54 protein-coding genes, 1 pseudogene and 2 other annotated features (2 of these 57 only partly in view) are annotated in these 57,671 nt (G+C 41.7%); of the genes and pseudogenes, 46 read left to right on the top strand and 9 right to left on the bottom strand.

What is annotated here, in order from left to right; genetic code table 11:
* The 5 genes from G7058_RS03230 to G7058_RS03210 form a co-directional block, all read left to right on the top strand.
* Positions 1–905, top strand: the 3' portion of a protein-coding gene (locus G7058_RS03230) for a PTS transporter subunit EIIC (protein WP_166062213.1). Its footprint begins 475 nt before the window's first position; only the last 905 of its 1,380 coding nucleotides appear in the window; the start codon falls outside the window, past its left edge; its stop codon occupies positions 903–905.
* A 16-nt stretch (positions 906–921) separates the two neighbouring features.
* A complete protein-coding gene (locus G7058_RS03225; RefSeq protein ID WP_166062211.1) occupies positions 922–1,752 on the top strand; it encodes a methyltransferase domain-containing protein in 831 nt (276 codons plus the stop codon).
* A gap of 180 nt (positions 1,753–1,932) precedes the next feature.
* Positions 1,933–3,078 (top strand): tRNA epoxyqueuosine(34) reductase QueG, encoded by a 1,146-nt coding sequence (gene queG / locus G7058_RS03220; RefSeq protein WP_166062210.1) that lies wholly within the window; start codon positions 1,933–1,935, stop codon positions 3,076–3,078.
* 4 nt (positions 3,079–3,082) lie between these two features.
* Positions 3,083–3,589: a tRNA (uridine(34)/cytosine(34)/5-carboxymethylaminomethyluridine(34)-2'-O)-methyltransferase TrmL gene (gene trmL, locus G7058_RS03215; protein ID WP_166062209.1), complete on the top strand. Its 507-nt coding sequence runs from the start codon at positions 3,083–3,085 to the stop codon at positions 3,587–3,589.
* A 59-nt stretch (positions 3,590–3,648) separates the two neighbouring features.
* Positions 3,649–4,554 carry a nuclease-related domain-containing protein gene (locus G7058_RS03210; protein WP_166062208.1) on the top strand — a complete coding sequence of 302 codons (906 nt, stop codon included), beginning with the start codon at positions 3,649–3,651 and terminating at the stop codon, positions 4,552–4,554.
* A 176-nt stretch (positions 4,555–4,730) separates the two neighbouring features.
* Here the strand turns inward: G7058_RS03210 and G7058_RS03205 are convergent, their stop codons facing one another.
* The 3 genes from G7058_RS03205 to G7058_RS03195 are packed head-to-tail and all read right to left on the bottom strand — an operon-like array spanning position 4,731 to position 8,732.
* On the bottom strand, positions 4,731–6,875 hold the full coding sequence (locus tag G7058_RS03205) for a transglutaminase-like domain-containing protein (RefSeq protein WP_166062207.1): 2,145 nt from the start codon (positions 6,873–6,875) through the stop codon (positions 4,731–4,733).
* Positions 6,872–7,774 carry a DUF58 domain-containing protein gene (locus tag G7058_RS03200; RefSeq protein ID WP_166062206.1) on the bottom strand — a complete coding sequence of 301 codons (903 nt, stop codon included), beginning with the start codon at positions 7,772–7,774 and terminating at the stop codon, positions 6,872–6,874. Before G7058_RS03200 ends, G7058_RS03205 begins: the two co-directional genes overlap by 4 nt.
* 1 nt (position 7,775) lies before the next feature.
* Positions 7,776–8,732, bottom strand: a complete 957-nt coding sequence (locus tag G7058_RS03195) for an AAA family ATPase (RefSeq protein WP_166062205.1) — start codon at positions 8,730–8,732, stop codon at positions 7,776–7,778.
* A gap of 112 nt (positions 8,733–8,844) precedes the next feature.
* Between G7058_RS03195 and G7058_RS03190 the strand changes: the two genes are divergently transcribed.
* Together G7058_RS03190 and G7058_RS03185 are read left to right on the top strand one after the other, a co-directional pair.
* A complete protein-coding gene (locus tag G7058_RS03190) occupies positions 8,845–10,305 on the top strand; it encodes a phosphohexomutase domain-containing protein (RefSeq protein ID WP_166062204.1) in 1,461 nt (486 codons plus the stop codon).
* Between the two features lie 12 nt (positions 10,306–10,317).
* Positions 10,318–11,148, top strand: a complete 831-nt coding sequence (locus G7058_RS03185) for an aldo/keto reductase (RefSeq protein ID WP_166062203.1) — start codon at positions 10,318–10,320, stop codon at positions 11,146–11,148.
* Positions 11,149–11,194: 46 nt separating this feature from the next.
* Here the strand turns inward: G7058_RS03185 and G7058_RS03180 are convergent, their stop codons facing one another.
* Complete coding sequence (locus G7058_RS03180) at positions 11,195–12,514, bottom strand: hemolysin family protein (RefSeq protein ID WP_166062202.1); 1,320 nt, start codon at positions 12,512–12,514, stop codon at positions 11,195–11,197.
* A gap of 306 nt (positions 12,515–12,820) precedes the next feature.
* Here G7058_RS03180 and G7058_RS03175 point away from each other — a divergent pair, with 306 nt between their 5' ends.
* The 5 genes from G7058_RS03175 (at position 12,821) to G7058_RS03155 (ending at position 20,736) form a co-directional block, all read left to right on the top strand.
* Positions 12,821–14,893, top strand: coding sequence for a PBP1A family penicillin-binding protein (locus G7058_RS03175; protein WP_227004484.1), 2,073 nt, complete (start codon positions 12,821–12,823; stop codon positions 14,891–14,893).
* Positions 14,894–14,977: 84 nt separating this feature from the next.
* Entirely contained in the window at positions 14,978–15,334 is a 357-nt protein-coding gene (locus G7058_RS03170) for a YlbF family regulator (protein ID WP_166062200.1), read from the top strand.
* Between the two features lie 475 nt (positions 15,335–15,809).
* Positions 15,810–17,036: a metallophosphoesterase family protein gene (locus tag G7058_RS03165; protein ID WP_166062199.1), complete on the top strand. Its 1,227-nt coding sequence runs from the start codon at positions 15,810–15,812 to the stop codon at positions 17,034–17,036.
* Complete coding sequence (locus G7058_RS03160) at positions 17,026–19,743, top strand: ATP-binding protein (RefSeq protein WP_166062198.1); 2,718 nt, start codon at positions 17,026–17,028, stop codon at positions 19,741–19,743. The genes G7058_RS03165 and G7058_RS03160 overlap by 11 nt, the downstream gene beginning before the upstream one ends.
* A 27-nt stretch (positions 19,744–19,770) precedes the next feature.
* Positions 19,771–20,736 (top strand): 3'-5' exoribonuclease YhaM family protein, encoded by a 966-nt coding sequence (locus G7058_RS03155; protein WP_166062196.1) that lies wholly within the window; start codon positions 19,771–19,773, stop codon positions 20,734–20,736.
* Positions 20,737–20,881: 145 nt separating this feature from the next.
* Here the strand turns inward: G7058_RS03155 and G7058_RS03150 are convergent, their stop codons facing one another.
* From G7058_RS03150 to G7058_RS03140, 3 genes are all read right to left on the bottom strand, one after another.
* Entirely contained in the window at positions 20,882–21,805 is a 924-nt protein-coding gene (locus tag G7058_RS03150; RefSeq protein ID WP_166062195.1) for a peptidylprolyl isomerase, read from the bottom strand.
* A 158-nt stretch (positions 21,806–21,963) separates the two neighbouring features.
* On the bottom strand, positions 21,964–22,320 hold the full coding sequence (locus tag G7058_RS03145; RefSeq protein WP_166062194.1) for a YtxH domain-containing protein: 357 nt from the start codon (positions 22,318–22,320) through the stop codon (positions 21,964–21,966).
* Complete coding sequence (locus tag G7058_RS03140) at positions 22,320–22,757, bottom strand: HIT family protein (protein WP_166062193.1); 438 nt, start codon at positions 22,755–22,757, stop codon at positions 22,320–22,322. The genes G7058_RS03145 and G7058_RS03140 overlap by 1 nt, the downstream gene beginning before the upstream one ends.
* 97 nt (positions 22,758–22,854) lie before the next feature.
* Here G7058_RS03140 and G7058_RS03135 point away from each other — a divergent pair, with 97 nt between their 5' ends.
* The 4 genes from G7058_RS03135 (at position 22,855) to trmB (ending at position 26,561) form a co-directional block, all read left to right on the top strand.
* Entirely contained in the window at positions 22,855–23,592 is a 738-nt protein-coding gene (locus tag G7058_RS03135) for an ABC transporter ATP-binding protein (RefSeq protein WP_166062192.1), read from the top strand.
* Positions 23,589–24,806, top strand: coding sequence for an ABC transporter permease (locus G7058_RS03130; protein WP_166062191.1), 1,218 nt, complete (start codon positions 23,589–23,591; stop codon positions 24,804–24,806). Before G7058_RS03135 ends, G7058_RS03130 begins: the two co-directional genes overlap by 4 nt.
* A gap of 240 nt (positions 24,807–25,046) precedes the next feature.
* The gene (locus G7058_RS03125; protein ID WP_166062190.1) at positions 25,047–25,844 is read left to right on the top strand and encodes a phosphotransferase family protein; all 798 of its coding nucleotides are present in this window, start codon (positions 25,047–25,049) and stop codon (positions 25,842–25,844) included.
* A gap of 72 nt (positions 25,845–25,916) precedes the next feature.
* The gene (gene trmB / locus G7058_RS03120; protein WP_166062189.1) at positions 25,917–26,561 is read left to right on the top strand and encodes a tRNA (guanosine(46)-N7)-methyltransferase TrmB; all 645 of its coding nucleotides are present in this window, start codon (positions 25,917–25,919) and stop codon (positions 26,559–26,561) included.
* A gap of 314 nt (positions 26,562–26,875) precedes the next feature.
* On the opposite strand, the gene G7058_RS03115 is transcribed toward trmB, so the two are convergent.
* Positions 26,876–27,229: a PepSY domain-containing protein gene (locus G7058_RS03115; protein WP_166062188.1), complete on the bottom strand. Its 354-nt coding sequence runs from the start codon at positions 27,227–27,229 to the stop codon at positions 26,876–26,878.
* Positions 27,230–27,378: 149 nt separating this feature from the next.
* On the opposite strand from G7058_RS03115, the gene pepA reads away from it, so the two are divergent.
* The 24 genes and pseudogenes from pepA to G7058_RS02990 all read left to right on the top strand — a co-directional run bounded on the left by pepA (position 27,379) and on the right by G7058_RS02990 (position 51,225).
* The gene (gene pepA, locus G7058_RS03110) at positions 27,379–28,455 is read left to right on the top strand and encodes a glutamyl aminopeptidase (RefSeq protein WP_227004483.1); all 1,077 of its coding nucleotides are present in this window, start codon (positions 27,379–27,381) and stop codon (positions 28,453–28,455) included.
* Between the two features lie 12 nt (positions 28,456–28,467).
* Positions 28,468–28,788, top strand: coding sequence for a thioredoxin family protein (locus G7058_RS03105; RefSeq protein WP_166062186.1), 321 nt, complete (start codon positions 28,468–28,470; stop codon positions 28,786–28,788).
* 14 nt (positions 28,789–28,802) lie between these two features.
* Entirely contained in the window at positions 28,803–29,414 is a 612-nt protein-coding gene (ytpR, locus tag G7058_RS03100) for a YtpR family tRNA-binding protein (protein ID WP_166062185.1), read from the top strand.
* Positions 29,415–29,437: 23 nt separating this feature from the next.
* Complete coding sequence (locus G7058_RS03095; protein WP_166062184.1) at positions 29,438–30,052, top strand: hypothetical protein; 615 nt, start codon at positions 29,438–29,440, stop codon at positions 30,050–30,052.
* A gap of 84 nt (positions 30,053–30,136) precedes the next feature.
* Positions 30,137–31,468: a UDP-N-acetylmuramate--L-alanine ligase gene (murC, locus tag G7058_RS03090; RefSeq protein WP_166062183.1), complete on the top strand. Its 1,332-nt coding sequence runs from the start codon at positions 30,137–30,139 to the stop codon at positions 31,466–31,468.
* Positions 31,469–31,732: 264 nt separating this feature from the next.
* Positions 31,733–32,197, top strand: coding sequence for a hotdog family protein (locus G7058_RS03085; RefSeq protein ID WP_166062182.1), 465 nt, complete (start codon positions 31,733–31,735; stop codon positions 32,195–32,197).
* 21 nt (positions 32,198–32,218) lie between these two features.
* On the top strand, positions 32,219–34,870 hold the full coding sequence (gene polA, locus G7058_RS03080; protein WP_166062181.1) for a DNA polymerase I: 2,652 nt from the start codon (positions 32,219–32,221) through the stop codon (positions 34,868–34,870).
* Between the two features lie 42 nt (positions 34,871–34,912).
* Positions 34,913–36,004, top strand: a pseudogene (locus G7058_RS11860) (MFS transporter).
* Positions 36,001–36,177, top strand: coding sequence for a hypothetical protein (locus G7058_RS03065; protein ID WP_166062178.1), 177 nt, complete (start codon positions 36,001–36,003; stop codon positions 36,175–36,177). Before G7058_RS11860 ends, G7058_RS03065 begins: the two are co-directional and overlap by 4 nt.
* Positions 36,170–37,030 carry a DNA-formamidopyrimidine glycosylase gene (gene mutM / locus G7058_RS03060; protein ID WP_166062177.1) on the top strand — a complete coding sequence of 287 codons (861 nt, stop codon included), beginning with the start codon at positions 36,170–36,172 and terminating at the stop codon, positions 37,028–37,030. Before G7058_RS03065 ends, mutM begins: the two co-directional genes overlap by 8 nt.
* Positions 37,027–37,623 carry a dephospho-CoA kinase gene (gene coaE, locus G7058_RS03055; RefSeq protein WP_166062176.1) on the top strand — a complete coding sequence of 199 codons (597 nt, stop codon included), beginning with the start codon at positions 37,027–37,029 and terminating at the stop codon, positions 37,621–37,623. The genes mutM and coaE overlap by 4 nt, the downstream gene beginning before the upstream one ends.
* Positions 37,624–37,677: 54 nt before the next feature.
* Positions 37,678–38,160 carry a transcriptional regulator NrdR gene (gene nrdR, locus G7058_RS03050; RefSeq protein WP_166062175.1) on the top strand — a complete coding sequence of 161 codons (483 nt, stop codon included), beginning with the start codon at positions 37,678–37,680 and terminating at the stop codon, positions 38,158–38,160.
* Positions 38,157–39,551, top strand: a complete 1,395-nt coding sequence (locus G7058_RS03045) for a replication initiation and membrane attachment family protein (protein ID WP_166062174.1) — start codon at positions 38,157–38,159, stop codon at positions 39,549–39,551. The genes nrdR and G7058_RS03045 overlap by 4 nt, the downstream gene beginning before the upstream one ends.
* Complete coding sequence (dnaI, locus tag G7058_RS03040; protein WP_166062173.1) at positions 39,551–40,477, top strand: primosomal protein DnaI; 927 nt, start codon at positions 39,551–39,553, stop codon at positions 40,475–40,477. The genes G7058_RS03045 and dnaI overlap by 1 nt, the downstream gene beginning before the upstream one ends.
* A gap of 50 nt (positions 40,478–40,527) precedes the next feature.
* Positions 40,528–40,741, top strand: a binding site (T-box leader).
* Positions 40,742–40,802: 61 nt separating this feature from the next.
* Complete coding sequence (thrS, locus tag G7058_RS03035; protein WP_166062171.1) at positions 40,803–42,737, top strand: threonine--tRNA ligase; 1,935 nt, start codon at positions 40,803–40,805, stop codon at positions 42,735–42,737.
* 477 nt (positions 42,738–43,214) lie between these two features.
* On the top strand, positions 43,215–44,402 hold the full coding sequence (locus tag G7058_RS03030) for an amidohydrolase (RefSeq protein WP_166062170.1): 1,188 nt from the start codon (positions 43,215–43,217) through the stop codon (positions 44,400–44,402).
* A gap of 56 nt (positions 44,403–44,458) precedes the next feature.
* Positions 44,459–44,592 (top strand) — a sequence feature (ribosomal protein L20 leader region).
* 26 nt (positions 44,593–44,618) lie between these two features.
* Positions 44,619–45,140 carry a translation initiation factor IF-3 gene (gene infC, locus G7058_RS03025; protein ID WP_166062169.1) on the top strand — a complete coding sequence of 174 codons (522 nt, stop codon included), beginning with the start codon at positions 44,619–44,621 and terminating at the stop codon, positions 45,138–45,140.
* A gap of 28 nt (positions 45,141–45,168) precedes the next feature.
* Positions 45,169–45,369: a 50S ribosomal protein L35 gene (rpmI, locus tag G7058_RS03020; RefSeq protein ID WP_166062168.1), complete on the top strand. Its 201-nt coding sequence runs from the start codon at positions 45,169–45,171 to the stop codon at positions 45,367–45,369.
* Between the two features lie 53 nt (positions 45,370–45,422).
* Positions 45,423–45,782: a 50S ribosomal protein L20 gene (gene rplT / locus G7058_RS03015; RefSeq protein ID WP_166062167.1), complete on the top strand. Its 360-nt coding sequence runs from the start codon at positions 45,423–45,425 to the stop codon at positions 45,780–45,782.
* A 101-nt stretch (positions 45,783–45,883) separates the two neighbouring features.
* Positions 45,884–47,350, top strand: coding sequence for an NAD-dependent succinate-semialdehyde dehydrogenase (locus G7058_RS03010; protein WP_166062166.1), 1,467 nt, complete (start codon positions 45,884–45,886; stop codon positions 47,348–47,350).
* A gap of 183 nt (positions 47,351–47,533) precedes the next feature.
* The gene (gene hemG / locus G7058_RS03005; RefSeq protein WP_166062165.1) at positions 47,534–48,955 is read left to right on the top strand and encodes a protoporphyrinogen oxidase; all 1,422 of its coding nucleotides are present in this window, start codon (positions 47,534–47,536) and stop codon (positions 48,953–48,955) included.
* 88 nt (positions 48,956–49,043) lie between these two features.
* Positions 49,044–49,769: an MBL fold metallo-hydrolase gene (locus tag G7058_RS03000; RefSeq protein WP_166062163.1), complete on the top strand. Its 726-nt coding sequence runs from the start codon at positions 49,044–49,046 to the stop codon at positions 49,767–49,769.
* A gap of 22 nt (positions 49,770–49,791) precedes the next feature.
* Positions 49,792–50,805 carry a lipoate--protein ligase gene (locus tag G7058_RS02995; protein WP_166062162.1) on the top strand — a complete coding sequence of 338 codons (1,014 nt, stop codon included), beginning with the start codon at positions 49,792–49,794 and terminating at the stop codon, positions 50,803–50,805.
* A gap of 12 nt (positions 50,806–50,817) precedes the next feature.
* Positions 50,818–51,225 (top strand): secondary thiamine-phosphate synthase enzyme YjbQ, encoded by a 408-nt coding sequence (locus G7058_RS02990; protein WP_166062161.1) that lies wholly within the window; start codon positions 50,818–50,820, stop codon positions 51,223–51,225.
* Between the two features lie 433 nt (positions 51,226–51,658).
* Here the strand turns inward: G7058_RS02990 and trpS are convergent, their stop codons facing one another.
* A complete protein-coding gene (trpS, locus tag G7058_RS02985; RefSeq protein ID WP_264372328.1) occupies positions 51,659–52,603 on the bottom strand; it encodes a tryptophan--tRNA ligase in 945 nt (314 codons plus the stop codon).
* A gap of 367 nt (positions 52,604–52,970) precedes the next feature.
* Here trpS and spxA point away from each other — a divergent pair, with 367 nt between their 5' ends.
* From spxA to pepF, 6 genes are all read left to right on the top strand, one after another.
* Positions 52,971–53,372, top strand: coding sequence for a transcriptional regulator SpxA (gene spxA, locus G7058_RS02980; protein ID WP_166062159.1), 402 nt, complete (start codon positions 52,971–52,973; stop codon positions 53,370–53,372).
* A gap of 163 nt (positions 53,373–53,535) precedes the next feature.
* The gene (locus G7058_RS02975; protein WP_166062158.1) at positions 53,536–54,192 is read left to right on the top strand and encodes an adaptor protein MecA; all 657 of its coding nucleotides are present in this window, start codon (positions 53,536–53,538) and stop codon (positions 54,190–54,192) included.
* 413 nt (positions 54,193–54,605) lie between these two features.
* Positions 54,606–54,986: a hypothetical protein gene (locus tag G7058_RS02970; RefSeq protein ID WP_166062157.1), complete on the top strand. Its 381-nt coding sequence runs from the start codon at positions 54,606–54,608 to the stop codon at positions 54,984–54,986.
* 96 nt (positions 54,987–55,082) lie between these two features.
* Positions 55,083–56,105: a competence protein CoiA gene (locus tag G7058_RS02965; protein ID WP_166062156.1), complete on the top strand. Its 1,023-nt coding sequence runs from the start codon at positions 55,083–55,085 to the stop codon at positions 56,103–56,105.
* 59 nt (positions 56,106–56,164) lie between these two features.
* Positions 56,165–56,587 carry an HIT family protein gene (locus tag G7058_RS02960; RefSeq protein WP_166062155.1) on the top strand — a complete coding sequence of 141 codons (423 nt, stop codon included), beginning with the start codon at positions 56,165–56,167 and terminating at the stop codon, positions 56,585–56,587.
* Positions 56,588–56,746: 159 nt separating this feature from the next.
* Positions 56,747–57,671: the 5' portion of an oligoendopeptidase F gene (gene pepF, locus G7058_RS02955; protein ID WP_166062154.1), read on the top strand. 887 nt of this gene lie beyond the right edge of the window; the window shows 925 of its 1,812 coding nt (coding positions 1–925); its start codon is at positions 56,747–56,749; its stop codon lies off the right edge, out of view.

Genomic DNA, 57,671 nt, shown 5'->3' with positions numbered 1-57,671 from the left:
AGTATTACCAAACGAATCCCTACATTGCTGCCGCGATTACTGGTATGATGTTGCAGCCGGCTGTAAGTGAATTCGTCTCGACCCGGATGTTGGAGCAAGTCTTAAATTTCCCACTCATTAATAATCATCAATACAATACGATTCTGCCTGTTTTAGTTTTGGTTCCGTTTTTAGCTTACATTGATCATTATCTCGTCCAACGTGTGGCTCCTCGTATGCGGCCCATGCTCCAGCCTTTTATCTTGATGGGCACGGGTTTAATTTTTGGAGTCGTCGTTCTGTTACCTTTGATGGCCATAGCCAGTCACGTTTTGGTTGCTATCTTTATTATCATCGCTGAACAAGTACCGTTTTTGTCTACGTTATTGATGGGTGCTTTTGGCCCTTTGTTTGTTGTGACGGGAACGCATTATTCTTTCTTTGAAGCAGTAAATCAATCGTTGGTCACACGTGGTTATGACAGTTTACTGGGGCCGGGCATGTTAATTTCGAATGCGGCTCATGTCGGGGTTGCTTTGGCCTTAATGTTAAAAAGCCGGAAGAAGACGTACCGAGTTTACAGCGGTGTGAGTGGCTTATTGGCGCTGTTGGGTGTTACCCAACCCATTATCTATGGTGGGGAACTCATTCTAAAAAATCTGCTGTGGTACGTCATGATTGGCGGAGGAGCAGGAGGCTTGGTTGCAGGACTATTCCAATTGAAAATGTACCAATTTATGAATCCAAATATTTTATCCATGTTGGCATTTGTGGATAGTACCGGAAATATCTTGGTAGCAATCAGTAGTATGCTGGTTGCAGCAATCGTCGCTTTTGCATTGACTTTTTCACGACCGATTTATGAATTATCTGATGAAGAAATTCGTATTGCGACCACCGGGCAAGGGCGCGATGTGATAGAATAATGAAGGAGGGTGAGCAGTGAAAAAGATTGAGCGCAGTACAGTATATTTAGAAGAAAATCTGGCATTGTTACAATGTCCAGTCTGTAAAGAAGCGTTCCAAGAAGTGTCCAATCAAGGTGTAAAATGTGCGAACAACCACCACTTTGATTTAGGCAAAAAAGGAACGCTTCATTTATTGTTAAAAGGCGGCCAGAACGACTATGACAAAAGTATGTTGTCGAGTCGAAAAGCATTGGCTGATACCGGTTTTTTTCATCCCATTTTGGATGCAATTTTGAAACATATTCCCCAGGATGCAACGTTATTGGATGTTGGTTGCGGGGAAGGATCCCATTTACATTATTTAACAGAACAAGGATTGTCCGGTAAAAAAATTGGTTTTGATATTTCCAAAGATGCTATTCAACTGGCAGCAGCACACTTTTTTGATGATGCCTTTTGGTGTGTGGCGGATTTAGCCCAATCACCATTTGGAGAAAAGCAATTCGATGCGATCTTAAATATTTTTTCGCCATCGCATTATCAGGAGTTTAATCGTGTTTTGAAGTCGGAAGGGCGCGTCTACAAAGTAGTGCCAGATACGGATTATTTAATTGAGTTACGTCAGCGTCTTTACGGCGAACGTGCGTATGAAAATGACGATGTCGTGGCACGCTTCAAAGAAGTTTATCCGGATTGTATACATGAACATGTGAGGTATGAAGTGGCCCTGACTGAGGATACATTCCGTTGGTTGGTTGAGATGACGCCACTTACATGGGGCGCTAGTGAAGCTGACATAGAGTCATTATTGGAAAAGCCTCTGAAAACCATTACTGTTGCGGTTTCGTTGCTTATAAACCGCTAAGAAGAGGTTTACAAATACAGAGAACGGTGTTATATTAAATGTATCATTTTGGGAATATATCATTGCCATTTTATATTTAGTCGAAATGATTTTATCCAACGTATTGATTCGCCGTGCCAGCCACCGAGTCTATACGTTTTTTTTATGCTATAATTTGGACAAACAAGGGAGGAATGCAGGATGGTAAATGCCACTTTGAAAGAACAGATTATTGATGCGTGTCAGCAAATCGGGATTGATAAGGTCGGCTTTACGACTGCAGATCCTTTTGATTATATGGAAGAATCCCTTCTTGAACAGAAAGCGAAGGGGCATACGTCCGGATTTGAACATCAAGTCTTGGATGAGCGATTGTATCCGGAACTGGTTTTTGAAGGTGCCAAGTCGATTATTTCGATTGCACTTGCGTATCCTTCCAAACCGCTTGTGAAACCGGAGCGTGAAAAGGGTGTGCGGCGCGGTTCTTTCGCGCGGGCTTCTTGGGGAGTGGACTATCATTTTATTTTACGTGAAAAAATGGATCAGTTGGTTTCATTTATGGCGGAAAAAATGCCGGAAGCGCGCTTTAAGCCGATGGTTGATACAGGAGAACTCATGGACACAGTCGTGGCACAGCGCGCTGGTTTAGGCTTTATTGGTCGAAATGGTCTATTGATTACAGAAGAGTTCGGTACCTACGTATATTTGGGTGAGATTATTACGGATATTGTGCTTGATCCGGATGAACCGGGTGTGTTTGGTTGCGGTGATTGTTACCGCTGTGTGACGGCTTGTCCGACTGGTGCGTTACTGGGGGATGGCCGTTTGAATGCGCAAGTTTGTCTGTCATTTCAAACGCAAACGAAGGGCAATATGCCGTTGGAGTTTCGTCGTAAAATGGGTACCGTTATTTATGGGTGTGACATTTGTCAGCAAGCCTGTCCTTATAATGTGGGAAAAGACTTCCACTTGCATCCAGAAATGGAACCCGAGCCGGGGCGTGAAACACCTGTTTTACAGCCGATGTTGACATTATCTAATAAAGAATTTAAGAGCCAGTTTGGTATTTTGGCAGGTTCGTGGCGCGGAAAGAAACCGTTGCAACGAAATGCAATTATTGCCTTGGCTAATTACCGGGACCGGACGGCGATACCGGAATTGTTGCGGGTGATGGAAACGGACGTGCGGCCGGTTTTAAGAGGAACGGCGGCGTGGGCGATTGGGCAAATTGTACGGGATGTGAATCCAGAACTGCTGGATTTTTTCCAGGAATGTATTGAAAAAGAAGAAGATTTAGAAGCGCGAGCGGAAATGGAAATGGCGCTCGCAAAGCTTGAAGGGGAATGAAAGAATGACTAATCACATCGTATTATTTGAACCACAAATCCCGGCGAACACGGGAAATATTGCACGGACATGTGCGGCGACGAATGCGACGTTGCATTTAATTGAACCGCTTGGATTTTCAACGGATGACAAACAGTTGAAGCGCGCAGGATTGGATTATTGGCATGATGTAACTATTATGAAGCATGCCGATTTGGATGCCTTCATGACTTTCTTGGGTGACCGGAAATTGTATTTGATTTCCAAATTTGCCGAAACTGTTTATTCGGATGCAGACTTTACGGCTGATGAGGATGTTTTCTTCATTTTTGGAAAGGAGACAACGGGCTTACCGGAAGAGTTTATGCGTGAGCACCGGGAGGATTGCTTGCGGATCCCGATGGATGATACGCATGTACGCTCGTTGAATTTGTCGAACACGGCTTGCATGATTGTGTACGAGGCATTACGTCAACAAGGGTTCCCGGACATGGAACGGACACATTTGTACGAAAAAGATAAACTAAAATAATATTTAAAAATGGTTTTCGCTCTTTTTTGCTTATATATAAGTAGAAAGGAGCGATTTTTTTGTCGGACATTTATTTCGTACTAAGAGCGTTAAAGCGTCGTTGGTTATTGTCTCAGGAATTAGAGCTGTATTTGGAAAATTTGGAGCGCGGCTATAAGGGGGAGTCTCGTTTTGCTGTGGATATTTTGGATGGTCTAACGTGCGCACATGTGTTGCTTCGTGATTTGCGTTTGCCGATGGATAATAATCATTTTCAGTTGGATGCCGTTTTATTGTCGGGGAAACAGATGATAATTTTCGAGGTTAAAAATTGGTCGGGATCGTTTGTATATCAGGATGGGCAATTTATGAGTCGGCGATCGGCGAAGCCCTACAAAAACCCGACTGAGCAGTTGGGGCGGTGTGTTTCCAATATGCAGTACTTACTGCGCAAATGGGGCTATGATTTTGAAGTAATAGGACGGGTGGTGTTTATTAATCCGTCATTTTATCTGTATGGTGCCCCGTTGGATCAGCCATTTTTATTTGCGCCCGAGTTAGCGGATTGGGTGAAAGGGTTGAATCGATTCGATGGTTGGGTGAATGAGCGCCATCGTTCATTGGCTGCGTTACTGGTTTCCAAGGATTGCCCGGCGAAAGTGGATTTTGAAATTTTACCAGAGTTTACATTTAATGGTTTGAAAAAAGGGCTGGATTGCTGTACTTGTGGTTCGTTTACGACTAAAGTGGTGGGGCAACGGGTTCGTTGTTTGGATTGTGGTGCGGTTGAGAGGACTGAGGAAGCAATTGTTCGAATGGCTGAGGAGTTAGCGCAGTTGTTTCCAAAAACGAAAATTACGAGTCGGTTGGTCGGGGAGTATTGTGGGGGAAGACTTAGTCGACAGCGGATTAATCGTAGTTTATCGGGAAAATATGAAGGAAGAGGTCGCACAAGAGGAAGACATTTTCAGATTGGAATAAAATGAGCTGAAAAATAGATTGAAACGTTCCAATAACTTTCTATTGGAACGTTTTGACCACAAATAGTGAGACATACGTTCCAATAGATTAACATTGGAACGTTTCAGTATATAAAAACGATTCGAATGTTCCAATCCAAAAGAACCTCACAGCGGCAGTGACCGTTGTGAGGTTCTTTTCATTAAAAACTACTTTTTTCTTGAGAAATCTGGATGTCACGATAAACGGTGATCATATCGGTGTAAATCGACGCATCAATTACTCGCTCATCAACAGGAGCGTAAAGTGATTCTTCATTAGCAGTCACATAGCGCACAATCGTTTTGCGATGCATCGGCACCATGTCGGCAATTTCCTCAAAGTATTGGCGCAAAGTCTGCGACCGTTCAAAAGGCAGGACCTGTGCAAATAACCAAAGAGTCGTCCGATGTGAATCTATGAACGGAACACCCAATAACCAAGTCGCAATCAGAGGATACCATTTGCGGCGCCACACGAATAGAATCCCAACCGCAAATGCAACCAACGCTCCAACAATTCGAGACCAGTTTCGACCGCTGACCTCATTGCCATCATCATCTACATCCGCAATTTCCTGGCTCTCAGAAGGGACAGAACTTTCGTTTTCTACCATATCACTTTCCGACGTCGCCGATTCGACTGGCACCAACGCTTCATCAAAATCACCATCGCTAGTTTCATCTACCTGCTCTGTATCCGTCAGCGGTTGGCGAAATGCCGGCGTCGGCTCAAAGGGAATCCATCCTTCGCCCGGAAAGAAAATCTCGGGCCATGAGTGAGCATTCGCGTTGGTGACGGCATAATACGTTTCACCATCATCGCCAATCGTTGCTGTTCCACTGTTAAATCCTTTTGCCCAACGTGCTGGAATGCCCGACATTCGAGCGAGGATAACCATTGCCGTTGAAAAATTATCACAATACCCGATTCGGGATTCAAATAAAAAATGATCCACATAATCGAAGCCATCCGGAACGGCAGAGGTTTCGCGGAGACTATAGCGAAAGCCCCCATCTGAACGCAAGTATTGCTCGAGCGCTCGAACTTTTTCATACATCGTTCCGTCACCCGCAGTCAGTTCCGCTGCTAAATCCCAAACTCGTTGCGGGACACCTTCTGGAACGTCCAAGTACTCCTCCAATCCAATCGGAGATTCAATCCCAACCGTATTCAATCCGGCGAAGTCAATTTCCTGGTCGATTAAAGTCAGAGTATAAGAACCACCGCCACCTTCTGCATCCGTATTTCGTAATTGCTCTGTCGGCTGTATCAACTCAAAATTCATCTCCGCAAACGTAGCATCCACCAATCCATATGTATATGGGAAATAGGTAAAATTATCTTCGCGCTCTATCACCACATCAACTGTTTCATCGTCTTCTTCCGGCTTAATAAAACTGGGACCAGCGGGAAAGGCAGTAAGTGTTTCCGGGAATTCCCAACCAACTCCGGTATAGACAGTACGTGTTGAGATACGCCAATAATGAGGTGCATCATCATAGGCCGAAAAAACCGGATCAAAATTCTGTTGGACCGGACCACCTAAAACAGAGTCATCCTCGCCATATCCCATGCGTTTCAGCTGTCCGCCCGAATTGTAATAATCGACGAAATCAAACAATCCTGCTTCGTCCAAACGGCGATTGACATTCTTAGCCCGCTGTTCCACCCATTGCTGCTGCGGCACCAGCTGTTCGGTTGCTTTCACAGCAAGCCATGTCAATCCGTAGCCGTACCCCAGAACGACTACGAAAGAAACAAGTGCACGTTTCCATCCCACTTTCAACGAAATATTAGACAATCCATACAAAACAAGACCAATACCTAAAATCTGAACAACCATCATAAAATAATCATATTTTGTAAATACTTGCAAAATCATCAGGTAAATAAGCGCCACTAAAATACCAACAGTCGGACGCGACCAGACAATTAACAAGTAAGCAGAAAGTGCGATTAATACGACAATCAAAATAAAACTGACATTGGTTGGAAAGACACTGCTACCGCCGTTAATGAATTGTTCAAGACTTGCATTAATTTGTGAAAACTCACTGCCAAGCCATCGGATACCCGTTAAGTTACTCGGAAAATAGTAGCGGTAGCACGTAATCATAAAACCTATTTGAATCGGAATCCATACGAACCAGTAGGGTAGCAGGACGGCCAGCACTGCTGTTCCGATCAGATAATAAAAACTTCCCGTTAAATCCGTGAACTCACTTAAAGGCATATACACTTGCAAAACAGGATAGAAGATACCGACAAAACCAACCGCCATCAACAAACGTTTCACGAATTTCATTGGGCTTCACCTGCTTCCGTCACAATGAGAAAGGGTTCCTGCCGGCTGGTTCGCAGCTCTTCTACTAAAGCTTCTTGGGCAAATACAATCGCTTTTCCGTGCTTCAAATCCATTTGCTGCCATTCTGCAAACAAAGCAGCTTTATCTGGATTTGGTTCAATCGTCAAAAATGAATCTCCGCCGATTAAATCCATTCGCACTTCCAGTTGACTTTGCCATTCAATCAACGCACTATACGCCACGGATAATAATTGTTCAAACATCGGCGATTGATAGCCGATAAAAATGAGATGCAAACGGGGTTCGCTCTCTTTTTCATATTCTTTGACCATCAACTTATCACGACGGAAAGAGGCTTTCCAATCGACATTTTTCATCGGGTCCTGAAACATATAATCGCGAATCTGCCTGATTTCTGGCGCATTTACTTTTAAGTAACGACGTATTTCCGGGTGATGTGACAATTTATACAGCGGGACTATTTCCGGATAAATATCTATATCAACTGCTATTTTTCGCTTGGATTGCTGGTGGAAAAAACCAAAAAAGTCGGCACCAACCGTTTCAATCCGCACTGTGTCGTAATGTCCACGTGGTAGTTGCGTTTCTAAATCAAATCGCCAACGCAAAAAAGCAGACATTGCCGTCACTTTATTTTCAACATGGACAGTTAGAGTCGGAATAAGTAACGGCCACAGTGAAAGTAAGCGAACACGTCTTGGTGTAACCGTTATTTGACGCCAAATAACGGCAGTTGAAAGCCACACAACACCGGCTACCAAACTATAAAATAGTAAAACAAACCACGAGAGTGTACCGGGAAATGCCATTGTGTAAATGAACAATCCCACGAAACCAATCACAAAAAGAATGAGTCTGGTCATTTTTTTCAATCGCATACTAAGACCTCCTCATCGGGGGCTGCACTTTCTTTACGATAACAGCGATATACGCATCTTTTTGCTTCGTAGTCAGATTTTCAAAAAAGAGCAAACGGTGTCGGTAAACAGCAGGTAAGACGGCCAAGACATCATCGGGAATGACATAACTGCGTCCTCCCAATAACGCATAAGCTTTAGCCGCCAACAGACAGAACTGATTTCCACGGGGACTAATCCCTAAACGAATGCGTTGATCCTCACGGGTTTGATTTCCGAGGCGCACGATATAGTCCAAAATTGTCTGCTCGACGTGAATGGTTGGAACGAGCTGCTTCAATGCTTCAAACGTTTGGTTGTCTAGAATTGGCTTCACATTTGCTAATGCTTCGCGATTACTCGGCGCCGCCAATAGTAGAACTTCATGCTCCGGGGTTGGGTAACCCAAGGAGAGTTGCATCAAAAAACGATCCAGTTGTGCTTCCGGCAGGGGATACGTTCCCTCATATTCAATCGGATTCTGGGTCGCTAATACAAAAAAAGGATCCGGTAAGTCATAGGTCACACCGTCACTAGTTACTTGGTGTTCGGCCATCGCTTCGAGCATCGCGGCTTGTGTACGCGGTGATGTCCGGTTAATCTCGTCCGCCAGGATGATAGAAGAAAAGAGCGGACCTTTACGAAATTGAAATGTTTCCTTACCTTGTTGTGGCATGGAAAAACCGATGATATCGCTCGGAACCAAGTCTGGTGTAAATTGAATACGGGAAAAGTCCGCACCCAGACAAGTTGCAATGGTCTTCACCAATAATGTTTTACCAACACCGGGAATATCTTCAAAAAGCACATGTCCGCCCGCCAACATGGCAGTAATCGTGAGTTTGGTTATATTTTCTTTTCCGATGATAATAGCGTTCACTTGATCAATTAACTGGTGCACTTTATCGACAGCTTGCAGTTGTTCTGTTGTTAAAGGCATGGTGAACCTCCTTTTATTTAGTATCTTTATATTCATTATACAGGTAGACAGTGAAATCGGATGGCGAAAAGGTTATAATAAGATTAACATTTTCTTAGGAGGTAATTGGAGTATGTCAGAAGAACAAGCAATGCTGGCTTTACAAAACGGGTCTGATATTCGTGGGATTGCAATTGCAACGCCGGAACAAGCAGCAACACTGACTATTGAAAGAACGAAAAAGATTGGGCAAGCGTTCGTTGCCTGGTTACAAAGACGGGTACCTGGTAAAGAATTGAAAATAGCAATCGGAATGGACAGCCGCATTTCCGGTCAAGATTTGAAACAGGCTCTTTTTGACGGGATGGCTCCGGCTGACGTAACGATTATTGACTGTGGAATGGCGACAACGCCAGCAATGTTTATGGCGACTTTATATGATGATTTCTGCGTAGACGGCTCCATAATGATTACAGCGAGTCACTTGCCTTATCAATACAACGGCTTGAAGTTTTTCACAGCTGCGGGTGGGGCAGAGCATGATGATATCGAAGAAATTTTGGCGATGACAAATTTATTAAGAGAAGCATCCGGCAATAAAGCACAGATTGTTGAAAAAGATTTATTGACTGTGTATGCAGCGGATTTGGTTGAGAAAATCCGTGCAGGTATTGATGAAGGTTTCGAACCGTTGAAAGGCCAACACATTGTTGTGGATGCCGGAAATGGGGCAGGCGGCTTTTTCGTGGAGAAAGTTCTGGAGCCACTTGGTGCGACGACAACCGGGAGCCAGTTCTTGGATCCAGACGGTACTTTCCCGAATCATGAGTCAAATCCGGACAATAAAGAAGCGATGCAAGCATTGAAAAATGCGGTGTTGACGAACAAGGCTGATTTAGGCATTATTTTTGATACCGATGTCGATCGTTCCGCTTTAGTTGATGCGAACGGCCAGGCACTGAACCGTAATAACTTAATCGCCCTGATTTCTGCGGTTTTATTAAAAGAAAATCCAGGGGCAACAATTGTAACGAATTCGGCGACATCCCAACACGTTGAAGATTTTATTGTCGGTTTAGGCGGCAAACAAGACCGTTATCTAACCGGCTATCGCAATGTGATTAACCGTGCGATTGAGTTGGATGCAGAATTGGCGATTGAAACAAGTGGACATGCGGCGTTGAAAGAAAACTATTATTTGGATGACGGTGCGTACTTAGTTGCAAAATTGTTGATGGCCAACACAGATTTACCGGCATTGATTAAAGGTTTGAAACAGCCGGAAGAAACAATGGAGTACCGTTTCGTAATTGTGGAAGAGCCGATTCAACAAAACGGCCCAACCGTTATTACTGATTTCAAAGCATACTTAAACAAGCAAGAAGGCATCCGGGTTATTACGGATCATTTGGAAGGGGTACGTGCTGACTTCGATGAAGGTTGGTTCATCGTCCGCATGAGCTTACACGAACCGTTGTTAGTTTGGACTTTAGAGAGTGACAAAGCAGGTGCGCTTGCGCCGCTAGTCGAGCGTTTGATGCCATTCTTCATGGAACAAAATTGCTTGGACCGTCAAAATATCATTAAGAAATAAGGAGGCTGCGATATGGCAACACCGGTAATAACGTTAGCGAACGGGATTGAAATCCCGCAAGTAGGATTGGGTATCTTTTTAATGACCAACGAAAATGAAACGGCGTGGGCCATTCAGCATGCTTTGAAAGTTGGCTACCGCCATTTTGATACGGCGGCTGTTTACGGAAACGAAGCTGTTTTGGGCCGTGCACTTAAAGAAGCAGGTATCGCACGGGAAGATTTATTCCTAACGTCGAAAGTATGGAATGACAAGCAAGGTTACGAAACGACGAAACAGGCTTTCAACGAATCATTGGAGAAATTACAAACGGACTATTTGGATTTGTATTTAATCCACTGGCATGGGCCGAACGTTAAAGAAACTTGGTGTGCGATTGAGGAGTTGTATGCAGAAGGAAAAGTGAAGGCTATCGGTGTTTCCAATTTCTCAATCAACCATTTGGAAGCAATGAAAGCATATGCGACCGTCATGCCGATGATCAACCAAGTTGAAACGCATCCGTATTTCCCACAAGACGAATTACGAGATTATTTGAAAAAAGAGAAGATCCATCACGAATCTTGGGGACCTTTGAGCCAGGGGAAAACCGATTTATTGCTACATCCTATTTTGACAGAAATTGGTAAGAAATACGGCAAAACACCAGCGCAAGTTGTGTTGCGCTGGCATATCGACCGTGGTTCTATCGTGATTCCCAAGTCGGTAAACCCCAATCGTATTCATGAAAACTTCGCTTTATTCGATTTTGCTTTAACAGAAGACGATATGAAAGCAATCGCTAAACTAAATATCGAAACACGTTATGGCCGCGATCCGGAGAACACTGGGTTTGAGTGGTAAAGAGATAAACAAAAAAGGCTGCGCAATGCGCGGCCTTTTTACGTATTTATTCCTCGGTGACACTTTCCAAGAAAATATCAATTGCTTCAATCGAATTTTTCTCTTTTTGAATCACTTTAAAGAGGGTGTTTTTGTAGGTAATCTCTTCGCCGACTTTAATATCGTACTTCTCGTTGAGAATCCAACCACCAATGGTATCGACGGTATCTTCATCTAAATCTAAACCAAAAACATCGTTTACATCATCCGTCAACATCCGTCCGTGTAGACGGTAGTGGTTATTATCAAGTTGGATGAAATCGGGCGTTTCTTCCGATTCATATTCGTCAGAAATGTCCCCGACGATTTCTTCGACGATATCTTCCATTGAAACCAATCCACTTGTCCCACCGTATTCATCCACCAAAATAGCGATTTGATGGCGTTCTTTTTGCATTTTGAATAATAAATCTTTGATTGGCAAGGTTTCAATAACCATAATAACCGGGCGTAAATAGTCCTGTAGATTAAAAGTATCTGTGGTATTTCCTTGGGATGCAGCCACATACGCACCAAATATTTCTTTGGCATTAATCACACCTAAAACGTTGTCTTTATCTCCTTCGACAACGGGGTAACGCGTATATTTCTCTTTTTGAATTAATTTCCCAATATCTTCCAATGTATCATCGGTCCAGACGACAGCCATGTCTGTCCGGGGCACCATAATTTCACGTGCCATTCTTTCGTCGAAATCAAAAACATTTTCCACAAATTGATATTCTTCGTGATTGATTTCGCCAGACTTTAGGCTTTCACTCATAATTAGACGTAATTCTTCTTCGGAAACATTGTCATCAGATTCGGAAAAAGTAGTTAATCCCATCGCTTTTGAAATGCCGTTTGCGGATTTATTTAAAATGAAAACGAATGGATACATCACTTTGTACCACATGTTCAACGGACGGGCGATTTTCAAACCTAATTTCTCTGTTTTGGTAATTGCCAGGTTTTTCGGAACCAATTCACCAATAATAACTTGAATCGCTGTTAAAAGTGAAAAAGAAATAATGAAAGATAGAATCGTTGAGATGTTATCCGAGAGGGTGGTTCGCGAAAATACTGAATCGATAATCCGTTTGAATGTCGGATCCCCTAACCAACCCAAACCAAGGGAAGTGATCGTCACACCCAGTTGGGTAGCGGATAAGTAAGTATCCAACTTATTAGTCATATCTTTCAGTAAAATGGCTTTTTTATTGCCGTTGTCAATCAGATAATCCAGGCGGGATGGTCGAATGCGAACCAGAACAAACTCTGACATCACAAAAAAAGCGGCCACAGCCAAAATAATAAAAAACAATAGTAATCCTGTACTAATATTCATACGTGCCTCCTAATAATCGCTAGTCACAAGAATATTTTTGGCAGACCAATGGATACGACCAAAAGATTTCTTGTGTTGAAACTTTTGGTCTATAGAGAATGGTCTTCTAAACTGCTCTGTCCCAAGGTCTACACCTCTTTCTTAATAAAAAATTTCTACTCAGCATTTAGATCTATGCTAAAATTATAAATCAAATTCCTAATTTTGCAATGTTCAAGGAATAAGACTTAAGGAGGGTTACTAAAAGGCACACTTTTTGGTAAGCTAGCAGTATAGATGAGCTTTATAACTAAAGGAATGATGATAATGAAAGAAGAATGGAAAATAAAACTAAAAAATTGGGGACAACGCCAATCAGTAGTTTTAAAGAATTTTTGGCGGCGTTACCGGATTAATAAACTGGTTATTTTATTGGGACTTGTGATGGTTTTAATCAGCAGCTCTTATTTAGTATTTCTGGCAAAAACGGCAAATGTAGAAAATCTCAAAGCGGGTTTGGCACAAACAACGCTTGTCTACGACCGCTACGGAGAAGAGGCGGGAGAATTATACGCGCAAAAAGGGACGTTTGTTACGATAGAAGAAATCTCTACGAATATTCAGGATGCGGTTATTTCCACAGAGGATAAACGGTTTTATTCGCATAACGGCTTTGACCCAATCGGGATTGGCCGGGCAGCAGTCGGTTATGTGATAAACCGCGGTAATATTGTGGGTGGAGGCTCGACACTGACGCAACAATTAGCGAAAAATGCGTATCTAACCTTGGATCAAACGTTAATTCGAAAAGCCAAAGAATTATTTTTAGCATTGGAAATTGAAAAGCAGTACGAAAAAAATGAAATTCTCGAAATGTATTTAAATAATTCTTACTTCGGTAGCGGGGTATGGGGCGTTGAAGATGCTTCTTGGAAGTATTTCGGCAAACCGGCTTCCGATGTGACGGTGGCAGAAGGAGCTGTATTGGCAGGGATTCTGAAAGCACCATCGAATTACAATCCGATTGACTACTATGAAAATAGTTTAACGCGTCGGGATTTAATTTTACAATTAATGGTAGATAATGGTTTTACGGATCAAGCAACGGCGGATGCTGCGATGGCTGAAGGTATTTATTTGGCAGATTACTACGACAATGCGGATGCGTACAACTATCCTTATTATTTCGATGCGGTTATTGAAGAAGCAATCGAAGAATATGGCATTGATGAAGAAGATTTATTAAACAAAGGGTATAAAATTTACACGGGATTGGACCAACAATACCAACAACAAATGGATTACACGTATGATACGGCTTATTTCGCGGATGCGGCTGACGGCACGCTCATGCAAAGTGCTTCTGTTGCGCTTGATCCACAAACCGGCGATGTGATGGCGATCGTTGGTGGGCGTGGCGAGCATACGTTCCGGGGGTTCAACCGAGCGACGCAAATGCGAGTTCCACCAGCGTCAACGATCAAACCGTTGTCTGTTTATTTACCAGCACTGGAAAATGGCTACAAAGTTGATTCATTAATTATGGATGATGACACGATTGGTTACGGTGAGGCCGACGATTATTTCGTTGCAAACTACAACCATTACAGTGAATACCAAGGGATTCCGATGTATCAGGCGTTAGTGGAAAGTAAGAATACTTCCGCGGCATACTTATTAGATGAAATGGGTATTGAAAAAGGCATACAGCAATTGCGAGAATTTGGATTGAAGGTTCGAGAAGAGGACGAAAAGGAACTAGGGGCTATCGCGCTTGGGGCAATGGATGGTGTGTCACCGCTGCAAATGGCGAGTTCATATGCAGTCTTTGCGAACGGTGGGGTGAAAGCTGAGCCGCGATTTATCACGAAGATTGTCGATGCCACAGACGCTGTTATTGTGGATAACACAGATCCCAATACAAAACGGATTACGTCGAAAGAAACCGCAGATGCAATGACGAGTATGATGATGGGGACGTATGCACCCGGCGGAACTGGCTATGGTGCGGGACCTTATAATGGGATGCTGCTAGCGGGTAAAACGGGTACATCCGAAGGCGAGGGCGGCGATTACGACCGGACCAAATGGATGATTGGTTATACACCGGATATCGCGATTGCAACTTGGATCGGCTTTGACGAGACAGATGCGGAGCATAACTTGAGTAATACGGGAAATATGTTCTATGATTTATTTAGTGCACAAACAGGGAATCTGTTGAGTGTCAGCCCACAGACAGAATTCGTGGTGGCTGGTATTGATGGACAGTCTCAAAATGAGGGCAGCAATTGGGCCGATTCATTGGATGGCATCATGGATGGTCTGAATAAATTCAGTAACCGTGCAGTCGAAGAATCGCGCAAATTCTATGATTGGGCAACTGGCTTCTTTAGATAAAACGAACGTATTTTCGTTTAAAACTTTGCATCTGAGTATATTAATGTTAAAATAAAGTATAGTAAATGACAAAGGAATGAAGACATGAAAAACATTTATGATATTGCATATGAATTAGAATCAAGCCTACGTGAGCAACCAGCTTTCCAAGCGTTGACAGAATCTTACGCTGCAGTTCAGGCAGATGAAGAGTCACGTTCATTGTTCGGTGAGTTCACTGGCATTCAACAACAAATCCAAATGAAACAAATGTCAGGCGAAGGTTTGGATGAAGAGTTCATTCAACAAGCACAAGAAGTTGCAGGACGCGCAGGCGAAAACGAAATGATCCAAAAAATGATGACTGCTGAGCAACAATTAGGAACAGTTATCGAAGATATCAACAAAATCATCGTTCGTCCATTACAAGAAATGTACGCACAAGCACCAGAAACTGAATAACAAACGTTATTAGAATAGCGGGCTTTGTCTTCGAGGTCAAAGTTGGTAGCAAGAAAGCCAGCTGATCCAGAAGACAAGGCTTTTTTTGTTGTTTCACACGAGAAACGCTGACTCAAACGTGATTTATCATTTGAGTAGTCGTTTTTCGTAAGAAGCGCTGACTCAAACGCGATTTGTCATTTGAGTAGTCGTTTTTCGTGAGAAACGCTGACTCAAACGGAATTTGTCATTTGAGTAGTCGTTTTTCGTAAGAAGCGCTGACTCAAACGGAATTTATCATTTGAGTAGTCGTTTTTCGTGAGAAACGCTGACTCAAACGTGATTTGTCATTTGAGTAGTCGTTTTGCGTGAGAAACGCTGACTCAAACCGGATTTGTCATTTGAGTAGTCGTTTTGCGTGAGAAATGCTGACTCAAACCGGATTTGTCATTTGAGTTAGCACCATTCAAAGCAATCAGAGATTGGGGGGAAGATAGTGATTCGTTTTATACATACTGCTGATTTGCATTTGGACAGTCCGTTCAAAGGGCTTAAGCAGTTGCATCCGAAATTATATAATCAGGTTTATCAATCAACGTTCAAATCATTTGAACGTCTCGTGACAATCGCAATTGAGGAGGCGGTTGATTTTATAGTTATTTCCGGAGATATTTATGACGGAGATAATCAAAGTGTGAAGGCACAAGCCTTTTTCCGAGAACAGATGCAACGGTTGGACACAGCGTCTATTCCGGTTTATTTATCTCACGGGAATCATGACTTTATGGATAGTGGGATATCGCGCCTTAAATTGCCGGATAACGTGAAAGTATTCGGTCACGAACCGGAAACTTACTACCACGACACTGTTGCCATAACCGGCTTCAGTTATCCCAAACGTTGGGTCACAGAACGAATGATTGAAAAGTATCCCAAACGTGCCAAAACAGATTTCCATATCGGTCTTTTGCATGGATTCTTAGAGGGTTCAGGAGCGACCGAGGATGTTTACGCGCCCTTTACTATGGGGGATTTACTGGCGAAGCAGTATGATTACTGGGCTTTAGGGCATATCCACAAGCGTCAAATTTTAAATCAACAGCCGCCTATCGTTTACTCGGGTAATACTCAGGGACGTAATCCGAACGAATTGGGCGAAAAAGGAGCTTTTTTGGTCACCTTACAAAAAGGGCTGGATCCAACCTTAACTTTCATTAATACCGCTCCGATATGGTGGATAGAAAAGACGATTTCGCTGGTTGGGATTCAAACTTTGGATGCTCTTTATTCCAAAATTTCCGAAGAAATAATTAAGGCACAAAAGCCTGAGCAAACCATCTTGTTGTCGCTCATTTTAGATGACCGCGAAGAATTGTCCGATGATGCGTTGGAGCGCATTCACAACGGTGACCTTATAGCCGGTATTTCGCAGTCAGAAGCGGTTTATCTTTACCGAATCACTTTGGCACCTAAAACAGAACGTCTGGTATTTTCCGCGGATGATCGCATGCAACAGAGTTTCAATCGCAGTAAGGACCATCTTTCCGCCGTTGAAACGTACCGTGATGTTCTCACGGATTTGTTCAAGCACCCAACTGTTCGGACACGCTTCGCTGATTTCGAGCAGGACACCGAGCTAAGAGAAAAAATATTACAAGAAGCAGAGGAATTACTCCTCGAAGATATTGTTTTTGAGGAGGGAGAAACAACTCGTGAAGATTGAAAAAATCGAAATCTACGGCTATGGGAAATGGACCCAGACAACCTTTAGTAACCTGCAAGACCTTCACCTTTTTCTGGGAAATAACGAGGCCGGTAAGAGCACCATTGCTTCTTTCATCCATACGATTTTCTTTGGTTTTCCCTCCCGTCGGAAAAAAGATACGAACACGTATGAACCGAAAATGGGCGAACGTTATGGGGGTCGTCTAACCTTATCTGGTACCCGTTACGGAACAGTCACAATTGAGCGTGTCAAAAATCGTGACCGTGATAAAGCCACGTTGATGCATCAAAATGGCGTACAGGAAATCGTCGAGAATTTGCCCCGTTATTTGTTAGGCGTCGATAGCGCCACATATGATGATTTATATACCTTTCAAGTGGATCGTCTATTAAATTTACGTCATGTTAAAAAAGAAGAATTAAACCGTTATTTAATGGGGATTGGTGCTACAGGAAGTGAATTATTCCTTAATTTAGCGGATGGCTATCGTAAAGAGGCACAAAAAACGTTTAAACCTTCGGGTAAAAATCCCGAGTTAAACAAAAAATTGGCTGAGACTGAAAAGCTGTGGGAGCAACTACAAGTGGCGAAACGCAACAACAATAATTATCAGACGTTATTATTGAAGTTGGAAGCCATTCAAGAAGAATTAGAGCAGGGAAGCACCCAACTTACCGTTTTAGAAAAAGAAAATCAGGCGCTAAGCGAAGCCATTCGTCTCGGAGATTATTATCAGGAATGGCGCGCACTTTCTGAAAAGATTGAATCCGTAAATACACGTTTTCTTCCGCCAGACGCTGCCAAACGTTGGGAACGTCTGCAAGTTAGTTTAACCGATTATTTGAACCGTTTATCGGCTGTAAATGTGCACGTGCAAAATGAACAGAAAATTTATAACGCATTTGAAAATAATAATTGGTACACAGAACACCGTTCCAAATGGCAGGCACTGCAGGACGATTACGGGAAGACGCAAGATTTATTTACCGAGGCACATACCTTGACGAACCAAATGAATCAAGAAGAAGCCGCATTGGTAATGTACAAGCGGCAATATGGATTTGGCGATGATATGGTACAACTAAATCCGGAAAATGAAGCGACTATTCAGGCGTTGTTGGCAGAAGAAGAGAAATTACAAAATCAGATGGCGCTAGTTAAGCAACGAATTGCTACTTGTTATACCGAGCTAGATTCTTTAGAAAAGCGCTTAAAAGATAGTGAGTTGCAACAACAAGCCAGCACTCAATCACCAACATCATCCGCAAATAAAATGCGGATTGTTTGGTGGGGAATCGCCGCAGTGGCAATCGTAGCGGCGGTTGTGCTACCTGAATTCCGTATTTATGCAGCGATTGCAGCCTTAGCTGCCATTGGATTATCCTTTATGAAACCAAAAGCACCGGCACAAACAGAGGCTTATATTGCAGAACAGACACGGGCAAGTCGTTTACGTGACTTACGCGAAGATGAAGAAGCCGTGCAAGAACGTCTCCTTCAGTTTTTAAACGAACAGGAAAGTTTGGAACTGGCGTTGGAACAGGAACAAGAGAAACAACAAAAGTGGTTGGTAACAGCAAACTATCCGCTGACATTTTCATTGCAGCGGGTCTTGGATGAAAATCCTGCTGCCCATATCACCACGTTACAAACTGCACTTAAGGAAACCGCAACGCGTTTGGACAGTGTGGAATTGCAATTAACCGATTGGGAAACCCGAACCGCATTCATTCGAGAATATTTCCAATTTAATCACTTGGAGCCAAAGACCTTTTTCGAACGTTTCCCAGAGCTTCACCGTCAACTAGAAGTGGAACAGGCGCAAGCGAAAAATAGTGCGGATAAAATTGCTGATTTCAAAGCGGAGCGCAAAGAGCTTCAAAAACGCTTGGACGAGACGAATGCAAAACGGCAAGAAATGCTCGATGGCGCAAATGTAACCAGCGAAACTGAATTTTATGAATTGATTCAAGCCAAAGAGAACCAAACGAAGCAACAGCAACGTCGTGATTTCTTGGCAGAGCAATTAGCCGGGAAAGAGACATTGTTGGAACAGTATCCTGATAAAGACAAAGCTGAAAATAAACGTACTCAGAATCAACTGAAAATGAATCGTTTTTCTGAAAAGCGGATCGCGCTTCAAGAAGAAGAGGTCGCATTGCGACATGACATCAGTATTTTGGAAGATGGCGGTACGTACAGCAGCCTCTTGCAAGATTACGCCATTTTAGAAACAGAAGTGCGCGAATTAATGGTCGAGTGGGGCAAGAAAGTTATCGCAGCGGAATGGCTGGAAGAAACTTTGCGTCATGGAAAAGAAGACCGTCTCCCACATATTTTAACGGATATGCGAACGTACTTTGAACGCTTGACGGATGGGAAATATACGCAAATTATTTTTCAGAAATCAGGGTTAAAGATTCGTCAAAATGATGGGACTGTGTTTGAGCCGTTTGAACTTTCTCAAGGAACGATCGAACAACTGTATATTGCGATGCGTTTTGCATTTATTAAGAATACGGCTGACATTGCAAACATGCCGATTCTCGTAGATGACGGTTTTGTGAACTTTGATAATACCCGTAAAGAGGTCGTTTATGAGTTGTTGCGTGAACTGAGTGCGACTGCGCAAATTTTCTTTTTTACATTTGATCGCACGGTTGTACAAAAGTTTTCAGAAGAACAAATCAGTGTGCTAAACTAAATAGGAGTAGAAGAGAGGAGCGGTAGTGTGACTAAGAAAATATATGAATTTGAAATTGATGAGGCATTAGAGCTTTTCGCATTGATTAAGAGTGCGGATGTTCGAAAGGCGAAGAATAATAAGCCGTTTATTGCGTTCACATTTCAAGATAAAAGTGGACAGATTGACGGAAAGTTTTGGGATGCCAAAGATGAAGATATTGCCCGTTTCCAAGCAGGAACCGTTGTTCAAGTAACAGGGAAGCGCGAAATGTATCAAAATAATCCGCAACTAAGAATTACGAAGTTACGTCCGATTACAGACAGTGAACCTTATACACCGGAAATGTTTATGGAGCGTGCACCTATGCGGACGGAGGATATGGTTGAGGAAATCAACCAGACCTTATTTGAAATTACGAGTGCACCAGTGAATCGGATTGTGCGTCATATTTTGAATAAATATCACAAAGCATTCTTTGAATTTCCAGCAGCGAAACGCCATCACCATGCATTTCCTGGGGGATTGAGCTTCCATACGGTTTCGATTCTTCGTTTGGCAAAAGCAGTTGCTAAGAATTATCCAACTGTGAATCACTCATTGTTGTTCGGTGGCGTTATTTTACACGACATTGGTAAAACAATTGAGTTATCCGGCAGCATGTCTACCGAATACACGTTAAAAGGGAATTTAATCGGCCATATCGTTTTGATGGATGAAGAAATTACGAAAGCGTGTGAGGCGTTGAAAATTAACGAGGATAATGAAGATGTTATTCTATTGAAACACGTTGTGCTAGCGCATCATGGGAAGTTGGAATACGGTTCACCGGTCGTTCCCCATCTCTTAGAGGCAGAAATCATTCATCATTTGGATATGTTAGATGCCTCCATCAATATGATCGATACAGCCTTGGCACGTACAACTGAGGGAACATTCAGTGAGCGCATTTTCGGATTAGAAAATCGTTCATTCTACAAACCGCACTCACATACAAAACCAGAAGTTGAATAGAAGTGAGACTCTCCTTGGATTAAATCTGAGGAGAGTTTTTTTGTCGAAAATGAATTCGGACTTTTCAATCAGAATTCAATCCCATTAAGTCCGAATCCCACACAAAATAAAAAAACCGAGGAAAAATCCCCGGTTTTCATCACTATTATTCAGCTGATTCTTCAGTTTCAGACTCTTCAGTAGCTGATTCTGTTTCTTCGACTTCTTCAGTCTTCTTGTAAGAATCTAGAGCGCCTTTCAAATCTTCATCTTTAATTTTAACATCAGATTCTTCAACCAATGACACCATTACTTCTTGTAATTTCGTGTAATCAGCCAATTTTTCTTCCATCATTTTTTCTTTTACAGCTTCAGCGTCAAATGCTTCTTTTTCATCTGTAGCCGTACGTTTGATAATGTGGAAACCATATTGTGATTGAACAGGTTCTTTCGAATATTCGCCATCTTTCAATGCAAAAACAGCATCTTCAAATTCCGCTACCATTCGACCGCGACCAAATGAACCCAGTTCGCCACCATTTTCAGCAGATGAATCAGATGAATGTTCTTTCGCTAGTTCAGCAAAATCAGCACCTTCGTCCAATTGTTTGATTAAATCTTTTGCCAACTCTTCGTCATCAACTAAAATATGTGACGCTTGAAGATTTGGTTCGATTGCATCGTAGTAAGCTTGTACTTCTTCATCTGTGAATTCCGTACGGCTTTTCACAACGTCAACCAACAATTTGTTCATGTAAAGTTGGTCCGTGTAGTCTTTAACTGAAGAAAATCCTGATTGACTCAAGATATACATAAATTGTTCTTCGCCGCCGTAGTTTGCCATTGTTGTCCGCGCTTCAGCATCTGCTTCTTTCGCGAAATCATTTTTGCCAACTTCGTCTTCTAGCAAATCAACGATAATAAGACGTTGTAATGTTTCTTCACCAACATAGTCTTTCATTGCTGCATATAATTCATCTTTCGTTACATCTCCGCCAGTCGAAGTTGCAACCGTTTCACTATTGTCCGCACATCCAGCCAAAGTAGCTGCTGCTGCGAATGTCAAAGCTGATAGAGCCCATTTTTTCATACGTTTCTACACTTCCATTTCTTTATAAAATAACCTTTTTAACTATATCACAAACCCTATTCATTTGGTGTAAATTCAAAGATTCTTCATACATTTTTTACAAAATAAACTAAAAAAGCGAGGCAGGGGATGACCCCTACCTCGCTTCTGATTACAAATTAAACATTGGGCATTTCGTATTTAGCAGCTTCTTCTTCAATCGTTTCGGTTAATTCCGTCAGACGATCACTCACACGACGAATCCGAGGTTGGTTTTTAGCGGCGAAATCTTCAACGGATGCAGTAATTTCCTGCGTCGCGGTATTTACAACTCCTAAACCTTCAGTAGCTAAACGATTAATAGAATCTTTCAAACGACTTAAGTCTGCATTCAATTCGTCCATTGATTCTGCATTATCTTGCATATATGCCTGTAGTCGGATACGATTTTCCTGACCACTGCGCGGTGTATTTAATAAAGTAACCAAACCACCTACAACTGCTCCAAATAGTAAACCTTGAGTGAAATCTTTCATTATGCTTCCTCCAATTCTGATTGAATTGCCTCCGCAACGGTTGTGAAATTTTCAGGCGTATAGTCCTCACCATGAGTTTCCCATTTCAAACCGAATCCGTCAATTGATGTGTCTTCGTAGCGGGGAATTAAATGTATATGTGAGTGAAAAACAGTTTGGTGTGCGAATTCACCATTGTTATTTAAAATATTCATCCCTTTAATTGCCGGGTCATGTGCTTTGACAGCACGGGCGATTTGGGGAACTTTAGCAAAAACCTTTGTTGCTAATTCTTCGTCATATTCAAAGATATCTGCAACATGTTTCTTGGGAATAACCAAAGTATGTCCTTTGGTTACTTGGGAAATATCCAAATAGGCCAATACATCTTCGTCTTCATAAACCGTGTAATTTGGAATTTCGTGGTTAATGATTTTGCAAAAAATACAATTTGTCATTACGGATCCCTCTTTCGTCGATTTGTATTTACTTTACCACACTGAAATAGCCTATGCTATAATGTAACCAGAAAAAATGATGAAGAGGTAGCGGACCATGACACTGGAAATAAAAGATATAACAGGTGGCTATTCAGCTGTTCCTGTATTAAATAATGTTTCATTTTCTGTTAAAAAGGGTGAACTGACGGGCTTAATCGGATTAAATGGTGCAGGGAAAAGTACGACAATCAAACATATCATTGGTTTGATGCAACCTTTTTCGGGGACAATTTCGATTAATGGCCAAATGATCAAACAAAATCCAAAGGCTTATCGCCAAGCATTTGCGTTTGTGCCGGAAACACCTGTGTTATATGAAGAATTAACCTTAAAAGAACATATTGAATTAACAGCACTTGCGTATGGTTTGGAGAAGGAAGAGGCTATGAAACGTGCTCTGCGCTATGTCAAAGCTTTTCGTCTGGAAGAAAAGCTGGAGTGGTTTCCGGCTTATTTCTCAAAAGGGATGAAACAGAAAGTGATGCTCGTCTGTGCGTTTATGGTAGATGTGCCGCTTTACGTGATTGATGAACCCTTCTTAGGCTTGGATCCATTGGGTATTCATACTTTCCGGGAAATTGTGAGTGAAAAGAAAAAGCAAGGTGCGGCTATTTTGATGTCCACACATGTGTTGAGTGCGGCCGAAAAGGATTGTGATAATTTCGTCGTGCTTCACAACGGCCAAATTTCGCACAGTGGGACGTTAGCTAATATGCAAGAAGCATTAGCTATGCCGGGCGCAAGTTTGGATGATTTATATTTCCGTCTGACGGAAGAAGTGATAACACTATGACGTTAGAATCTGTTTTAGCGAAGCGCCGTGCGACGTATCAAAAACGATTAAGTAAGTATGTTAAATATGTCATGAATGATCACTTCGTCATTGCTATGTTATTCCTTATTGGCGCAGTAGCGTTTCAATATTCTAATTTTATCAAAGCCTTACCGACTGATTTTATTTGGGGCAAGCTGGCGGCATCTTTCCTGCTAGCTGGCGTTGTCTTCTTCGGGAAAATTGCGACCATGGCTTCAGCAGCCGACCAAGTATTTTTGGTTACTGAAGAAGAGGGCTGGCAACAAGTCATTAAGGATGCGAAGAAGCGCAGTATGGTTCTACCGGGACTTTTACTTTTATTCCTAGTTGCAGTAGCAATGCCGGTTGTGTATGTCGGCCAAACTTTTTCCGGAGCGGACATCGCAGTTTTATTTATCATCGGCTTAGTCTTGAAATGGGCGCACTTGGGATTGGAAGAGGCCGCATTGCGATTCGGAACAAGAGGAAAGGTTAAACATTTGAAATGGTATTTGTTTGGTGTAGGTGTGATGAGTTTCTTGGGAGCATTCTTTGTGCATCCATTGGTGGGACTGACAATCGCTGGTATCATGGGTGTTGTGTTCGAAAACCAATTAAGGAGTATGCGCACGCAGCTCATCGACTGGGAAACATTAGTGACCACGGAAGAAGAACGCATGGTAAAAATAAATCGGTTTATTAATCTCTTTATTGATACCCCAACCGGAAAAGAAAAGGCAAAACGTCGGAGTTATTTAGATTTTTGCGTCCCTTTTCTTTCCGGTAAAGACAATCCGTACCAGTTTTTATTTGTACGCAGTTTCTTACGAGGCACGAGCTATTTTGGTTTGTTTGGCCGTTTAACCGCCATTGGTGCAGTGGTGTTATCTCTGTCAGAGATTGTAGTATTTAATTTAGCATTAGGCGTTTTATTACTATATGTGACTGGCTTCCAATTACTTCCGCTATACAAAGAAGTGACGGAAAATGTGATGGTGCGCTTATATCCACAGGCGGAAGAAGCGAAGTTTGTCGGTTTTTCTCAGCTGTTGCAACGTACTCTGTTTATTCAAGCGATTATCTTTTCGCTTGCGACCTTAATAGGAACGGATCCTGTGTCTGGCTTAATGGCTACGGTTATAAACAGCGTGTTTGTTATCTTTTTTGTAAAAGGTTATGCACGAAAACGTTTGGCTAAACACCGTCCTAACTGAGTTTAGCTGTTGATGCTGTAGATTTACCTTGACGGAAGTAGAAAATGACCCTAAAATAACAGTAGTGTTTTCAGAATAGGTAAATTCTGGACAGTGGACGATTGAAAATTCAAATGAAGCATTTAGAGAATCATGAAGCCGAGTGACTTTTCCTGTATGGTATTTAAAGGGGAGGTCACTTTCGTATCTTATTTTCTAATTGGTATTCATTAACCTAACAATGAACGAGGACTGAAATTAATGGACTACAAGATGGATTCGGGGTGGAAACTACACCCAATCGGAGGAGATACCGGTCATGCTTATATGGGCATTCGGGCTGAGGAGAAAGTGTTTTTAAAACGCAATTCCTCACCTTTTTTAGCCGCGCTTTCGGTTGAGGGTATTACGCCGCGTCTCATCTGGACGAAGCGAATCGGAAATGGCGATGTCTTGACGGCCCAAGAGTGGCTGAATGGTCGTGTTCTAACGAGGCAAGAAATGCATACGCAAGAGGTTACCGATTTGGTGCGCAAGATTCACCATTCGGAGCATCTCTTAGGAATGTTGCGGAAAGTGAAGGGTGAAGTATTTGATCCCGAAACATTTCTTGCAGAATATACAGCTGATTTGGATGAAAGTCTGGTGACAAATTCCTTCTTGGCGACGATTGTCAGCTATTTGGAATCAACGTTGTATTTGGTAAAAGGATCAGAATATACGGTGTGTCATGGTGACTTGAACCGGAAGAACTTTTTCTTGACCGAAAACAAACGATTGTACTTAGTGGATTGGGAAAGTGTAAAGATTGCTGATCCAATGGCGGACATTTCGCTTCTATTGATTCAATACGTTGCACCGGAAGCTTGGGACAATTGGTTGACCGAATACGGTATTGTCCGATCGGAAGCAATCGATGCCCGGCTGGAGTGGTATAGTCTGGTAAATCGTTTGATTTTAGCTAAACGTTTCCACGCAACAGGCGATTATTTTAAAATGAATCAGCAAATCCTAGGTATGAAAAAGACATATGAAAATAGAAATTATAAAAAATTATAATATCCTATTCCGCTAATTTGTCATGGGAGTAGGATTTTATTTTTGGGTAAAACAAGGAGGATATGAAAGAGCATGAGAGTAAGACATAAACCGTGGGCTGCTGAAAAATTGGCAGAGCATCCAGAATACGTTGTTACAGAGCTAATTTCACAAAAAGGGAAATGGCAAGAAAGTTTCAAAAATGAGGCACCGATTCACATTGAAGTAGGTTCCGGAAAAGGCCAATTCATCGTTGGTATGGCGGCACAAAATCCAGATATTAACTATATCGGAATCGAATTGCAAACAAGCGTAGCAGTTACAGCTTTGGATAAAATGTTGGAAGCACAATTGCCAAACGTGAAATTATTAAATACAGATGGTGGTTTGCTATCTGATTATTTCGAAGAAGGTGAAGTTGACCGTGTGTATTTGAACTTCTCAGATCCATGGCCAAAAGCTCGCCACGAAAAACGTCGCTTGACGTATAAATCATTCTTGGAAAATTACGAAACAATTATGAAACCAAATGGCGCTGTCCATTTCAAAACAGATAACATGGGACTTTTCGAATACTCATTAGGAAGTTTCTCGCAATACGGCATGATTATTGATCAAGTGTGGTTGGATCTACATGCTTCCGATTTCGAAGGCAACGTTCAAACTGAATACGAAGAGAAATTCGCTGCAAAAGGCCAACCGATTTACCGGGTCGAAGCGCATTTCTCAACAAAATAGATAGAAAAAATCGCAACGCAGAAAATTCTGCATTGCGATTTATTTTTTTGATAGAAAGTGCTGACTCAAACTGGCTTTCGCATTTGAGTAGTCGTTTTCGGTTAGAAACGCTGACTCAAACCGATTTTCGCATTTGAGTAGTCGTTTTCCGCGAGAAACGCTGACTCAAACCGATTTTTGCATTTGAGTAGTCGTTTTCGGTTAGAAACGCTGACTCAAACCGTTTTTCGCATTTGAGTAGTCGTTTTCGGTTAGAAACGCTGACTCAAACCGTTTTTCGCATTTGAGTCAGCACTTTTTGCTTCGTTGGAAATTTACAGCTTATAAATATCTAAGATTGTACCTGTATACGCGTCTGCGATGAATTCGTATTGAACGAGCTCGTCATTTTCTTTTCTCGAAATGCCACCATAGTAGACATCGGTTTCAGAAGAGAAGCGCGTTAGCGGTACGGGATGGAGTTCAATCCACGAGCCTTCAATTGGTCCGTCTGCTAAGAACATTTTTTTTACGTTATCAAGAATTTTATCGCCGTTTACTTTTTTTCTTCTGCCAGCGCAAAGAGCTACCAGAGATGCTCCAATGACAATTCCTGATGTCAGTAGGATACCGGCAAGGATTCTTTCTCTATTTGAGTCATAAAAGGTTTCTTCATCTTTAAATAACATCGTGATCCCTCCTGATTCTAAATGTGAAGATTCTAACGCTAGTATAGCATAAATGCGTATGAGGTGTTAATGATTTAAAAACCGTATTATTGCCGGTTTTCATAAGATTATGTATAATGAAAAGTAGAATTAACGGGAGGGTTGTCCAAGTGGAAGACAAAACATTTCAACTGATTAAGGACTTAACAGAAATTCAAGGTACGAGCGGAAATGAGCGTAACGTTCGTAATTATATGCGTGAAAAAATGACGCCATTTGTGGACCGTGTAGAAACAGACGGTTTGGGTGGTGTTTTCGGAATTCGTGAAAATGAAAACGCGGACGCACCTCGTATTATGGTTGCGGCACATATGGACGAAGTTGGCTTCATGGTCACGCTCATTACGGACAATGGTATGTTGAAAGTGACGCCACTAGGTGGTTGGAGCCCGTATGTTGTTTCAGCACAACGCTTCACACTGCAAACACGTAACCAAGATATACCAGTAATCTCTTCATCAATCCCGCCGCATTTGTTGCGTGGAGCAGCCAGCAGTACAGATTTAAAAGTAGATGAAATTCTATTCGATGCTGGGTTTGATTCGCTTGATGAAGCAATGGAATTTGGTGTGCGCCCGGGCGATACAATCGTACCGCAAGCTGAAACGATTTGGACTGCCAATAAAAAGAAAATTATTGCGAAAGCATGGGACAACCGTTACGGGAACGTTGTTGTGGTAGAAGCCTTAGAAGCTCTAAAAGATGAAAAATTACCAAACACCTTGATTGCGGGAGCAAACGTGCAAGAAGAAGTAGGGCTACGCGGGACACGCGGTTCAGTTAATAAATTTAATCCAGATTTATTCTTTGCCGTTGACTGTTCTCCTGCAAATGACTTGATGACTAAAAAGGGAACCTTTGGCCATTTGGGAGAAGGATTCTTGCTGCGTATTCAAGATCCTGGCATGATTACTTTGCGGGGAATGCGTGAGTTCTTGTTGGATACTGCAGAAACGCACAATATTCCGTATCAATATTTTGTATCAAAAGGTGGTACAGATGCTGGTGCAGCGCACACAATGAATCACGGTGTACCAAGTGCGGTAATCGGCGTTTCAGCACGTTATATTCATACACATCAATCCATGTTCCATATTGATGACTACGCTGCTGCTAAAGAGATGGTTATTCAAGTAGCGAAAACACTTGATAAGAGTACATACGAAACGATTATGGAAAGAAATTAGGAGGGCATTCAGATGGGAAATTTAACACTTGAAAAATTACAAGAACTGAAACAAGCAGAAAAAACAGTGTATTTATTTACAACGACATGGTGTGGTGACTGTCACTACATCAAACCGTTTATGCCTGAAATAGTTGAAAAGTTCGCAGATTTCACCTTTGTTGAAGTGGACCGCGATGAATTTATGCCGTTTGCGCAAGAGCACAGTGTCATGGGAATTCCAAGTTTCATTACGTACAATAAAGGTGAAGAAGTAAGCCGTTGGGTAAATGGCGATCGTAAAACACAAGAAGAAATCGAAGCGTATTTAGAAGAAACACGCGAAAAAATCTAAGGGAGCCTATTATTATGTGGTTAAGTTTTTATAACAAAGATGCAGTTGGCGATACATTATTATTAACAAAAGGTGACATTACGCGTTCTGAACTGGCAACAGAGTCAAAGGGAAATGTAACACGTATTTACCGTGAAGCGACTGGCGAAACAGTAAGTATGAATGTTTTTGAAATTTCTAAAACATTTACACCGGCTGGAAATGGGCAGGTTGTTTTGACAGATGAAGAATTGGAGCAATTGAATGCTTTGATTAAAACGGTTGGTTTCGAAGATGAAATTACTGTTGATTTGTCACCAAAATTTGTGGTGGGGTATGTTAAAGAGTGTGTACCGCACGAAGATTCAGACCATTTAAATATCACTCAAACAGAAGTGGATAATGGCGAAGTTCTGCAAATTGTTTGTGGCGCTAGCAATATTAAAAAAGGGCAAAAAGTTGTTGTAGCGAAACCGGGTGCAGTAATGCCAAGTGGTTTGATTATTTGGCCGGGTGAGTTACGCGGAGTAAAAAGTAACGGCATGATTTGTTCAGCTAAAGAATTGAACGTTGAGAATCCAACGGGCAAAAAAGGTATTTTGGTGCTGGATGCCGATACTGAAACAGGAAAAGCATTTTTTGAATAATAATACCGGAAGGAGTGCGTGCAATGATTAAGGGTAAAGGTACTTTCCCGAATTACTTATTAAATACATCAGCTCATGATGAAAAAGAAACGGAAAAAAGTGAACGCCAGTCCCAGCACACAACGTTTGTTGCGTCAGACATGCACGGTGCCACTCCTTCTGTTCCATTTTTAAGAGAACATAAACATTCTTTCCAACGCTATCAAAAGGAAAATCCTGAGGCGAAAATCCGGAAAGACTATATCTCTGAAGAGCGGAAGCGGCAACGCGAGGAAAACAGTGAGAAAGCTTCTCAAGTTTTTTCATTTTACAAGAGTCGACGCCCATTTCGCGCTTCTGAGATTCCTTCAATCTGGAATACTAATCCTCGTGATGAAAAAGGAAGCACAGATTATAGTAGAATCAAGGAGCAGCTGTATGTGAATGATGCAGACTTGATTTTAGTTGATTTGAACCCATCCACAGAAGTTGAAAAGAAGTCTGCAGTTAATAGAAAAGCAAACAAAGCTTTGCACCGCTCGCTAGGGTTAATTATGGAACAAGAGCAGGCTCATTCGTGGGCACAGAGAGAAGTTGTCCAGCAAACGCCCATCGTGAATGGTGTCAAATCTTTCTTTGATGAAATGAATGAAACGTAGATGCTTGTAATATACTCAATAAGTGTTATAATTTCGTGGGGATTTTTTTCATTGAGGTCGGTTATAGATTAGTGGAGGAAACAAATGAATAATCAAAATATCTATCATTTTGTCGGGATCAAAGGATCCGGCATGAGTGCACTCGCAATTATTTTGCACGGTAAAGGTTTAAATGTACAAGGTTCAGATGTAGAGACTTATTTCTTTACTCAAAAAGGGCTAGATGATTTAGGCATACCGATGTATCCATTTGCGAAAGAAAACATTAAACCAGGAATGGTTGTTATAGCAGGGAATGCCTTCCCAGATTCGCACGAAGAAATTGTGCGTGCGAAAGAGTTAGGCTTAGAGGTTGTCCGTTATCATGAATTTATTGGCAAGTTCATCCAAGATTTTACCAGTGTAGCGATTACAGGTTCACATGGTAAAACAAGTACGACAGGATTACTGTCACACGTACTGAGTGGGATTGAGCCAACCAGTTATTTAATTGGAGATGGAACAGGGTTTGGTCGTCAAGACGCAGATTTCTTTGTGTTGGAAGCGTGCGAATACCGTCGTCATTTCTTGGCATATTCTCCGGATTATGCGATTATTACCAATATTGATTTTGACCATCCAGACTACTACCAAGATATTAACGATGTGGTGAATGCTTTCGAGACATTTGCCGGGCAAGTATCAAAAGGGTTGATTGCGTGTGGCGATGATCCATACATGGACCGCATCAAGGTTGATGTTCCGATTTATTTATATGGAATGGAAGCTGAAAATGATGTTGTGGCGAGTAATATTGAAAAGACAACAGAAGGCAGTACGTTCGATGTAACGATTCGTGGTGAATTCTATGGTCGTTTTACAATCCCAACATTTGGAAATCACAATATTTTGAACTCATTGGCAGTCATTACCTTCACGCATTTGGAAGGTCTGTCGAAAGAAAAAGTTCAAGCACAATTAGATACGTTTGGTGGCGTGAAGCGTCGCTTTAGCGAGAAAATAGTAGAGGATATGATACTAATTGATGATTATGCTCACCATCCACAAGAAATTAAAGCAACATTGGATGCGGCACGTCAAAAATATCCTGAAAAAGAAATCATCGCTGTTTTCCAACCACATACATTTACACGCACAGTTGCTTTGTTGAGTGAATTTGCGGAAGCATTAAATGTTGCGGATGCTGTTTATTTATGTGACATTTTCGCATCAGCACGTGAGCAAAGTGGTACGGTCTCAATTCAAGACTTGGCAGATAAAGTTGAAAAAGGAGCAGAAGTGCTTCCACTCGAAAATCTGTCACCATTGTTGCAATACCGCAATGCAGTGATTCTATTCATGGGTGCCGGAGATGTTCAAAAATTCGGTATGGCGTATGAAGAGATATTGAATCACAGTATTAAACGTGTAAACTAATAAAGGCTAAATCAGAGGCTGTTCTCAGTAAAATGAGGCAGTCTTTTTTTGCGGGCGAAAGTGAGCAATGAATCGGTAATCATTCCCCATAATGCGGCGAAAGTGAGCAATGAACCAGTAATCATTCCCCAAAAACCCCAAATCGCTGCCTCACCTCATCCTCCAAACGACATTCATCGGATCTAATTGTTCCAGTTCCTTTGAAACCCTTGCGGGATTTGTTAAAATGGAAGTAATCTATTTGATACGGGAAGGTAGGATCGTATGGCATTGAAAGATATAAAACTAGGAAAAACGATTGATGAAATTCAAGAAGGGGATTCCTTAACGGTTACAGAGATTATTGAGACGCGCGACGTTCTGTTATATTTAGGATTAACAAACGATGATAACCCGCTTTACGTTCAGTACGACTATTCTCAAGAAACAACTTATCACAAGCCGCTTGTGCCAACGGTACTCCTTGTTGGAATTATTACGAGTAATATTTCCAAGCATTTACCAGGCCCTGGTTCGCATATAGTGGATCTATCCATTGACCTTATCGAACCGATTTATCACAACATCACGATTACCTTTGATTTCACAGTGAAGCGCTTGGACGAACGCCGCGAGCAAGTGACGATATTTGTCGAAGGAAACACTCTAGATGGCGAACGCCTGGTGGAAGCAGAATTGATTGTGGCGACTCCACAAAAGCTGCATTTCCCGGATGGGGATGAAGAATAAAAAAGTTAGGATGTAAATAAAATGGCAGATAAAAAGAAATTATTATTATTGGACGGAAGCAGTTTGGCATTCCGCTCCTTTTACGGCCTGTTGGATTTGAATCGATTCAAAAACCAAAATGGCCTTCATACAAATGCGCTTTACGCATTCAACCGCATTTTAACGCGCTTATTCGAAGTGGAGCAACCGACCCATATGTTGGTGGCTTTCGATGCTGGGAAAACGACATTCCGGACCGAGTACTTTAAAGAATACAAAGGCGGCCGTCAAACGATGCCTTCAGAGTTGGCAGAGCAATGGCCGTACTTCAGCGTCCTAATCGAAGCGATGGGTTCCAAAACGTACGAGCTTCCAAATTACGAAGCAGACGATATTATCGGAACATATGCCCGTATGGCTGAAGAGCAAGGGTTTGACGTCGTTATTATTACCGGCGATAAAGATTTAACGCAACTTGCGACTGACCAGACACGTGTAGATATTACCGTTAAAGGCGTTTCAGAATTGAAATCTTATACACCGGAATCGATTCGTGAGGAGATGGGAATCGAACCGCTCCAGATTATCGATATGAAAGGTCTAATGGGCGATTCTTCCGATAACTACCCAGGTGTAACCAAAGTCGGTGAGAAGACGGCTTTAAAATTGTTGAAAGAGTACGGCAGCATCGAAAATCTTTATGAACATGTCGATGAAATGAAAAAAAGTAAGATGAAAGAAAACCTCATCAACGACAAAGAATTAGCGTTTATGAGTAAAAAGTTAGCAACAATTGACTTGGCTACGCCGGTTAGCTATTCACTTGATGAACTCATTGTGACAGATGAAAACAAAGAAGAACTGGTTTCTTTCTATCGCGAAATGAACTTCAATACATTCTTACGCGATTTGGATCATACGGAAGAAGACGTTTCAGATTCTTTTGAGAAAATCACTTATACACATCTCGACGAAATTACCGAAGCACATTTCACTAATGATATGGCGCTTTATGTCGAAATGTTAGAGGATAACTACCACTATGGCACAATCGTTTCTGTAGCTTGGGGAGACGCGAACACGATTTATACAGCCTCTCCGGAAACGGTAAAAGCTAGCATTCCTTTCAAAGAGTGGGCAGCAAATGAAGAAATGAAAAAAGCCGTTTATGATGCCAAACGCACACAGGTTATCTTGCATTATGCAGGCATCACACTGAACGGGATTCATTTCGATACGCTCCTGGCTTCCTATATTATCAATACGAAAGACACGGGCCGCGACATTGCCGCAGTCGCACAGGAATACGGGTATACAGAAGTTTCTTATGACGAAACGGTTTATGGAAAAGGTGCGAAGCAAGCTGTTCCGGAAGATGCGGACATTGTGAACGAACACTTAGCACGTAAAATAAAAGCCATTCAAACACTTCGTCCTCAATTGGAAGCTGAATTCGAAAAGGATAACTTGACCGAATTATACTATGAAATAGAATTACCCTTAGCGCTTATTTTGGCAGAAATGGAAATGACTGGTATCACGGTTGAACCCGCACGTTTGGAGAAAATGAAAGTCGAATTTGCCGCGCGTTTGACAGAAATGGAAAAAGGCATCTACACCGAAGCAGGCGAAGAATTTAATGTGAATTCACCAAAACAACTGAGCATCATTTTATTTGAAAAAATGGGATTGCCCGTTATTAAGAAAACGAAAACAGGCTATTCAACGGCCGTTGACGTGTTAGAGAAATTGAGTGCGACCGCACCGATTGCCCAAATGATTTTGGATTACCGCCAACTTGCGAAGTTGCAATCCACATATGTGGAAGGATTGTTAAAATATATCAAACCTGAAACAGGGAAAATCCATACCATTTATACACAAACGCTGACACAAACGGGACGTTTAAGCTCTAACGAACCAAACTTACAAAACATTCCGGTTCGAATGGAAGAAGGGCGCAAGATTCGTCAAGCCTTTGTACCTTCGCATCCAGACTGGCAAATATTTGCATCGGATTATTCACAAATTGAATTGCGTGTCTTGGCGCATATTTCTGAAGATGCGCATATGAAGGAAGCTTTCATCGAAGAACAGGATATTCATACTTCAACAGCCATGCGTGTGTTTGGGATTGAAGATGAAGCAGAAGTGACGGGCAATGTGCGTCGCCAAGCGAAAGCTGTTAACTTTGGAATTGTTTATGGTATTTCTGACTACGGATTATCGCAAAACTTAGGTATTTCAAGACCCGAAGCCAAAACATTTATCGATACATATTTCGAAAAATATCCAGGTATCAAGCAGTTCATGACGGATATTGTGGAAGAAGCGAAAGAAAAAGGATTCGTTGAGACGCTATTCCACCGTCGCCGTTATTTACCGGATATCAACAGCAGTAACTTCAACTTGCGCTCTTTTGCTGAACGAACAGCGATCAACTCGCCGATTCAAGGAACAGCAGCTGATATCTTAAAGATTGCGATGATTCGCATGAATAAAGCGTTGAAAGAAAAAAATATGAAAACACGTATGCTTTTACAAGTGCATGATGAGTTGATTTTTGAGTGCCCGCCAGAAGAGATTGAAGTACTGGAGAAATTGGTGCCGGAAATCATGGAAAATGCTGTCAGCCTATCTGTACCTTTGTTAGTGGACAGTCATTACGGAAATAGTTGGTACGAAGCGAAGTAAGCAGGAAGACTGTGACACAGTCGTTTCTAAGGAGGATTTCAAATGAGAAAGGCTAACCCTTTTTACGGATGGATGATTGTTTTAGGAGCGATTGTGTTTTTAGCTCTTTCAGCACCAATTTCGGTTTCTCTAACCAGCTTATTTGCTACGGCGGTTACCGAAGATACAGGTATCTCGTTGAGTCAATTTACGTTATCAAATACCTTACTTCAAGGTGTGGGCATTTTATTGGCACCATTGGCTTCACGCTTATTGAGTACTAAATACTTTAAGAAAATCCACATCGCGATGACTGCTCTTTACGGGACAGCCATTGCGATGCTTGGCTTTGCCAATCATTTGTACGTTTTTTATTTGATCTCACTCGTTAAAGGAATAGCTTTCGTTTTTATTGGGATTATTCCTGTGGCAATGATGATTAGTAATTGGTTTGAATGGAAGCGCGGAAAAGCGATGAGTCTGGCGATGACCGGATTAAGTATGGGCGGAGTCATTTTTGGACCGCTTGTGTCGAAATGGTTATTATAATATGGCTGGCGCCAAACGTATATCATTTATGGCGTCATGCTGCTGGCGATTGGCCTGCTGATATCGCTGTTTATTTACCAACGTGTCCCTGAAGATAAAGGCTTAACCAAGTTGATTAGTAACCAAAGCGGTGAAACGCAAACCAAGATTCAGAATCGCCAGATATATTTAAGCGGTCAGGAATCTCTTGGGAAACCATTTTTCCTCATGCTACTTATTGGCATGCTGTTTGCGGGCTTGGTAAATGGCGGCGGACTGGGACAATTTCCACGTGCTTTCAGCCTCGCGCATGGCGCTGTATTTGGAGGATTATTGATTTCGATCTATTCACTCGTAGGAATCTTTGGGAAATTATTATTGGGATGGCTAAATGATACCTTTGGCATAAAAGTCGCGATTATTTACAGTGCCGGTACCTTATCCCTGGTTTTCTTTTTTATGCTCTTTTCAAATCAGTTGTGGGCCGCGTTTGTAGCTGCGATTCTGTATGGATCCGCAAATGCGATTGGGGCGGTTGTCGGCCCGCTATTGGTTGCCTCCTTGTATACCGTCGAAAATTACGGTGATGCTTACGGATCATCCAAAGTGTCCAGCAAACAGGGATGACATTCGGCTCTATTACCGTCGCAACGTTGTTTGATAGGACGGGCAGTTATCAGCCTGCTTGGCTGTTATTTTTAGTACTCGCAGCTGCTGTTTTAGTCTTGTGGTTGCCGGCCTTGAAGTTAAGTCAAAAATATCTGATTAAACAAAAAGAAAGGGAAGATGTACATGCCTGAATTACCAGAAGTAGAAACGGTTCGCAGAGGGCTCAATCAGCTCGTGGCGGGTGCGACCATCAAGAGTGTGGACGTATTCTGGAATCGGATGATTACACCGCCATTTTCCTCTGAACGTTTCCAAAATGAATTAGTCGGCGAACAAATTCATACAATTGAACGTCGGGGTAAGTACTTGATTTTTCTTTTAGATCATTGGGCGATGGTTTCCCATTTGCGAATGGAAGGGAAATTCACTGTTACAAAAACAGGTGAGCCTTATGAGAAACACACGCATGTCGTTTTTCATCTCAGTGATAATCGCGATTTGCGTTATTTGGATGTGCGTAAGTTCGGTCGTTTTTCGTTGATGCCGATTGATAAAAAGGAAAATTACGGTCCAATTCAAAAGTTAGGACCTGAACCAACAACGAGCCAATTTTCGCTCGAGAATTTCCAAGAAAAGTTATCCCGGACACAACGTGCAATTAAAGCGGTGATTCTGGATCAGCATATTGTGGCAGGTGTGGGGAATATTTATGCCGATGAATCTTTGTTCCGTGCGCAAATTAATCCCATGAAACCCGCGAATCAGTTAAATAAGGGGGAGACTGCGCGTCTGCGTGAAGCGATTATTACGGTTATTGCAAATGCAGTGGAAGCAGGCGGGACCACCATTCGGACGTATAAAAACACGCTGGGAGAAGCCGGGAAGTTTCAAGTTGCTCTCAATGTTTATGGCAAGACAAATGAAGACTGTCCACGCTGTGGCACCCCGATTGAAAAGACTAAAGTCGCACAACGGGGCACACATTACTGTCCTAAGTGCCAAGGGTCGATTGCACGCTATGAAAAGAAAGGACCGGCAGGATGACATATATTTTAGGATTAACAGGAGGTATCGCGACTGGGAAGTCAACCGTGTCAAGGTATTTTTCTGATAAAGGCTATGCGGTGGTGGATGCAGATGTAGTAGCACGTCGCGTGGTTGAACCAGGGACAGAAGGGTTGGCTAACATTGTCGCGCATTTTGGAACTGAAATTATCCAAAAAGACGGAACATTAAATCGTGAAAAGCTAGGCGCAATGATTTTTTCCGATGCTGAAAAACGTGAAACGCTAAATAACCTTTTAAGTGCTCAGATTAGACGGACGATTATGGCCGACACAGAAACGCTTGTAAATGCAAACCAACCGCTGATTGTATTGGATATTCCCTTACTGTATGAAGCAGGCTATGAAACCCACTGTGATGCCGTTATGGTTGTGTATACAACCGAAGCAGTGCAGCTGGAACGGTTAATGGCCCGCAACAATTTGACGGAAGAAGAGGCTTTGAATCGTATTGCCAGTCAAGAGCCGATTGAAACCAAGAAAGACCGCGCAGATATTGTCATAGACAACAACGGCCCCCTGAACCATACCTATGAACAAGTTGAAACATGGCTGAAAAACAACATAATATAGCGGTTATTATGGTATACTAGCTACAGAAAATGACTAGAAAGGGGTCTGGAAAGAATGCAATGTCCAAAATGTCAATATAATGGATCGCGAGTTGTGGACAGCCGCCCCGTCGAAGAAAATAACTCGATTCGCCGCCGTCGTGAGTGCGAATGTTGTCACCAACGCTTTACTACTTTTGAACGAATTGAACAGACACCGTTGCTCGTTGTGAAAAAGAACGGGACACGTGAAGAATTCAGCCGTGAAAAGTTATTGCGTGGTCTGATTCGCTCCAGTGAAAAGCGTCCGATTAAGTTGGAGCAGCTGGAAGAAGTTGTGAACCAGGTTGAACGGGAACTGCGTGCATCGGGTGAGAGCGAAATACCAAGTATGGCTATCGGTGAGTATGTGATGGAGCACTTGGCTAAAATTGATGATGTAGCGTATATTCGCTTTGCGAGTGTGTATCGTCAATTTTCTGATCGTGAAACATTCTTGGCGGAACTACAAAACCTTGAGAAAAAGAATCACCATGAGCTAGAGGGGCGGAACGAATGAATACACCTTGGAAAAATTTAAGTCCGAAAGACTCCTTTCGCACACAACAAACGTGCTTTATTTCCGATGTGGACCGTAAAGTCATCACCTACTTGTATCAACCTATTATCGGCTCACATGCGTTCAGTTTGTACATGACGCTATTGGGTGATTTTGAAATGACACCCCAACCAAAACTGCATTCTGAACTGCTAGCCACATTAAACGTCGGGATACCGGAGTTTTATCAGGCACGCATTCGTTTGGAAGGCATAGGCTTATTGAATACATACGTGAGAGAAACCGAGCAGATGAAAGAATACATCTACGAGCCGTTGATGCCTGTCACGAGCAAACAGTTTTTTGAAGAAGATTTGTTACGGATGCTGTTGCGGGAACACATTGGTGAAGGACGTTTGAGACGGCTGCAAGAGCAATACAGTTTTCCAAAAGCTGACTATAGTGACTTACAGAAGATTACGCAATCATTTGTAGGTGTTTATAATGTGGCGCGTACGATTGTCCCGTTGGAGCAAAGTTCATTGCTGGAATCACGCAAAGGTCAAGCACCGCAGATTGAAATATCTTCGTTTAACTTCAGCTACTTGAAGCAATTATTAAATAGTCAGTTTTTCCGTCCTGAAGCATTGACATCAGAACTTCGGAAGAAGATTGAAGTCCTTAATAAATTGTACGGCATTGAAGAAGAGGAGATGGCCGCATTATTGATGCGTGCATCAAATCTTGAGAATGGTGTTGTGGATACAAAGGAGCTCGAGAATTTGGCTGCCGACAGCACGACTCAAGGTATTTCTAAGAGTGTGATTCGTGACAAAGTGGAGCAAACGGCCGAGGCTTCTGCCGAGCAACAGGCGAACCGGGAAGCGGCTTTGAAAAAAGCCGGCTACACTGAGCAGGAAATACAATTGGTTTTACTAGCGGAAAAATTAACTCCGTATCAATTTATCGCGGATATTAAGGCGCAGAAAAAGGGACAGGTTACTTCAAATGAAAAAAATCTGCTGAACATTTTGTTGAGCCAATACGATTTGTCCTCGGGAGTTTTGAATATGCTGATTTATTACATGTTGGTAATTCAAGGTGAGCCGACGATGAATAAAGGTGTCGCAGAACGGATTGCCAACGACTGGACCCAATCCGAAATCTCCTTGCCCGAAGAAGCGATTAATAAAACGAAACAATTTATCGGACAAAAGCGCGCCACTGCTGAAAAGCGCAACGTCCGTCAATATGGTCGTAACGTTGTCCGTAAGGTGGAGAAATTACCGGAATGGGCAACGGAGAAACCGACGCAGACGAAAAGCGAACGTCTTCTTTCTGACGAAGAACAGAAACGATTTAATGAACGCCTGAAAAAATTCAGGAATGGTAGAAAGGCCGGAGATGACTAATGGATCACATTGGAAGAGGATTCCGTAAATTTATGAACCAACCAAATGTTTCCGAACAATATGAAAATATGATTCGCTCGGTCTTGGCTGATCCGGAAGTCCATACTTTTCTGGAAACAAATAAAAAAACAATTACGCAAGAAATGATTTCGAACAGCTACTCAAAGTTACATGAGTTCGTGCAAGAAAAGCGTAAGTTAACACGCGGCGAAATGGGGCAAAACCCCGGTTACCAACCGGAATTGGCGCTTAATGCCGGATATATTGATGTGGTGTATGTTCCCGATCAAGCCACGATTAAACGGGAACGTGAGAAAGAATTGCGTAGCCGCATCAATTCAATTAATATTTCCAAAGAAGCTCGAAAAGCAACAATGGAGCAATTCGTGCAAACGGAAGAGCGCTTGGATGTGCTGAGCGAAGCGTTCGATTTTATAGAAGCGTATGCCGATAGTCCAGGTAGCTTCCATCAGGGCTTGTATATCCACGGGCCATTTGGTGTTGGTAAAACGTATTTGTTGGGGGCAATTGCCTATGAGCTTTCTTTGAAAGGTCATGTTACAACTTTGATGCATTACCCGACATTTACGCAAGAAATGAAAGCTGCGATTTCAGACAACAGTGTGCCTGAAAAGTTGGACTTGATTAAAAAAAGTGCGATTTTAATGTTGGATGATATCGGTGCTGAAATTAACTCGACTTGGGTGCGTGATGAAATTCTGGGTGTGATCTTACAACACCGGATGCAAGAACATTTGCCGACATTTTTTACCTCAAATCTCACTTTTTCCGAGTTGGAACAACATTTGCGAATCGGAAATCGCGGTGACGATGAGCCGATTAAAGCCAAACGTTTAATGGAACGTGTGCGCTTTTTGGCGAAAGAAGTACAAATGACAGGGAAGAATCGCCGTCTAAAAGGTTAAGAGGCCCTTGCATTTCTTGCTTGTTCATGTTTTAATGAACTAGAAATTAAATGAAATCGTTGAGAAAGACAGACAACAGAAGATAACATTTTTAGAGAGAGATGGGTTGGTGGAACATCTCAATGGCCTTTTGTATGTACCCCTTTCGAGAGAAGAATTGAAACAAGTAGATTCTTCCGGTCCGCACCGTTAACGCGCTGAAGAGTTTTCGTTTCTGACGAGAACTGAATTTGGGTGGAACCACGTCAATTACACGTCCCATTTCCGGAAGAAATTCTGGGAATGGGACTTTTTTTATTTATTAAGAGAGTATGGAGGAATAAAAATGGCAGAAATTAAGATTACTTTCCCAGATGGCTCTATCAAGTCATTTGACAAGGGAATAACTGTTCAAGACGTTGCGAAAAGCATCAGCAACAGCTTGGCTAAAAAAGCACTAGCTGGGAAATTCAATGGTGAATTAGTTGATTTTACCCGTGAATTGGAAGAAGACGGAACATTGGAAATTGTAACGCCGGATCACGAAGATGCATTGGGTATTTTGCGTCACTCAAGCGCGCATTTATTAGCACATGCGATGACACGTTTATTCCCGGGTGTTCATTTCGGGGTAGGACCTGCGATTGAATCAGGCTTCTACTATGATACAGATATGGAAAACCAATTGACAGAAGAGCAATTGGCTGACGTTGAAGCGGAAATGACAAAAATTATCCGTGAGAACCATGCCATCGTCCGTCGTGTTGTTTCACGTTCTGAAGCATTGGAAATTTTCGCGAATGATCCTTATAAAGTGGAATTGATTACTGATTTACCAGAAGATGAAATTCTAACTGTTTACCAACAAGAAGATTTCACTGACTTGTGCCGTGGGATTCACGTGCCGTCTACAGGTAAAATTCAAGTGTTCAAATTATTGTCATTGGCTGGTGCATACTGGCGCGGAAATTCAGACAACAAAATGATGCAACGTGTATACGGAACGGCATTCTTTAACAAAAAAGATTTAGCCGAATTCCTAAAAATGCGTGAAGAAGCGAAACAGCGTGACCACCGTAAATTAGGGAAAGAATTAGACTTGTTTATGATTTCTCCTGAAGTTGGATCTGGTTTACCATTCTGGTTGCCAAAAGGTGCGACAATCCGTCGTACATTGGAACGTTACATTGTGGATAAAGAAGTAAGCTTGGGTTACCAACACGTTTACACGCCAATCATGGCAAACGTAGACTTGTACAAAACGTCCGGTCACTGGGATCACTACCATGAAGATATGTTCCCGCCAATGGATATGGGTGATGGCGAAATGTTGGTTCTACGTCCAATGAACTGCCCGCACCACATGATGATTTACAAAAATGAAGTTCACAGCTACCGTGAATTGCCAATCCGAATCGCGGAACTGGGTATGATGCACCGTTACGAAAAGAGTGGGGCATTATCTGGGTTACAACGTGTACGTGAAATGACATTGAACGATGCACACGTGTTTGTTCGCCCAGATCAAATCAAAGAAGAATTCAAACGTACTTTACAATTAGTACTAGATGTTTACGAAGACTTCAAGATTACCGATTACCGTTTCCGTTTAAGCTACCGCGACCCAGCTGACAAAGAGAAATACTTTGATGACGATGCAATGTGGGAAAAAGCAGAAGCAATGCTGAAAGAAGCAATGGATGAAATGGAATTGGACTACTTCGAAGCTGTCGGCGAGGCTGCTTTCTACGGTCCAAAACTGGACGTTCAATTCAAGACTGCAATTGGGGTAGAAGAAACAATGTCTACAATCCAATTAGACTTCTTGTTGCCAGAACGTTTCGACTTAACATACGTTGGTGAAGACGGTGAAAATAACCACCGTCCGGTTGTTATTCACCGTGGCGTTATTTCAACAATGGAACGTTTCGTAGCTTACTTGATTGAAGAATATAAAGGTGCGTTCCCAACTTGGTTGGCACCGGTTCAAGCAACAATCATCCCGGTAAGCGTGGAGCACCATGCAGACCGTGCTTACGAGTTGAAATCACAAATGGACCGCATGGGTATGCGCGTCGAAGTGGATGATCGCAACGAGAAAATGGGTTACAAAATCCGTGCTTCTCAAACGCAAAAAATTCCCTACCAAATCGTAATCGGAGACAAAGAAGTAGCCGAAAATACGTTGACTGTCCGTCGTTATGGTTCGAAGGAAATGAATACAATGGCTGCAGAAGAGTATCTGTCATCTGTTGATTTCGAAATTAAGAACTTTAAATAATGGAATGTACGAACCTCCTCGTGAGGTTCGTATTTTTTCGGGGTGAAATGGTCACTATAAGGCTTAAAAATGGTTTGAGAGAGCCATTTGAGGACTAAACTGCGCACTCAAACGCAAAAACGGATCTGAGTGCGCATTTTTAGGCATTACCTGCGCACTCAAACGTAAAAATGAATCTGAGTGCGCATTTTTAGGCATTACCTGCGCACTCAAACGTAAAAACGAATCTGAGTGCGCAGTTTTAAGCACTACCTGCGCACTCAAACGCAAAAACGAATCTGAGTGCGCAGTTTTAAGCACTACCTGCGCACTCAAACGCAAAAACGAATCTGAGTGCGCATTTTTAGGCATTACCTGCGCACTCAAACGCAAAAACGAATTTGAGTGCGCAGGCATCCAAAAGGAAACATTTCTATCCCATCCGAAATAGGTTTGTGTTACTATAACACCAACGTATTATTTGAAAGGGGAACAAGCATGTCACGCGATAAATTGATGAACCTACTTGAACAAAAGGAAGCAGATATGATTGCACTACGCCGTCATTTTCACGAAAATCCTGAAATTTCATTTGAAGAAAAAGAAACAGCCGACACGATTGCTGCCTTCTATGCAGGGAAGGACGTAGAAGTCAAACGCAATGTCGGAAATGGTTACGGTATCGTTGTAACCATTCAAGGGAATAAGCCGGGCAGAACGATCGCCTTGAGGGCGGATTTTGATGCCTTACCAATTAAGGAAGAGACTAATTTACCGTTTGCTTCTAAGAAGCCCGGTGTGATGCACGCATGTGGGCACGACGGACATACCGCATATTTGATGACCTTGGCAGATTGTTTCATCGAATTGAAAGATGAGTGGGCCGGTACCATTAAAATCGTCCACCAAAATGCTGAAGAAGTTGGACCGGGTGGTGCTAAATCGATAGTCGATTCCGGTGAACTGGACGACGTGGATGAAATTTACGGCATTCATTTTTATCCAAACATCGAAGTCGGGCACGTTGAGTACGCGAGTGGCTGGGCGTATGCCGGCTGTAGTGAGATTTCAGTTAAAATTCAAGGAAAAGGTGGACATGGTTCCATGCCGCATATGAGTAACGATGCGATTGTCGCTGCTTCTTCCTTTGTCATGAACTTACAGACGGTTGTTTCTCGCCGTATTAATCCCTTTGATATGGCGGTCGTAACGATTGGTTCCTTTGAAGGAGAAGGCGTCAGCAATGTTATCAAGGATAATCTGACACTTTACGGCGATGCGCGTTACATGGATATCGAAGTTGGGAAGAAGATTGAAGAAGAAGTCCGTAAATTAGCGCGTGGGTTGGAAGAAGGCTTCAGTGTGGAAACCGAAGTCACATTCGCCTGGGACTATCCGCCACTATACAACCACCCTGAACAGACCGAAGCAGCTGCGAAAGTAATGAATGAGCGTGGCGTAGGGACGTATCTGGAAAATGCTTCCTTAACACCGGCCTTTAACGGTGCCGAAGACTTCGGCCAATATCTATTGAAAATTCCTGGCGCATTCTTAAATATGGGTGCAAAACCAGAAACAGACACATACTTTATGAATCACCATCCGAAATTCGATATCAACGAAAAAGCATTACTAGTCGCAGCCAAAACGGTCGGCGACATCACTCTCAGCGCGTTGGGTAAATAAATTCAAAAAAATGTTTGACAATATGATAAATACATAGTAAGATATAACAGTTGAGAAAATACAAGCAGGAGCACCCGCTTCTCGCCTAAGTTGACAGTTGTCCTTGGGCCAGATATGTACAAGTTTGTCACAGTATTGGACTGTGTCATAATTGGGCGGGTATCGGAGATATCCGCTCTTTTTTCTGCGCTTTTCTCTCAAATATCATGGAGGTGAATGACCATAGCTAAAGATATGATGGTAAACGACGGAATCCGAGCACGCGAACTTCGTGTAATTGGAAGCGATGGTGAACAAATCGGAGTAAAAACGAAAGCAGAAGCATTGCAACTAGCTGAAGCCGCAAATTTGGATCTAGTAGTAGTATCGCCAAATGCAAAACCGCCTGTAGCCCGTATTATGGATCACGGGAAATACCGTTTCGATCAACAAAAACGCGAACGGGAAGCTCGTAAAAACCAAAAAGTGGTCAACATCAAAGAAGTGCGTCTAAGTCCGTCCATTGATGAGAATGATTTCCAAACGAAAATGCGTAATGCACGCAAATTCTTGGAAAAAGGCGACAAAGTGAAAGCATCTATTCGATTTAGAGGACGTGCAATCACACATAAAGAAATCGGACAAAAAGTCCTGGACCGCCTAGCATCTGAACTATCGGATGTATCCTCAGTTGAAAGCAAACCACGTATGGATGGTAGAAGTATGTTCTTGATGCTGGCTCCAACGCAAGAGAAGTAACAATTTTATTTTTTTAGGAGGAAGACTAATGCCAAAACAAAAGACACACCGCGGATCTGCTAAACGTTTCAAAAGAACTGGTAATGGTGGTTTGAAACGTTACAGTGCTTTCACAAGCCACAGATTCCACGGAAAAACTAAAAAACAAAGACGTCAATTGCGTCAGCCATCAATGGTACACGCATCTGATATGAAACGTATCAGCCAACAATTATCACAAATGAAATAATTAAACTACGAATACTAGTAGAGAACAAGATGTTCTCATAAGGAGGAATTACCATGCCACGTGTAAAAGGTGGAACAGTAACACGCCAACGCCGCAAGAAAGTTCTTAAACTGGCTAAAGGCTATTATGGTTCAAAACATACATTATTCAAAACAGCTAAACAACAAGTGATGAAATCTTATATGTACGCATATAGAGACCGTCGTCAAACTAAACGTAACTTCCGTCGTCTATGGATTACGCGTATCAACGCAGCAGCTCGCATGAACGGTTTGAGCTACAGCCAAATGATGCACGGTTTGAAACTTGCTGGAGTGGAAATGAACCGTAAAATGCTTGCAGAATTAGCAGTTAACGATGCAGCAGCTTTCACAGCAGTTGCAGAACAAGCTAAAACAGCATTAAACAAATAATTAAACGAAAAAAAGTTATCTCTTTATGAGGTAACTTTTTTTGTTTTCGGTTAAACTTATGTTAGGTTAATAATGAAAGCGAAAACACAGGAGGTAGAAGAATGACAACAAAGAGACAAACGTTGCCAGAAATGCACACTGATTTATTTATAAATGGAAAATGGGAAAAAGGATCAAAAGGGATGCGGCCAGTTATTAACCCTGCGACTGGCGAAACCTTAACGGAAGTATCAAGAGGTGACAAAGCAGCCTTCGAACGAGCGATTGAAGCAGCTAAACAGGCCTTTCCTGTTTGGTCTGGTATGGAATTACGCGAACGGGTCAAAATTCTGCACCGTGCTGCCGACTTAATTGAGGAAAATGCGGATAAATTAGCACTGATTATGACTTTAGAACAAGGAAAGCCATTGGCAGAATCAAAAGGTGAAATCCAAACGAACGTTGATAATTTGCACTGGAATGCTGAAGAGGCGCGTCGCATCTACGGAGAAACTATTCCGGCTCCAAATAATCATAAATATGAGGTACGTAAACAACCAGTCGGAGTGGTGGGTGCCATTACACCATGGAATTTCCCATCAAACATGATTGTCCGTAAAATTGGACCAGCTCTCGCAGCGGGCTGTACAGTTGTTTTGAAACCGGCTGGGAATACCCCGCTATCCGCGATTGCTATTTTCGAAATCTTCGAAGAAGCCGGCTTACCAGCCGGCGTTGCCAACTTGGTTATGGGCTCAGCGAGTGAAATCGGCGCTACTTTTGCTGAAAGCAAAGATGTCCGCAAGTTAACATTTACCGGCTCTACTGAAGTCGGCCATGTATTGTACGAACAGTCAGGTAAAACATTGAAGAAAATATCTCTGGAATTGGGTGGGCATGCACCCTTTATCGTCTTCAAAGATGCACCGATTTCAGAAACAGTGGATATGCTTGTTAAAATGAAATTCCGTAACAATGGGCAAGCCTGTACGTCACCGAACCGTATTTTCGTGGAAAAAGAAATTAAAGAGGTATTTACAAAGGAACTTGTTGCTGCAGTGAAGAAAATTAAAGTTGGAAACGGGCAAGATGAAGGCGTTGTAACGGGACCGCTTATTAATGATGAATCACGCAAAACAATCGATGCACAAATTAAAGATGCAACCGAAAAAGGCGCAGAAGTATTAATCGGTGGCGGTCGCTTAATGGAAGGTGAATACGCAGATGGCTTCTTCTATGAACCGACTGTTTTGGATCATGTCACACGCGATATGACTATCTTCTATGAAGAGACATTTGGTCCGGTAATTCCATTGCTTACATTTGAAAGTGAAGATCAAGTCATTGAAATGGCCAACGATTCTGATTTTGGTTTGGCATCGTATGTCTTTACAAAAGATTTACGTGTCGCAGAAAAGGTAAGTAATGCTTTGGAATATGGCTTAGTAGCAATAAATAACGTGGCGGTTTCCAATTCAGAAACACCATTTGGCGGTATGAAGTTCTCGGGATTAGGCCGTGAGAATGGCAAACAAGGTGTAGAAGAATTTATGGAAACGAAATTTGTGAACACGAGTTATTTCAAATAACAGTAGAGGATCGGGGATTATTTCCCGGTCTTTTTCTATGGGAATTTCTAATACCTAAAAAGAGGGTTTCACTGCTACCTACTATTCTACCGTATGCAATTTGTCACAAATTGTTCACTACTTTATTCTGTGAAGTAGGATATGATAGAGGTGTCGAAAAGTATTCGGAGAGAAGGTGAGAACGTGTTTCGTGGAAATAAAAGAATTGCGATTTTGGGTAGTGGTTTAAGTGGGTTGGTCGCAGCTTATGAATTAAATAAAGCAATTGAAGCAGAGGGATTGCCATTTGAATTCGTTTTACTTGAAAAGAGCGATCAAATAGGCGGTACCATCCGAACTGTTCAGACGGACGTGGGTCCTGTGGATGTGGGTGCAAGTAGTTTTGATATTCGCCGTGAAGATATCCGGCCGTTCTTAGCGGAATTGGGCCTTGAAGATGAGATAGAGTACAGTATAGGCGGCAAGCTAGATCGATTCAGTACCAATGAATTTGTAACATCTAAAAAGCCGAGTTACCACGGAATTCCCATCAATTTTTCCGATATTATGCACGAAAAGGAATTGTCCTTAAGTGATAAGTTATCCGTATTAATTAACCACTCTTTTAATAATATGAAGCTGGGAATGGATTCAAATACGACCACTTCTGAATTTTTGGAATATCGTTTTTGTAAAGCTGTTAGTACAATGATTGCTTACCCTAACTTTCCGGAGAATATCTTTGGGTCGATGGAACTATGTCCACCTGCTTTCTTTGACCAAAACCTCATTAGTTTATTTGAAAATACGGACAGTCGCTATAATGTAACAGAAGCAGAGTTAGCACACTATATGGATGGTGAAGGCTCTGAATACACCTTGAAAGGCGGTCTGGCGGTGCTGGTTGAAACACTTATGGAAAAGATTCCGGATGTTGTTTTAACAGGAAAAAAAGTGACTAATCTTTATGGTATGGATGAAAATGTATTTCTGATGACCTTGAATGATAACGAGAGCTTACGGGCAAAAACGGTTATCTCAACACTTTCAATTGCAGAATCTGCGCCCTTATTGAATAATTGTGAAGACATTGGCATTAAAATTCCACAAGCACAGGTCTCCTCGATGGGTACCATTTTATATCGTTTTGAAAAGGGTGCGTTGACGCGTTATCCAGAAGGGTACGGCTTTGTTATTCCAAAGCGTAGTTCCTTCCATATTACAAAGACATCACTGTTGAACCGTAAATGGCCGTCCTTGAAAGATGCCGATCACGATATCATGTTAGTTGAAGTGGGGCGTCGTCTGGAAGATACCATTGTTCAATTATCAGATGAAGCATTCTTGAATATTATTAATGAAGAAGTGAATGAAATATTTCAAGTTAAAGGCGCGTATCAATCCGCAAAAGTTTATCGCTGGATAAATAATATTCCCCATCTGGAAGCAAATGAACGGAATGAATTAAATGAAATAACCACCATACATAAAAAACGTATTAATGACAAAGGTATTTTTATGGGCGGAAATGGCTTCAGAGGGTATGGTCTACCAAATGCCATCAACGAAGGAAAACGCCTAGCCAGAGAGGCTTTAGCCTATATGAAAGCACAACAAGAACTTTAGAAATCGCTGAGATTTCTAAAGTTCTTTTCTTTCTTTTCAATGTTATACTACTATTAGGCAAGTTATCCTGTTATGAGGAGGTATCTTTATGAAGTTAACGGTATTGGGATTTATGGGCGGCTATCCTGCGAAAGGTGTCGGCACCACAGCGTATTTGTTGGAGTCTGAAGCCTTTCATTTGTTGATAGATGTCGGAAGCAACGCGGTTTTGGCGTTAGAAAAACATCTGGATCCGAAGCAATTAGATGCGGTTATAGTGACCCATTATCATCCCGATCACATTGCGGATATGGGCGTCCTGCAGCATGTTTTTCAGCTGAAAGACCCAGATAAAACCCTGCCAATTTATGGGCATGTAGAATCTGATTTGCACGGACTCCGTGAAAGTGCGTATACAACAGCAGTAGATTATACTGGCAATGAACCGATTATGATTGGTCCTTTTCGGATTGCATTCTTGAAGACGCTTCATCCTGTTCCGTGTTATGCACTTGAAATCATTGAAATTACAACGGGTAAAAAGTTAGTATTTACCGCAGATTCAGGCTATTTAGCGGATTTTGTTTCATTTTCAAAAGATGCGGATGTCTTATTAGCTGATACAAACTTTTTCCAAGGACAAGAAGGTCACAAGGTGCATATGACTTCTTATGAAGTGGGAAGCATTGCTAAAGAAGCAAATGTGAAAAAGTTAATTTTGACGCATTTACCTCCAAGTGTTGAATGGGAGAAACTGCTGGGAGAAGCAAAGGAAGCGGCCGGCGATGTTGTTGTTGTGCAGCTTGCGGAAAAAGATTTACAAATTATTATCTAATTGATAGAGGAGACGAAACGGTATGTATTTTGTTGATAATCAAAACCATCTTGACCCAAGTGTAAATATTGCCTTGGAAACGTATTTATTAAAAGAGAAAAATTTGGATGAGCCTATTTTGCTATTTTATATTAACGAGCCATCTATTATCATAGGACGAAATCAAAATACAATCGAAGAAATTAATCAAGCATATGTGGAAGAAAATAACATCCACATTGTGAGACGGATGTCCGGCGGCGGTGCGGTTTATCACGACTTAGGCAACTTTTCATTCTGTTTTATTACCGAAGATGACGGGAACTCTTTCCGTGATTTTGCGAAATTTACAGAACCAGTTATTGAGTTCTTGCATAAAGCGGGTGTTAAAGACGCCGCTTTGAAAGGGCGTAACGACTTAACAATCGGAGATCAAAAATTTTCCGGAAATGCGATGTATGCGACAAATGGCCGTATGACTGCCCATGGAACAATTTTGTTTGATTCAGACTTGGATGCTGTATCCAGCGCTTTGAAACCACGGAAAGATAAAATTGAATCCAAAGGTATTAAGTCTGTTCGCAGCCGCGTCACGAATATTAAACCATTTGTGGATGAGGCTTATAAAAATATGACTACGGAAGAATTCCGTGATGCCTTGCTTCTACATATTTTCGAAGTGGATAACCGTGAAGACGTGAAAGAGTATCATTTAACGGAAGAAGATTGGAAGCGTGTATACGAAATTCGCGACGAATATTTTGGCAACTGGAATTGGAATTACGGTAAATCGCCTAAATACGGTATCGAAATCCGCCGTCGTTTCCCAATTGGAACGATTGATTTCTTGTTCAATATTAAAGCAGGGGAAATTGTGGAAGCAAAAGTCCATGGTGACTTCTTTGGTTTAGGCGAAATTTCCGACGTAGAAGAAACGTTGGTAGGGACGAAATATACCAAAGCGGATTTACGTGAGAAATTTGAAACGATTGACTTGAAGAAATATTTTGGTGCGATAACTGCTGAAGAACTGGTTGACTCTCTTTTCGCTGAATAGGAGTTGGTTAAAATGGCAAACAATTTATTTAAGTTTCAAATCGAAACACATCAAAAGCAATCTTTCACGAATCTGGATCACTATTTAAATGAAGCCATTCGTGATAGTGGTGTCAGTGATGGGATCGTCTTGGTATATTGTCCACATACGACTGCGGCAATTACGATTAATGAGAATGCGGATCCCGACGTGAAAGTTGATTTGAAATTGGGACTGAATGAAACCTTTCCACATCGCGCTGATTATGTCCATATGGAAGGTAATTCTGACGGACATATGAAGTCTTCAGTTGTGGGTGCTAGCGAAATGTTAATTCTGGCAAACGAAAAATTGATTCTGGGAACGTGGCAAAGTGTTTATTTCGCAGAATTTGATGGTCCCCGTCATCGTACTTTTTATGTGAAGCTAATAGAAGGCTAATAAAGGGAAAATGGAATTTCAAAAAAGAAATCGGGACGCTACTGCCCCGGTTTCTTTTTTTGTGTGGGTGGTTAGGTTGGAGGGTGGATGGCTCACTCAGGTTGTTGAGTAGGCTCTTTTGCTGTAAATGGCTCACTCAGATCGGAATTTACGTTTGAGTAGGCTCTTTTGCTGTGAATGGCTCACTCAGATTGGAATTTACGTTTGAGTAGGCTCTTTTGCTGTAAATGGCTCACTCAGATTGTTGAGTAGGCCGGCTCCGCCAGGACTAAGGGAATTAGGCAGTAATATTGCTTGTTGGGGCCACGGTAATAGAATCAGTAGCGGAAGTAAAAAATGTGTAATGCTGGCCAGTTCATCAACCGCTTCCCAAAAAATCACACAAAAAAGGCAACTCCTCTAACTTCAGGAGTTGCCTTTTAACATATTCTTATTAACGTTGTAAACCGATGGCAGTTTCAATACGGTTCAAAGTACTGTTCGCATACGCATTTGCGCGCTGAGCACCTTCGTCTAAAATCGCATCCAATTCACCAGATTCCATCAACTTGTAGTAGCGCTCTTGAATTGGTTCAAGAACGGAAACAACAGCATCTGCAAGTTTTTCTTTGAAATGACCGTAGCCACTGTCCGCAAATTCTGCTTCCAATTCTTGAATTGATTTGCCACTGAAGTTCGCAAAAATTGTCAATAGATTAGAGATACCCGGTTTGTTTTCCTTGTCATATTCAATCACGCCACTTGAATCTGTTTTGGCACTCTTGATTTTTTTACGGATAATGCTTGGATCATCCAACATTGAAATAAACCCTTTTTTGTTTTGGTCAGACTTACTCATTTTACTGGTAGGGTCTTGAAGACTCATGATACGGCCGCCCGCTTCAGGAATTAGTGGTTCCGGCATTATGAGGTCACCCTCGTAGCGATTGTTGAAACGCTGTACGAAGTCACGTGTTAATTCGAGATGTTGTTTTTGGTCTTCGCCAACTGGTACGAGATCTGCATCATAAAGAATGATGTCCGCAACCATCAAAGGCGGGTAAGTCAGTAAACCAGCTGAAACAGCATCTTGTTTAGTCGACTTGTCTTTGAATTGCGTCATGCGCTCCAATTCGCCGATGTACGTATTACATTGTACAATCCAAGCTGCTTGCGCGTGCGCAGGAACTTCTGATTGCACAAAGATTGTTGATTTCTCCGGATCAACGCCGCAAGCGATATACAAAGCCGCCAAGCCGCGTGTCCGTTCTTTTAATTCTTTTGGATCTTGTGGGACAGTAATTGCATGCTGGTTAACGATACAGTAAGTACAGTCATAGTCATCTTGTAAAGCGACAAAATTTTTGATCGCACCGATATAGTTTCCGATTGTTAACATGCCACTAGGCTGTGCACCTGAAAAAACTTTTTTCTTCAACTAAAATCACACTCCTATAATCTTCTCTCCTATTATAGCGTATTTTTAAAGTTCGTGACACCATAAAAAAAAATCACAAACTTTCCTCTCTTTATTTATAATTAATCTAAATAAGGGTCTTGAAAAGAAAGGTTAAAATACGGTTAAACGTTGATTTAACAACGAAATCAATGTTTTTTAAAAGAGCTAACAGTGAACAGATTGTGGCAACATTATGAATAAATGTTAAAAAAGGGGTAGCCAAGAATAACTTTATCCTGTATAATAGACTCTATAAGATACATTTATTAAGAAGAACAATCGCTTACAGGAAAGGAGAGATCCATTTATGGTTACTCTATATACTTCACCAAGCTGTACTTCTTGCCGTAAAGCGCGGGCGTGGCTGGAAGAAAATAATATTCCTTACACGGAACGCAACATTTTCTCAGAACCTTTATCTCGGATCGAGATTAAAGAAATTCTGAAAATGACTGAAGAAGGTACAGAGGAAATCATCTCCACACGATCAAAAGCATTCCAAGAAATGAATGTGGATCTCGATGATTTACCATTGAACAACTTATTCACGCTCATTCAAGAAAATCCTGGTCTTTTACGTCGTCCAATTATTTTAGATGACAAGAGACTTCAAGTGGGATACAACGAAGATGAAATTCGTCGCTTCCTACCTAGAGAAGTACGTGCAATTGAGCTTAAAAAAGCCCAAGAGCTTGCTAACTTCTATTAATATCGCTCACTTTATCTAAAGCATGTCTGAATAGGCATGCTTTTTTGTACGCATTTCGTCGCATTGCAAACGTATAGTAGATGCGGTATAATCTAGAAACGGATGAATGGCCTTATAGCAGTCACCCTGTTACAATGATAGTACAGAAAAGAGGTGTAGCATCATGGAAATGGAAAACATTAACGAGAATACGATTCGTGTGGTAATTGAAAGTTCTGACCTTGAAGAGAGAGGGATAACGTTCTTAGATTTACTCGGGAATCAAAAACAAATCGAAAGCTTCTTTTATAGTATTTTGGAAGAAGTGGATGTTGAGAATCAATTTCTGGAAACAGATGCCATCACTTTCCAAGTGCTGCCAAAAGGAAGCGGCCTTGAATTATTTATAAGCAAAGGTGACGCTGATGATATGGAAAATTTTGATGAAGAGGGGTTCGATCCAGCAGAACATATACTGGATATTATGAGCCAACATACTGAAACTATGAATGAAAATAAAACTGAACCACACTTAATCGAAAATGATTTAGGAATTCTTGACATGATGGTCAAGTTTAATGACTTCGAAGACTTTATCGAAGCATCCAAACGCTTTTACCTAGAGAGCGGCCACACATCCTTGTATCATTACGAAGGAGCGTATTATTTATCAATCGAATTTTTCATTGATGAAATGGTTGATACGAATCTCGACAATCAAATCGCTATAATCCTTGAATTCGGCGAAGAAGCAAATACCACGCCCGAAGTTCTTGGAGAATATGGTCAGTTGATTATGAATCAAGATGCCTTGGAAAGTGCACGTCACTATTTCAAATAACATGTAACGAGTTAGCTCATTGTAGCTGACTCGTTTTTTTGTACGTTGATGCCAGAGAGACCGGCATACAGGAATTTGGAACCACCTGTAAGCCGGTAAAAGTGACAAACTACCGGCATACAGGAATTTGGAACCACCTGTAAGCCGGTAAAAGTGACAAACTACCGGCATACAGGAATTTGGAACCACCTGTAAGCCGGTAAAAGTGACAAACTACCGGCATACAAAGAATTCGAAATCCCTGTACGCCGGTAAAAAGTCATTTAAACCGGCGTACAAGAATTTATAAACCAACGAATGCCGGTGTAACGGGCACGATTCATCCAAAATTTCTTCGTTCAATCCTACTTTAAATAGCCTTTCTTCTATATAATAGAGGTAAATATTCACCAAATTCGAAAAGGGGTCGTTCTGTGAAAAAGAAAGTGGATGTCATCATCCTTGTTCTTTCTGTAGTAGTTGTTATTTTGAGTATTACGTTGTTGAAAATATCATCAGATCCTCAACCCAAACTAATTGGCTCTTACCAATCTGAAACCATGCCGCCGGACATCTATATGCTTTCTTTCTTCCAAGACGGGACCTATGAAGTTTACGAAAATTCGAATTTAGTAGATGAGGGAACTTATATTTCAACTGACACCGACGAAGCTTATCTCATCAAATCAGAACAAGAAAACCAACTCATTGTACTCAGTAAAGACGATAATTTTTACTACTATTCGCCTGATCAGAGCGTCTACTTAATGAAAAACTTGGACAAATATCCAGTTTCGTTGGGCGAACCAAACTAGCCAATTCTAAGAAACATCTTAAAAATCACCTGCCAAAAAAGCTTTTCGCCTTTTTTTGCTTATCTATATACAGAGAGATAAAAGGAGGTTAATAAGATGTTTTTTGCTTTGACACAAATGAATGAAAGAATTAGTGCCTCTGACTACACCCGAACCATTCCCGTGAGTTGTCCAGGGTGCAACAAACCCGTATTTTTGAAAAAGGGACCTAAAATAATGGCACATTTTGCCCATTATGCAGGTGCCGAATGCCACCAATTTTCCGAAGGGGAAACGCCCCAGCATCTTTTAGGAAAACAGCGCCTCTTTGAGTGGCTTACCAAACTAAATATTCCCGTTGAAATGGAAGCCTGGCTGCCTGAATTGAAGCAGCGCCCCGATTTATTGGTGACTTACCAAAATCGGAGGATTGCCCTTGAGTACCAATGCAGTTCGATTCCGTTTGCCCGTTTGAAAGAACGTACGGATGGGTACATGAGTAAAGGTTATGAAGTCTACTGGATTTGTGGAATGGATTATGTTCCCACCACTTATACAGAACGCATCGCTGCTTTCAGGCAGAAAAATAATACGCTTATTTGCCTCGACAGCAATCAAAATACTCTGCACATGTATCACGATTTACACTTCGATACCCGTAACCGTCTGCAAAAAAAGCAATTTTCCATCATTTTAAGTGATTTGGACTTCCCTTCATTTGAGACACTCTTTAATAAGCCGCAACCCAATTATCCACGAAAAAAAGCGGCAATGACTTATCAGAATCACTTACTTTTACTAAAACGAAAAGATGCCGTCCACCGTGACTTTTTACTGGATATCTATTTAGGAGGGCACACCGTCCATTCATTACCGAACTATATCTTTACGACACCTTCCAAGACGTTAGAGTTCTGTCAACCAAGCTATATATGGCGGTACCAGCTACTGGCGAAGTTTAGGAAATCCATAACTGTCCAGGACCTAAAAGCCTTTAGTCAGGCGATACCCCAATATGATGCACTTTACCTCCATGAGCCACTAGAACCGCTTCTGGAATTTATCGCAGAGCTGGAACGAGCGAAAGTGTTGAAAAGACTCGGTGAGAAAAGGTGGCAAGTTCAAACCAAAGAATACTGACTCGATTTTTTTGATGTTATAATAGTATTAAATGAAGCAAATGATTAGGAGGAATAAAAATGAATATTCAAGATTGTGCATACTGTATGGGTGGAGACCTATTAGCAGCCTTTGGATACCCATGTATCGAATTGGACGAAACAAAGGTCTACATCTTTAAAGAACAAAGCCACAAAGGACGCGTGATTGTTGCTTCAAAACACCACGTAAGTGAATTGACAGCTTTATCTGACGATCAGCGTAACGCCTTCTTTGCCGATGTTGCGAAAGTAGCAAAAGCACAACATGCTGCTTTTAGCCCAGACAAAGTAAATTACGGTGCTTACGGCGATTCCGGTCACCATCTGCATTTCCACCTTGTACCAAAATACAAAGACGAATTCGAGTGGAATGCACCATTTGCAATGAACCCAGAAAAAACATTTTTATCAAATGAAGAATACGAAGCACTTGCCGAAGCGATTCGTAGCCATATGAACTAAATATGAACAAACAAAAAACATTTCAAAAGCTCCAGGCAAAAAAAGCTTTTGAAATGTTTTGCTTGTGCAAAAAAATGGCAAGTTCAAACTTTTTTACTTCTAAATAAATGAGAGTATGTTAAGATTATTAATGTGAAATAAGAATGAGGAGGCCAAACAATGGCAGAATTTAAAGAACTACCAAAACGACATGAAGTCGCTGAAGAAATGACTTGGGATTTAACAAGCATTTTCGAAAATGATCAAGCTTTTGAAGCAGCGTTAAGCGAAGTCAGCGCTTTGGCAAAAGAAGTAAAAGCACTACAAGGAACAGTCGGCGAAAGCAGTGACGCTTTGTTGAAAGCGATTGAGACATCGCTAAAAGCGAATCAAAAAGTTGAACGTGTTTATGTGTACTCACATTTGAAAAACGATCAAGATACAGCAGATAACACGTATCAAACGTTACACGCGCGTTCAATGGCAGTCCTAACAGAACTTGGTGAAGCATCATCATGGTTCAATCCTGAAGTTTTGGCTATTCCTGAAGAAAAATTAGCTGCATTCATGGCTGAAAACGAAGGCCTGAAAAAATATGAGCATCTATTAAACGATTTAACTTCACAACGTGAGCACGTCTTGAGTGCCCGTGAAGAAGAACTTTTGGCAGGCGCATCAGAAATTCTTTCTGCATCCAGCCAAACATTCTCTGTTTTGAATAACGCGGATATCGAATTCCCAACTGTAAAAGACGAAGAAGGTAATGAAGTTAAACTATCCCATGGTCTATATGGTAAATTGATGGAAAGTTCAAATCGCGAAGTTCGTAAAGAGGCTTATGAGGCTCTTTATACAACATACCGTGGTTTGAAAAATACATTCGCATCTACTTTGTCAACACACGTGAAGTCACATAACTTCAATGCAAAAATCCGTAACTTCTCGTCTGCTCGTGCAGCGTCACTAGCAAACAACAACATTCCAGAGAGCGTATACGATACACTGTTGGAAGTTGTAAACAAAAATTTACCGTTGCTACATCGCTACGTTGAACTACGTAAAAAATTATTGAACGTTGATGAGTTGTATATGTACGACATGTATA

The organism is Jeotgalibaca porci (assembly GCF_011299095.1).
In the GTDB taxonomy this organism is placed as follows: domain Bacteria; phylum Bacillota; class Bacilli; order Lactobacillales; family Aerococcaceae; genus Jeotgalibaca; species Jeotgalibaca porci.
The sequence above is the reverse complement of the archived record's forward strand: the minus strand, read 5'-3'. Positions and strand labels throughout refer to the sequence as shown.

Bases quoted from the DNA above. Each gene is read 5' to 3' on its own strand.
- rpmI (WP_166062168.1), top strand. From the start codon at position 45,169: ATGCCAAAACAAAAGACACACCGCGGATCTGCTAAACGTTTCAAAAGA.
- mutM (WP_166062177.1), top strand. From the start codon at position 36,170: ATGCCTGAATTACCAGAAGTAGAAACGGTTCGCAGAGGGCTCAATCAG.
- G7058_RS03185 (WP_166062203.1), top strand. From the start codon at position 10,318: ATGGCAACACCGGTAATAACGTTAGCGAACGGGATTGAAATCCCGCAA.
- polA (WP_166062181.1), top strand. From the start codon at position 32,219: ATGGCAGATAAAAAGAAATTATTATTATTGGACGGAAGCAGTTTGGCA.
- G7058_RS03085 (WP_166062182.1), top strand. From the start codon at position 31,733: ATGGCATTGAAAGATATAAAACTAGGAAAAACGATTGATGAAATTCAA.
- G7058_RS03175 (WP_227004484.1), top strand. From the start codon at position 12,821: ATGAAAGAAGAATGGAAAATAAAACTAAAAAATTGGGGACAACGCCAA.
- coaE (WP_166062176.1), top strand. From the start codon at position 37,027: ATGACATATATTTTAGGATTAACAGGAGGTATCGCGACTGGGAAGTCA.
- G7058_RS03030 (WP_166062170.1), top strand. From the start codon at position 43,215: ATGTCACGCGATAAATTGATGAACCTACTTGAACAAAAGGAAGCAGAT.
- G7058_RS03195 (WP_166062205.1), bottom strand. From the start codon at position 8,732: ATGCCTTTAACAACAGAACAACTGCAAGCTGTCGATAAAGTGCACCAG.
- G7058_RS03145 (WP_166062194.1), bottom strand. From the start codon at position 22,320: ATGAAAGATTTCACTCAAGGTTTACTATTTGGAGCAGTTGTAGGTGGT.
- G7058_RS03000 (WP_166062163.1), top strand. From the start codon at position 49,044: ATGAAGTTAACGGTATTGGGATTTATGGGCGGCTATCCTGCGAAAGGT.
- G7058_RS03065 (WP_166062178.1), top strand. From the start codon at position 36,001: ATGACATTCGGCTCTATTACCGTCGCAACGTTGTTTGATAGGACGGGC.
- G7058_RS02990 (WP_166062161.1), top strand. From the start codon at position 50,818: ATGGCAAACAATTTATTTAAGTTTCAAATCGAAACACATCAAAAGCAA.
- G7058_RS03150 (WP_166062195.1), bottom strand. From the start codon at position 21,805: ATGAAAAAATGGGCTCTATCAGCTTTGACATTCGCAGCAGCAGCTACT.
- G7058_RS02995 (WP_166062162.1), top strand. From the start codon at position 49,792: ATGTATTTTGTTGATAATCAAAACCATCTTGACCCAAGTGTAAATATT.
- spxA (WP_166062159.1), top strand. From the start codon at position 52,971: ATGGTTACTCTATATACTTCACCAAGCTGTACTTCTTGCCGTAAAGCG.
- G7058_RS03180 (WP_166062202.1), bottom strand. From the start codon at position 12,514: ATGAATATTAGTACAGGATTACTATTGTTTTTTATTATTTTGGCTGTG.
- G7058_RS03130 (WP_166062191.1), top strand. From the start codon at position 23,589: ATGACGTTAGAATCTGTTTTAGCGAAGCGCCGTGCGACGTATCAAAAA.
- infC (WP_166062169.1), top strand. From the start codon at position 44,619: ATGACCATAGCTAAAGATATGATGGTAAACGACGGAATCCGAGCACGC.
- G7058_RS03105 (WP_166062186.1), top strand. From the start codon at position 28,468: ATGGGAAATTTAACACTTGAAAAATTACAAGAACTGAAACAAGCAGAA.
- G7058_RS02975 (WP_166062158.1), top strand. From the start codon at position 53,536: ATGGAAATGGAAAACATTAACGAGAATACGATTCGTGTGGTAATTGAA.
- trmL (WP_166062209.1), top strand. From the start codon at position 3,083: ATGACTAATCACATCGTATTATTTGAACCACAAATCCCGGCGAACACG.
- G7058_RS03205 (WP_166062207.1), bottom strand. From the start codon at position 6,875: ATGAAATTCGTGAAACGTTTGTTGATGGCGGTTGGTTTTGTCGGTATC.
- G7058_RS03125 (WP_166062190.1), top strand. From the start codon at position 25,047: ATGGACTACAAGATGGATTCGGGGTGGAAACTACACCCAATCGGAGGA.
- queG (WP_166062210.1), top strand. From the start codon at position 1,933: ATGGTAAATGCCACTTTGAAAGAACAGATTATTGATGCGTGTCAGCAA.
- thrS (WP_166062171.1), top strand. From the start codon at position 40,803: ATGGCAGAAATTAAGATTACTTTCCCAGATGGCTCTATCAAGTCATTT.
- trmB (WP_166062189.1), top strand. From the start codon at position 25,917: ATGAGAGTAAGACATAAACCGTGGGCTGCTGAAAAATTGGCAGAGCAT.
- ytpR (WP_166062185.1), top strand. From the start codon at position 28,803: ATGTGGTTAAGTTTTTATAACAAAGATGCAGTTGGCGATACATTATTA.
- G7058_RS03140 (WP_166062193.1), bottom strand. From the start codon at position 22,757: ATGACAAATTGTATTTTTTGCAAAATCATTAACCACGAAATTCCAAAT.
- rplT (WP_166062167.1), top strand. From the start codon at position 45,423: ATGCCACGTGTAAAAGGTGGAACAGTAACACGCCAACGCCGCAAGAAA.
- G7058_RS02960 (WP_166062155.1), top strand. From the start codon at position 56,165: ATGAATATTCAAGATTGTGCATACTGTATGGGTGGAGACCTATTAGCA.
- G7058_RS03190 (WP_166062204.1), top strand. From the start codon at position 8,845: ATGTCAGAAGAACAAGCAATGCTGGCTTTACAAAACGGGTCTGATATT.
- murC (WP_166062183.1), top strand. From the start codon at position 30,137: ATGAATAATCAAAATATCTATCATTTTGTCGGGATCAAAGGATCCGGC.
- G7058_RS03010 (WP_166062166.1), top strand. From the start codon at position 45,884: ATGACAACAAAGAGACAAACGTTGCCAGAAATGCACACTGATTTATTT.
- G7058_RS03115 (WP_166062188.1), bottom strand. From the start codon at position 27,229: ATGTTATTTAAAGATGAAGAAACCTTTTATGACTCAAATAGAGAAAGA.
- G7058_RS03095 (WP_166062184.1), top strand. From the start codon at position 29,438: ATGATTAAGGGTAAAGGTACTTTCCCGAATTACTTATTAAATACATCA.
- G7058_RS03170 (WP_166062200.1), top strand. From the start codon at position 14,978: ATGAAAAACATTTATGATATTGCATATGAATTAGAATCAAGCCTACGT.
- G7058_RS03045 (WP_166062174.1), top strand. From the start codon at position 38,157: ATGAATACACCTTGGAAAAATTTAAGTCCGAAAGACTCCTTTCGCACA.
- G7058_RS03135 (WP_166062192.1), top strand. From the start codon at position 22,855: ATGACACTGGAAATAAAAGATATAACAGGTGGCTATTCAGCTGTTCCT.
- G7058_RS03200 (WP_166062206.1), bottom strand. From the start codon at position 7,774: ATGCGATTGAAAAAAATGACCAGACTCATTCTTTTTGTGATTGGTTTC.
- G7058_RS02965 (WP_166062156.1), top strand. From the start codon at position 55,083: ATGTTTTTTGCTTTGACACAAATGAATGAAAGAATTAGTGCCTCTGAC.
- nrdR (WP_166062175.1), top strand. From the start codon at position 37,678: ATGCAATGTCCAAAATGTCAATATAATGGATCGCGAGTTGTGGACAGC.
- dnaI (WP_166062173.1), top strand. From the start codon at position 39,551: ATGGATCACATTGGAAGAGGATTCCGTAAATTTATGAACCAACCAAAT.
- trpS (WP_264372328.1), bottom strand. From the start codon at position 52,603: ATGTTAACAATCGGAAACTATATCGGTGCGATCAAAAATTTTGTCGCT.